Source organism: Candidatus Methanoprimaticola sp. MG2 (assembly GCF_047501175.1).
Classification (GTDB): domain Archaea; phylum Thermoplasmatota; class Thermoplasmata; order Methanomassiliicoccales; family Methanomethylophilaceae; genus Methanoprimaticola.
Genome location: NZ_JBEQWH010000001.1, coordinates 230,686 through 285,732, shown reverse-complemented (window position 1 = coordinate 285,732; position 55,047 = coordinate 230,686). Strand labels below are relative to the sequence as shown.

Sequence of the window (55,047 nt, the reverse complement as noted above, 5' to 3'; positions counted from 1 at the left end):
TCGAGGACCATCCATAGGATGTCGATTACCGCAAGAGAAATTATGAAGATATTAACGAAGGAGTGGTACAACCTTTTCAGGACCACGTGCTTGTTGTGATTGGTGACTTCGTTCTTCCCGTACTTGATACGGGATGTCGTAAGCTCTTCGTTGAAATGTCCTTCCAACCTGCTGTCGTACTCATTCAGCACATCGCTAGCCTCGGTCGAGGCGGCGCGTCTGAGCCTTTGTTCTGGGGTATCCGTCGAACCTTTGACCACGGGAGGGCATGGGTCCTCTTATTTAAAACAAGGACCAAGCGAAACGTCTCGGAAGGATGCCCGAGGGGACTCCTCGGGCAGGAAATGTTTTGAAAATGGGTGGAAAGGGCTCAATCCTTCTTTTCCACCGGCTCCGCGGGAGCCTCATCGGGTGTGTCCGGCTGTGCGTCGGCGGAAGCCCCCTCGGCCTCTTTCACGGGGGCGTCCTTGACCTCCTCCACGGGAACGTCCTGTTCCTGCGGAGCGGCCTCGGCATCGTCCTCGGACCTCGTCTGTTCCCTCTCGGCCTTCCTGGCCTCGCGCTCCTTCTCGCGGACGGCCTTCTTCTCCTGACGGTACTGCTCGCGGTTCTTCCTGACATCCTCGCGGAGCTTCCTCTTCGCCTCGGCCCGCTCCTCCTTGGGAAGCTTCTTGATCTCTTCCTTGCGCTTCTCGTTGACACGACGGTTCTTCCAATACTCGTCGGAAGCGCGGTTCTTCTCCTTCTCCTCGGCATTCTCGCGCTCTTTCGCAAGCTTCGCATGCCTGGCTTTCGCCTTGGCATCGTCCGACGTGGTCTCGATGATCTTCTTGGCCATGGATCAGCACCATTCCTATGGGGGACAGTGAACCCTATGAACTATATAACAACAAAGAGGAGAAGTGCGGGACCCGTGGACCGGGCCCCTTTGTATGATCACTGGTTGGACTTCCAGACACCGTGCTTGTTGCACAGTTCCCATGCCACGATGTTCTCGGCATCGGTCTTGAAGGTGGCCTCGGGCTTGTCACCGGGCTTGAGATACTCCCTCATCAGGATGCCATCGGCGCATATCTCGATGTAGACGATGTAGTGCTCATCGGTCATGGGATGGGGGTTGTCCTTCCCGACGACCACGGTGACGAGGTTCCCGTCCCTGGTGATATAGGGGACGTGCTTCTCCTTGGCCGCATCCTCGGTCTTCACCTCGGCGGCCTTCATGGGCTGTCCGCAACAGGACGGATTGCATCCCCCTTTGTAAAGGAGCTCGACGACTGTTCCGCATTTCTCGCAGACGAATTTCTGAGTCATAGTATCCTCGGGACGGTGATTCCCTCGGACCTCCTTTATAAGATTCGCCGTTTCACGGGATGTGTAACCTCCGTTATCATGTCCATCGGGTGACCGTCTCCACAATGTCCTTATGATACGCGCGCATTGGACGGGGCATGGACATCCCTGTGATCTTCGCGCAATCCGGCAGAGGCGACGAGATACGCTCCCTCACACTGCCGGAAGGCCGTTGCATACCATCATCGGATAGTGCGGATGTCCCGCTGAGCGAAGCCATCGCGGCACTCCCCCGCACCGAATCCAGACAACCGGTGGTCATCGCCGACTGGGGCAGCATAAGGTCCAGAAGGTTCGAGGAAGGGGTGGTCAAAGGGATGAAGGTCCGCGGAAGGGACATCTGGCTGATGATCTGGATAGAGGATGCGGACGACCTCATGGATGCGTTCAACACCGTTGCGGACACGGTCATGGCCCCGCTTCACGCCATATCCGGGGAGGAGGACCTGAAGGACATATGCTCGCTGTCGGACAGCGTGATCCCCACCGTGTTCTGCACTGGCGGGAGGGCCATGGGCATGGGCTCCCGGCGTTCCGACCTGACAGAGGTCGTTCCCGACCTTGTCGACATGGGATTCTACAGGATCTGCGTGGTCGACCCGGACGACTCGGTAGATGCAGAGACATGGGACATCATACGCGACATCTGCCCGTCGTGCATGCCGCTGGTTTCGGACCGGTCGATTGCCAAAGACTTCGCGGACGCGATCGTCCCCCTAAGGCTCCGATCCTTGCCCCTAGGAACCCCTCCACGGCATCCTGGACGCCTTCCGTGCCGACCCTGTCCGTCCCGGAGACCTCCAGATGGCCCAACCACTCCATCCCCAGCATGGCCGAGAACGCCTTGAAGATGGACACGGTGTGACGGAACTCCGGCCTGTCGCTCCCTCCGCACATCAACCCGACCATCTTGGAGGGATGGGGCATGTCCCTGACGAACCAATAGGGCTGGAAACGGTCCATGACGGTCTTGGTCATGGACGATGGACCGCTGAAATGGATAGGGGTAGCGAGGACAAGGATGTCCGCCCTCGAGAACTCATCGTATATCCTGGACATCCCGTCATCGAGGACGCACCGCCCATCGTGACGGCACCCTCCGCAATCACGGCAGTGCTATATCCCGTCCACTGGATCGAGCCTCGTGACGGTACACCCGTTCTCCTCCAGGAACGCTGCGGCGGACCTGCACATGGTATCCGTCACCCCGCCCTCGTGGGCGCTTCCGCAGATGATGAGTGCCCTCTGCATGACCCAGATATTGGTAATCAGCTTAATAACGCGTGTCCATATGGGTGAGCGAGAGCAATGAGTGATTTCAGCAAGGTCAAATCCGTCGAGATGCCCAGGGATGTGGTTGCCGGGCACGGCGTGATAGAACGGGTGCGGGACATCTGCCAGAATCTGCACCTCTCGGGATCCGGGACGATAATTACCGGCGGAAAGACCGCGGAGGTCGCCGGAAAGTACGTCAGGGACCTGATGACCGGATACGAGATGGACATGTGCAATGTCGGTGAGGCGACACTCGAGAATGCTAGGGCGGTGGAGGAGTGCGCCGAGGAAAGGGGGTCCTCGTTCATACTCGCCGTCGGTGGCGGGAGCAAGATCGACCTGGCGAAGGTCGTGTCGAACGATTTGCACATCCCGTTCATCTCCATACCGACCTCGGCGGCCCATGACGGGATCGCATCCAACAGAGCGTCCCTCAAATCGAAGGAGGGGTCCAGGTCCGTCTCGTCGGCATCCCCTCTCGCGGTCATCGCCGACACGGAGATCATCGCCAAGGCGCCCTACAGGCTGCTGGCGTCCGGATGTGCCGATGTCATCTCCAATCTCACTGCCCTCATGGACTGGGACTTCGCCCGCAGGCTCAAGGGCGAATCGTTCAGCAGGTCGGCGTTCTCGCTCTCCAAGCATTCGGCGGACGAGATAATAGACGGTTCCAACCTCATCAAGCCCAACCTCGAGGAGAGCGTATGGGTGGCGATAAAGCCCATCCTGATGTCTGGGATCTCCATGTGCATCGCGGGAAGCTCCAGACCCACGAGCGGCGCGGAGCACATGTTCTCCCACACACTAGACATGAGGTGTCCCGGCAAGGCGCTCCACGGGGAGCAGTGCGGGGTCGGGTCGATAATGACCATGTACCTTCACGGAGGTGACTGGGAGAGGATACGCGACGCGCTCGAGCAGATAGGCGCCCCCACGACCGCCAGACAGCTCGGGATACCCAGGGAGGAGATCGTCTACTCGCTGTCCCATGCGACCGAGATAAGGTCCGACCGCTTCACGATATTGGGCGACAACGGGATATCCGAGGATGTCGCGGAGAGGATAGCCGTCGCCACGGGGGTGATCTGATGGGGATCACTCTCATAGGGAAGGATGTCGCCGTTGTGGGCAACGAGTTCTACTACCTCGGAGCGCTGGAATCCTGTGAAGGATGCAGGTTGAAGAGCGTCTGCTTCAATCTCGAAGAGGGCACGAGGTACAGGGTGACGAACGTCAGGGGCCAGGAGCATGACTGTCCCGAACTGGACGACGAGAGGATCGTAGCCGTGGAGGTGGAGAAGGTCCCGTCGCCCGCGATCCTGCCCAAGAAGGGACTGCTGGAAGGCATCACGGTGACGTACGCGGAATCGAAATGCGACAACGTGGGCTGCAAGTACTGGCACCTGTGCCATCCGGTCGGAAAGCTGGAGGGCAAGAAATACTCCGTCGTCCGCATGGGCGAGGACGTCCCCTGTCCGAGGGACGAGAGGCTGTCCTTCGTGGACCTCCTCTGACCAATGGTTTCCACCCGGTCGGCCCAGCAGCTGGTCCGACCGGGATCCATCTCAGAACTTCTCGCCGGTGATGCGCTCGTACATGTCCACGTAGAGCTTGCTCACACGGTCGATTATGTCCTGGGGAAGGGCGGGTATGTCGGGTTCCGGCTGTCCGCTGTCCCTTGCGGCATAGAGCTCCGCATGATATCCGGTGTCACGGTAGTACTGGCGGACGAACTCCTTGGACAATTCGACGATGTTCCCCTTGGCATATTCCTCGGCGTCCCACCAGCGGTCCTCGTCCAGGGTCCCGAAGGTGTCGACGACCATGAGCTTCCTCTCCTTGTCGTAGGCGAACTCCTTCTTCCCGTCGCAGTGGATGAGTCCGCGCTTCCCGGCCTCGCGTGCGATGATCGCATCGATCCTCAGCACGGTGTCCTTGATCTCCTGGAACTCGGCGTCGGAGAGTCCGGCCATCTCCTTGGCCTCCTCGTCGGTGAGGTTCTCATCGTGCTCCTCCAGCTTGGTGGTGCACTCGATGAACGGCTTGGGGAGCTTCTCCCCGCGCTTGACCTCATGTCCGGCAGGGAAACCGAGGTCCTCGGGCTTGACCTTGCCGGACTTGAGCCTGTCCAGCATGGATCCTGCGGCATAGTACCTGCAGATGACCTCGAGGGGGATCAGATAGTTGGTGGTCTTCCCGTCGATCTTGCTGTAGTCGCGGATTATGTCCACCCTCTCGACCCTCATCCTGTCCTTGGAGGGCTCGCTGATGTAGTGGTTGCGGATGCCCTCCTCGGAGAGGAGGTTGAACCAGTACTTCGCGGTCCTGCAGAGGGTCTCCCCCTTATGGGGGACCTTCGAGGGGATGATCTTGTCGAAGACGGAGATGTTGTCGGTGTACGCGAACTCCAGAGTGTCGGCGTCGACCTCGTAGACCTCCTTGACCTTCCCGGTCATGATGTGCTTCATGAGACGTGCGATATCTCGGTCGGATTTATACACATTCTCTCCGACGATGGAGCGATGCTACAGGGATGACCGTCACGGCAGCATCCCGTCAGACATGTGTCGAAAAACGCATAGGTCGGGACAGGTCAGCTCCCGCACCTCTCGCACGAGGAATTCGAAGAGATCTCCGTGGATCCGATGCTCCAATCCTGCATGTCGACCGTGATGAGTCTGCCCCTGGCCTTGGACGGGAGACCCGCGATGAGACGGATGGCCTCCGTCGCCTGGATCCCGGCGATCACGGACACGGTCGATCCCATGTTCGGAGGGTTCTCCGCATCCTTCAGTGTGCCGATCATGCATCTGAGGCATGGGGTCTCCCCGGGTACGCACACCGTGACCTGCCCATGGTTGCCTGTGACGCCCGCATGGACGAGCGGAACGCCGTTCTCCGCACACCAGTCGCCCAGAGCCAGCCTCGACTCTATGTTGTCGAGACAGTCCAGAACGACCGTGCAGCCGGAGAACATCGCGGCGGACTCGTATGTGACGGGTTCGGCATGGGCATCCGCCATGGACGAATAGTTCAGAGCGAGTGCCCATTCAGCGGATATGGCGCACTTGGGACGAAGGTCCCCGGCGGAGTAGATGAACTGACGGTTGAGATTGCTGATATCGGGAACGTCCGGGTCGCAGAGGACGAAATCCATGACCCCGGCCTCGACCAGACATGTCAGAGCGTTCACGCCGAGTCCGCCGCATCCTGCGATGCCGACCCTGGCACCCATAAGCCTAGCCTGTCCCTCCTCGCCCACGATGGGCATCTGCCTCTCATATCTGCCGTTCATAGTCTACCCTCGGACATCTCTAACATCATTGTCAGCGCGGTCGAGACCGTCTGTCTCCTGACTGAGGCACGGTCCCCCTCGAACAGGTTTCTGGACACCACGATGCGTGGGCCGTCCGTCACTGCGACGTATACAAGCCCCACGGGCTTCCCCGGTGTGGCCCCGCCGGGCCCTGCGATGCCCGTGACGGCGATCGCGTGATCGGCCCCGTACAGCTCCGTCGCGCCACGCGCCATCTCGCGGACCGTCTCCTCGCTCACGGCCCCATGGGACATCAGGGTGTCGTGGGACACTCCCAGGACCTTCTCCTTGGCATCGTTGCTGTATGTCACGGCACTTCCGAGAAAGAACTCGGACGCTCCGGGAACATCGGTCAGGGCAGCGCCGATGAGCCCCCCTGTGCAGGATTCGGCACAGGCTAGGGTCGTTCCGCGGGACATCAGGGATCCGGCGAGTCTCTCCGCCTCAGATGGGGGCATTGTTCCCCCCGTCCGCGGCCCTCATCCTACCGACGCCGTCGATCGCATCTATCACACGGGCGGCCGCATCCGGCACGAGCGACCTCCAATCCTCCCCGCTGATCATCCTCCTGCGGATCTCGGTCCCGGAGTAGTACTCGCGGTTGTAGAGGGGGGAGTCCCTTACCTCGTAACCGGACTCCTCGAACAGTCTGCGGGTCATGGGGTTGTTGGTGTACACGCATCTGAACGGCGGGCACATCGACTCAACGTGAGCGACCCACACCGAGTAGCGGTTCAGGTCCTCCACGGGAACGATCGAGTAGTTGGTTATCCCGGCCTCGACGAGGGCGCGGTCGATCATCAGGTAGCGCTCGCCGGCCGTGAACGGATTGGACTGATGATGGGAGTACTGCGCGCTCCCGATCCCCACGATGAGGTGGTCGGACTCGGATGCGCATTTGGACAACACCTCCATGTGACCGAGGTGAAGCGGCTGGAAACGTCCGATGACAAGGGAATATCCCGCATACTCGTCCTTCATCGGGTGTCCCAACAATCAGGACCTTATTTAATTATTGAGAAAGGGAAAAGGGGCACTGGGCCCCGTTTGCCGTCACTGGGGTGACGGTGAGCCGGCAACGGGGGTCTCGACCGGATCGTTCTCGGCCTGCACGGCAGGCTCGGGGACGATCTCCACCTCCACGGGCTCCTTCGGAGCCTCCGCAGGAGGCTCGGTGCGATAGACGTGGTACTGAGGGGGAGGCTCGATCTTGTGTGCCGAAGACTTCCCGTCAGCCGTCAACGGCAGGAGCTTCTCCAGGTACTGCTCCTTCATCGGACAGTCGACGAAGGCGTACTCGAAGACGTCACGGAGGTTCTCCACCGTGTAGATGTCCATCATATCGTAGTACTTCCTGTCGATCATGACGTCCTTCGCATTGTCCTTGGGTATGAGGGCGATCTTTATCCCCGCCTCTGCGGCCGCCTCGAGCTTCGCGGTTACCCCGCCGATGGGCAGCACCTTTCCCCTGACGTTCAGGGAACCGGTCATCGCCAGGTCCTGACGGATCGGGATGTTCTCGAGGGCCGAGATTATGACGGTCGCCATGGTTATGGACGCACTGTCCCCGTCGACCCCGTTGTATGCCCCTACATACTGCAGGTGGATGTCCGAGTCGTTCAGGTTGGTCAGCGTGTACTTCTTGATGACCGCGGAAATGTTGTCCACGGCCTCCTTCGCTATGTTCCCGAGCTGGCCTGTGGCCACGATGCGTCCGGCCCTCCTCGTCTGGGCAGGCGCCACCTCCGCGGCCAGGGGCATGACCATGCCGGACATCTCGGAGGTGTTGTTGCTGTTCGAGAGGACGGCGAGACCGTTGATCAGACCTACGGCCTCCCCAGTGTTCCTGAACTGCTCGTACCTCTTCATCCCGGCGATGTTCTCGTCCGCGATCTGCTGCTCGAGGCTGCGCGAGATGCGCCTGGCGTCCATGACGTCCTGGGCGGTGGTGACCTTGGAGTTCCTCCTGGTCGCTATGTCCCCAGAGATACGGACCAGACCTCCGAGCTCCCTCATCCTGAGCGTGAGCTCGCCCTTCCTGCCGGAACGGCGCTGGGCCTCCCTGAGGATCTCTGCGACGGCATACTTGTCGAAGTGGGGGATCTTCCCGTCCTTCCTGACCTCCTGGGCGACGAAACGGGTGATGTTCTCACGGTTCTCGTCGTTGTCGGGCATGGTGCTCTTCATGAACACCTCGTACCCGTACCCGCGTATCCTGGACCTCAGCGCAGGGTGCATCCCCTGGAGCGCATCGAGGTTCCCGGCGCAGACCATGACGAAGTCGCAGGGGACCGCCTCGGACTTGACGAGCGCTCCGGAAGAGCGCTCCGACTGTCCGGTGATCGCCATCTTCTTCTCCTGCATCGCCGTCAGGAGCGCCTGCTGGGACTCCATCCTCAGCATGTTGATCTCATCGATGTACAGGACGCCCTTGTTGGCCTTGTGTATGGCCCCGGGCTCGATCCTGTCATGGGACGGGGTCTCGAGACCCCCGGACTGGAACGGGTCGTGCCTGACATCGCCCAGGAGGGCCCCGGCATGCGTACCCGTGGCGTCCACGAACGGAGGCAGGTCCCCCGGATCGTGTCCAACAAGCAACTTGGGGACGATGGCGGTCTCGTTCCTCGGCTGGTTCGGCGTACGGAACAGCATGAGGACCAGGAACGCCCCCATCACCGCTATGAGCGCGATGGTGAAGTTGTTCATCAGGATGGCAGCGAATATACCGATCATGACCAATCCGAGACAGACGTAGATGTACATCGAATTGCGCTGGTTCTTCTGCGCCGCGGCGGCCGCCTTCTGCTCCGCCACGACCGCCTTTCCCTTGCCTGCGGGGAAGACCCTGATCCTGGGCTCGTTGAAATCCTCCGGATTGTGATATGCGACGATATCCTGGAGATCCTCCTTGGGAAGGTACTCGACCATGGAGTTCGCCAGCATCGACTTCCCTGTTCCAGGCTCCCCGATGAGCATGACATGCCTCTTCTGATAGGCGGCCTTCCTCATCACCTCTACCGCCTCTTCCTGACCGATGACACGGTCGGCCATCAGTGCGGGGATCTCTATCTCCTCGGTGGTGGCGAACGTCTGCTCCTCGGCCCATTCCTCGACGGACTTAGTTGATACCTTGCCGTCTTTGGCCTCTGTATCAGTCATGCATTACCTCCATCATACCTCTGTTTGAACTTGTATTTATAGTCATCTATGAATCCTGCGATTCACACGTTCCCTGTGCGGATCGCGTAGATGAATGCGCCTGCCAGGACGACCCCGATTATGACCATGAAGATCTGGGAGCCGTACTTCTCCAGTATCGTGGAATCATCCGGCCATGACACCCCCTCCGATTCCAGCACGGGGGTGCTGAGGGAGTTCGCCGCGGACATGTCGAGATCGGCGTTGTGCGATGCCCCGAAACGGGTGAAGCTGTCCTGACCCGGGACGACGACCTTCGAAGTGAAACCCACCATGAGGCAGTTCCTCGCCTCACTGGAGTTCCACGAGCAGTCCACAGCGTACCACTTGTCCTCGTCGAACACCATGTTCCAGTACCCGACGGCGGTGTTGGCGTCCATGTCCTTTAGGACGGAACCCCTCACGGTCTGGGCGTCCACACCGTTCGCCGCACACATGCACGTGAATGCCGCGGCGATGCCTGCCGACGTCGACTTCCCGGTCACGAGCGCATCGTAGATGTTGCCGACCTTGCCTTCCTCCTCATCGACCTTCGACACGCCCCTGAGGACATCGTTGATCGCGGAGACCTTGTCCATGACCGAGCCTTCGAATGACCTCATCTTATCCCTGACCGAGGTTATCGCATCGAGGGTCTCGTTCTTCTCGGTGGAGGGATCGTCCTTGAAGGCCTCGGGCACATTGAGCTGGAAGCTCACCGCCGAGACCGTGTAGTAGGTGACGGACGTCCCCTCGGAGGTCAGTGCGACCTGTTCGACGACCTTGTCCACGACAGCTCCCGTGACAGGATAATCCCACAACCAGATGTAGGAAGGGTCCGTGTAGTACAGCGCCGCGAGAGCGTCGTTCACCATACCGATCGCGTATTCTCCCGCCTCGGCCTTCCCGGCCTCGGTGCTCTCGAACAGGACCGGCGTCCTCACATCGTACGAAACGGTCACCGTGTCCGTGGGGCTCCCCTCCGCCTTGGAAAGTTCGGTGACTATGGTGTCGTACAGGCCCTTTCCGTTGGAGTCCAGCTGCGACTCGTAGTCCCCGGCCACGGCCGACCCCGCATCAACATCGATGACGGGGACCATGATCATCGCGACCGTGACAATTGCCAGAAGCGACAGAAGTTTCGTACTCATCCTGTCCCCCATGTGGGAGGTTCTTTTAAAGATGCGCGTGGGATGGTTCGGTAGATAGATAACCGTGACCATGGTTCCAGAACGCATGAGGGTCGACGAGTTGGACATTCCCGACAGGCTTGCGGACCTCCTTATGTCCGCGGGGTTCAGGGAACTCCATCCTCCTCAGGCGAGGGCCATCCCGGTGGCCCTGGAAGGGAGGAACCTCGTCGCCGCCATACCCACTGCCAGCGGGAAGTCCCTGATCGGGATAGTCCCTGCCCTGAAGATGCTCTCGGAGAAGGCGGGGAAGGTCCTCTACATAGTCCCCCTGAAGGCACTGGCCTCGGAGAAGAGGGACGACTTCGAACGCTTCGCCGACGAGCTCGGGTTCAAGGTCCATATGAGCACCGGCGATCTTGACAGCGACGACCGCGGGATGGGCGATGCGGACGTCGTGGTGGCCACGTCCGAGAAGACGGACTCCCTGATCAGACACGGCAGCAGCTGGATCGACGATGTCCGCCTGGTCATAGCCGACGAGATCCACATGATCCACGATCCTGGGAGAGGGCCCACCCTGGAGGTCGCCCTGACGAAGCTCGTCCGTAAGATCCCGGACATGCAGGTCATAGCGCTTTCCGCGACCATATCCAACGCCATGGACCTGGCCAACTGGCTCAATGCCGAGCTCATCAAGGACACATGGCGCCCGGTACCCCTAAGGGAAGGGGTGTTCTTCGACTGGGAGATAGGCTTCGACGACGGCTCCGTCATAGACGTCCCGGAACGCAAGGATGCGATCGACGCACTCGTGCTCCAGACCGTGAAAGCTGGGGGCCAGGCCCTCGTCTTCGTCAATTCCAGAAGGTCCACCGAGGCCGTGGCCTCCCGCATAGCGGAGATAATGCCGAAAGGGGAGTCCGAGCTGACCCCTGCGGAGAGGGTGATCCTCGAAGGGGAGTCGGAGACGACCGAGATGGGGAAGAGGCTTGCGGAATGCTCCCTCAAAGGCGCGGCGTTCCACAACGCCGGCCTCACGTACAGACAGCGCAGGGTCGTGGAGGACGGGTTCAAATCCGGGAAGATCAAATGCATAGTCGCCACACCGACGCTGGCCGCAGGGATCAACCTGCCTGCCAGGAGGGTCATCGTCCGTGACACCACACGGTTCGAGATGGGCGGTAACGTCCCCATCTCCGTGATGGAGGTCAAGCAGATGTGCGGTCGCGCCGGAAGGCCGGGATACGACCCGTACGGCGAGGCCGTGCTGGTTGCGAGGAACGCCATGGACGCGGACCACCTGAAGACAGACTACGTCGAGCATGAGACCGAGAGGGTCACGTCCAAGCTGTTCTCCGGGAACGTCGTGAGGACCCACATCCTGGGCATCCTTGCGACCGGTGACGCGGATTCCGAGGACACGCTGATCGAGTTCATGCGCGGAACGTTCTTCGGGGCCACTTCGCAGATGTTCGGCATAGAGGAGGTCGTGGAGAGGAACGTGGACTTCCTGGAGAAGGAGGAGATGGTCAGGAGGAACGGGGACCTGATAGAGGTCCTCCCCTTCGGGAAGAGGGTGTCCGACCTCTACATCGACCCGGTCTCCGCATCCATCCTCAAGACCGCCGTCCTCAACATGAGGGACGACACCGACGACCTCCAGACACTCATCGCAGCCTCGATGACCCCGGACGTCATGGGCATGTATCCCAAGAAATGCGATGCGGACAGGCTGAAGGACGTTGAGAGCGAGTACGAGGACGACCTGCTTGTCGATCCCGGGGAGCTGGAGGACTATGCGTACGACTTCTTCAGGAGCGACCTGAAGGTCGCACTCCTTGTGAAGGATTGGATCGACGAGGTCCCCGAGGAGACGATGACCGCCAGTATGGGCATAGGCCCGGGGGACATCCGCAGCAAGGTCGACATGATGGACTGGATCGTGTACGCGATGGGCGAGATCGCGTACATCTTCAATCCGGACGCGATTCGCAGGATCAGGCCCCTCACCACCAGAGTGAGGTACGGCGTGAAGGAGGAGCTCATAGACCTCGTGTCCCTCCGCGGGATCGGGAGGAGCAGGGCCCGCACACTGTTCGACGCAGGCTATGCGACCAAGGCGGACATATCCTGTGCGGACATCGATGCGATGTCCAAGCTTCCGAAGATCGGAAAGGCCCTCGCCGAGAAGATCGTGAGACAGGCGGGCGGCTCGCATCGCACGGAGGCCCGTGCCGAACCTTCGGACGACGACCGGTTCCTGGACGAGATGGCCGCCGCGTACGGCGAGGAATCGGTCCAGACTCTGAATGCAGACAAAGGGAAGGTTGAAGAGACCGGCCCCAAACAGGCCAGTCTCTTCGATTTCTGATCACTCGGAGAGCGCCCTCTCGACGTCTGCCACCGAGTTCCCGCACTTTATGGGCGGGGCGCAGTTGTTGATTATGGTGTCCGGGTCCTTCAGACCGTTCCCGGTACAGATGCAGACCACACGCTCATCCCTGTCGATGATGCCCTCCGCGCGGAGCTTCCTGAGTCCCGCGACGGACGCTGCGGACGCAGGTTCGACACATACGCCCTCCTTCCTTCCGAGAAGCTGCTGGGCGCTGATGATCTCCGCATCCGTGACCGTGGTGGCGTATCCTCCGGTTGAGTAGATCGCCTTGAGCGCCTTCCTTCCGCTGATCGGGTTACCGATCCTTATCGCGGTGGCGACTGTCTCGGGATTCTCCTCGGGAACGAACGTCTCGGAGCTCTTGGCGAACGCCTGGGCGACGGGAGACGCTCCCTCCGCCTGGATACCCGTGAGCATGGGAACCTTGTCTATCCATCCGACCTCCTGGAGCTCGGTGATGGCCTTGTAGACGGCCCATATGTTGGCGGCGTTTCCGACAGGAAGGATGATCCTGTCGGGGACGTTGTACCTGAGCTGGTCCATGATCTCGAACAGGACGGACTTCTGTCCCTCGGGCCTGTAGGGGTTGATGGAGTTCAAAAGGTACAGCTTCCTCTCCTCGGACATCTTCCTCGCGAGTGCGAGGGCATCGTCGAAGTTCCCGTCGATGGACAGCACCTTGGCACCGAAGAACAGTGCCTGGGCGAGCTTTCCCATCGCGACCTTCCCGGAGGGGAGGAACACGGCACACTTCATCCCGGCCTTGGCCGCGTACGCGGCGAGGGCGGCGGAGGTGTTACCGGTGGAGGCGCATCCCACTACCTTGGCCCCGAGCTCGTTGGCACGGGACACACCTATGGTCATTCCGCGGTCCTTGAAGGACCCGGTGGGGTTCAATCCCTCGAACTTGACGAATGTGTTCTTCACTCCCACCTCGGCACCGAGCGCCGCGGTGGTGTACAGGGGGGTTCCGCCCTCCTGGATGGAGACCTTGTGCGCGGGGTCCACGGGCATGAACGGAGCGTATCTCCAGACGCCTATGGGTGTCGAGCGCAGGTCCTCGGGCTTCATCTCCTTGACGGGCTCCAGGTCCATCTTGACGGTCAGTAGACCGCCGCACCTGGGGCAGGTGTTCACGAAGGGGTCGTCGACCTCCTCTCCGCAATCCCAGCAGATTACTCTGTGTGCTGCCATGATCAGATCCTCCTGCAACCGGAGCCGGGCTCCGTGATCCAGGTATCGCACTTCATGTCGTGCTCGGCATACATCTTGACGATGCTCTCGGCAATGTGCTCGCCCTCATGGGAGCTCTTGTCGAAGAATGAGATTATACAGGGTCCGGACCCTCCGAGGAAGGATGCGATGGCACCCTTCGACATCGCGATCGACTCCGCCTCCTTGATGTAGGGGACGAGGACGGACCTCGCGGGCTCGGAGAACGCGTCCTTCACGGACCTGCCGATGAGTCCGAGGTCCCCGGTCATCATACCGTAGACCATGGTGGATGCGTTCCCGATGTGGAAGACCATGTCCTTCACCTTGACCTCCTTAGGCAGGATGGACCTGGCCTCCTTGGTGGGGACGAGGACGTCGGGCATCGCTATGACGATGCCGAGGCTCTCGGGGGGTTGGATGGTGATGACCTCGAACGGCTCGTAGGAACGGATGATGGTGAATCCTCCGAGGACGCAGGGTGCGACATTGTCGGCGTGGAAGCCTCCGGACGTGACGTCCTCGGCATGCGCCGCACAGAGGACGACCTCGGTGGGCGTGAGTCTCTCGCCGCACAGGATGTGCGCCACGTACGCCCCACCGGCCGCGGAGGCACCGGAAGAACCGATACCGCTGCACGGCCTGATCCCCTTCTTGATCCTCAGCTCGATGCCGAAGTCCGCCTCGCATCTGCGGAGCACCTCTGCCGCCGCGATCCCGACTGAGTTCTTCTCCGGGTCCGTGGGAATGCTCTCCGACCCGGGTCCGCTGACCTCGGATATGACGACCCCGGAGTCGATCTTCCTTCCCTCGATTATGTCGTAGGGTTCTTTCAAGGCGAGTCCGAAGACGTCGAAACCCGCTCCGATGTTGGAGGTGGTCGCCGGCGCCGCTATGCGAATCCATTCGTCGGTCATGATTTCTTCCAAACCCTCCGTACCCCGCGCACCACTTAAAGCTTTATTCGTGAGACGAGTTGGAGAGTGCATGCGCTTCCAGGTAGCTGGCATCAGAGGGGGTACGGATTTCGACACCATGGTGGAGCACTTCCAATCGCTCGGAGGGGACGTCATCCTGATGGACCCCGACATGGTGTGCGGGAGGGACCACGTCCTGTCCGCGGCCATGCACGGGGAGAGGGCGTTCAGGGAAGGGACCAACAGGTCTAACTCGCTCCTGACGGAGATCATCCTCTACGCCGCATGGGAGAGACAGATTGGAAAGGCCCTGGCCAAGATGAAACCGAAGGACGGCAGGGACGAGTATGTCGCACTGATCATCGATGTGGACGACCCCGAGTTCGGAAGCATAGGGGTGGAAAGGGACGACACCCTCTTGGAAGCCACCGAGTGGAAATGCGAGAAGCTAGACTTGAAGGACTGCTTCCTGTCCCCCGAGGACCAGGCGATCGAGAGAGTGGCCCTGCTGGAACTGCAGAAGATGTAATCTGGTACATTCAATTTCACTATATCTAACTGGTTATTTCTAGTAAAATTCCTACTTTTAACTTGTTATTTCTAGTAAAATTCCTACAAAATACAAGTTGTTAAATAACCATAAATCTACCATCAGACATAGACCGCAAGATGATGGACACCTTGCTCGCATGGAGGTCCGCTTCCTCGAAGAAAGAACTTGTGATAAGCGGAGCAAGACAGGTCGGCAAGACGTTCATCATCGATGAACTGGGAAATAACCATTGCAAACACTATCTGAAACTGGATTTTTCCACGAACTCCGATGCGAAGAAGATATTCGAAGACAACATCGATGCTGACAGCATATTCAGAAAACTGATGTTTCGTTTCCCGGATTTCAGAATCGAAAGGGGAGACAGCCTCCTGTTTCTCGATGAGATCCAACTGTGCCCGGACGCCAGATCCAGCATCAAACCGCTGGTTGTCGATGGCCGTGTGGACGTCATAGCCTCGGGTTCGCTCATCGGCACAATGGGTCTGAAACGCACTGACGAGAACGGGCTGTTCTGGGAAAGGGAGACATGGGACAACATCGAGATCGGAACAATCCAGGAGGATGGTCAAGACACCGTCATCATCAGAGAGAAAGATCCGGACGACCTCATCAGGGAGACCTTATCGGAAGGGAAGGGACGCATAACCCCTGTAGGGTCCGAACATGTCATCAGGATGTATCCTATGGATTTTGAGGAGTATCTGTGGGCACTCGGATTGTCCAGGGACCAGACCACACAGATCCGCAGACACATCTCCGAGAGAATGCCATTCGACGGATCCACACTGGATACACTGTTCACATACTACAGGCAGTATGTGATGATAGGCGGCATGCCGGAAGCTGTGAGGACCACCTTCGAGAACCGTTCGGACGGACTCTCATACATGGACATACAGAGGAACATCGTCAATGGATACAGAGAGGATGTTCTGAGGTATGCGCCCGAAAGGATACGCATCAGGACCCTGAAGTGTATGGAGGCCATCCCTCGGAGACTTGGACAGACGAAGAAGAAGTTCGTCTACAAGGACATAGAGAACAGGGAGAACACCGGATGGAGGGAGTACATGGACCCGATATCCTGGATAGACTCCGCAGGCATCGTGTCCCCATGCTGCAACCTGTCCGAGCCCGCGATGCCGCTGGACGGCCACACCTCCCGCGACTTCAAACTGTACATGGGCGACACGGGACTGCTGCTTGCCTGTATGGACAACGGCGTGCGGATGGCATTCTCCAACGGAGACCACTCCATCAACCGCGGGGGCATCACCGAGAACGCGGTGGCCAACATGATCGAGAGGTGCGGGTTGAACCTTTTCTATTTTGGAAGGAACAAAGTGCTCGAGAACAACACCACCGATCGGATAGAGGTTGATTTCATCGCCGATTTCGATGGGGCCATGGCCGCGATCGAAGTGAAGTCGGGGAACAGCCGCAGATCCAGTTCCCTGAACAAGCTGAGGACGGATCCCAGATACTCCGTGTATTACATATCCAGATTCATAAAGCTCGAACCCTCGAACATCCATGTGGACGAGAACGGGGTGGAGCATTATCCGCTATTCGCGGCCGCATTCATGGACTCCATGTTCACGCCCAGGGAACCGGAGTTCCAAAGGGATCTGCCGCTTGACCTGTGACCCTTTCGTTCAACCCGATTGACGGTCCGGGACGATCTCGAAGCCCCGTATGCCCGAGGAGAGGTTCCCCGATCTCACCTCGTAGTAGAACGTCTGTCCGGAGACGAGACCGTCTATCGTGACGAACCTGACGTTCGGCAACGGCCTGTACGTGGCGATGGGCACCTTCCTGCCGTTGAAGTCCATCATCAGGTCCACCACCGTGTTCTCCGGGTCGGCCCTCGGGAACACGATCATGGCGCGTCCGAGCTCGGAAACCACCTTCGTCTCCAGGTCGGACGGCGCCACGTTGCCGTCCCTTCCGTCCTCCCCCCTTATGAAATAGAGGATCACGTCCTCCTCTGCCCTGTCGCGCTCCGAGACGAAGGTGAAGAAATCCCGAACGGGTTGAGGGATCCTCTCGGTGTCGCCCGCATCGTACTGTTCCATGTACTTGTAGAAGGTCGGGCGGGAGATCCCCAGCTTCTCGGACACATATGATATCGAGCACGCGGCCTTTATCGCGTTCTGGATCGTCCTCTCGCTTTCTTCCATAAATATATCATTACTTCATAATATAAAAACTATTTGGTAATTTTTACAATAATTGTAAATTTTGAAACGTAGAATGTCTTAATTACTAGGTCTACAATACTTTGATTGTAAAGGGTGGGAAAATGAGATTCATCCACACGTCAGACCTTCATCTGGGAAAGAGGATCCATGGATACTCCATGCTGGAGGACCAGAGGCACATCCTCGGGAAGATCCTGGACACGATCGACACAGAACGGCCGGATGCGCTCCTCATCGCAGGGGACGTCTACGACAGGACGGTGCCGTCCGAGGACGCGGTTACGACATTCGGGGACTTCCTCACCGAGGCCAACAACAGAGGGTGCGAGATCTACATCATCGCGGGAAACCATGACTCCGGTGCCAGGCTGGACTTCTGCTGCTCCATCCTCGGCAGGAACGGCATCCACATAGCCGGGGCATTCGATGGGAAGATGGAGAAAGTCGAGACATCGGACGAGTTCGGGGAACTGAACGTCTGGCTCCTTCCCTACTTCAGGGTGTCGGAGGTCCGTGCGCTCTCGGGAGAGACCCTGGAATCATACACGGAGGCCATGAATTGGATCCTGAAGGAATCGGAAGTCGATCCGAAGGAGAGGAACGTCCTCGTGGCCCATCAGTTCTTCACGGGTGCATCGGGGGAGCTGATCCTGTCCGAATCCGAGGATCAGAGACATGAGGTCGGCGGGATACAGGACATCTCGGAGTCCTGCCTCGACGCCTTCGACTACGTGGCACTCGGACACCTCCACATCCCTCAGAAGGTGGTCAGGGAGACGGTCCGCTACTGCGGATCGCCCCTCAAGTACTCCAAGAGCGAATGCGACGAGGGCAAGAGCGTCACCGTGGTGGAGGTCAGAGGCAAGGGCGATGTCGTGATTGACACCGTGCCCCTCGTCCCCCTCAGGGACATGAGGGTCGTCAGAGGGAAGGTGGACGACATCCTGGATGCGGCGCCCGGGGACGTCTCCGAGAGACAGGACTACATATTCGCCGAAATCCCGGAACACAGCGGACGCATCGACGAGCTGCACGACGTGTACCCCAACCTGATGAGCGTAGAGGTCAGGAGGAGAGACGGAGCCGGGTCTCCCGGCGACGTGAACGAGCAGATCCTCGAGACAGAGACGCCCGTCCAGCTGTTCTCCCGTTTCTACAGGGAGATGACGGGCGAGGAACTGTCCCCGTATCAACTGGATGTTCTCCAGGGATGCATAGATCTGGAGCAGGAGGCGAGGGAATGAGGCCGATAAGCATCGAAATGGTGGCATTCGGCCCGTATGCGGAACGCACCTTCGTGGACTTCAGAGGCCTGGAGAAGGGCCTCTTCCTGATCACCGGCGACACCGGGACGGGGAAGACGATGATATTCGATGCCATGAGCTTCGCGCTGTACGGAGATACGAGCGGGGACCGCAGGGACTCCGACTCCCTCAGGAGCGACCTGACCGATGAGAAGCCCTATGTTGACCTCACGTTCGAGCACAAGGGAAGGAGGTACAGGATCAAGAGGACCCCCAGATACAGCAGGGTCACCAGGACCGGAAGCGAGACCTCTGTGAGCCCCACGGTCGAGCTGTACGAGGACAGCGACCTTGTCTGCAGCAAGCCGAAGGATGCCACCAGGATGGTATCCGAGATCATAGGGATGACTCTGGACCAATGGAGACAGATCTCCATGCTCGCCCAAGGGGAGTTCGTGAAGCTCCTGGACACCGACAGCGCGGAGCGCACCGAGATACTCAGGAAGCTGTTCGACACGAACCGCTTCAGGGCGATCCAGGAGAGGCTCGGCGAGATAGCGTCGGAGAAGTCCAGGGCCTACGAGGGCAGGAAGGAGGACATCGACAGGAGGATCGAGGAGTTCGAACTCCCCGAGGACATATCGATCGAGGGGTTGTCTAAACCGGAGATCATCGAGCTCGTGGAGGAGATCATCGAGGAGGATGCCGGGATCGTGACATCGTTCGAGAAGGAGAGGGCCCTCTGTGAGGACATGTACACCAAGGCCGTGAAGAACCACGCGAAGGGAGAGGACCTGGACAGGAAGTTCGTCGAGCTCGCCATGAGGACGGATGAGATCAGGAGGCTCGAATCCCGTAAGGAGGAGATGTCGAGACTGGCCGAGACCAGGGATGCCGCCAACAACATCGCCCCCATACTGACCGTCGAGGACTCCCTCAACAAGAGGGTCACGGACCTGGCAAGGGTCAGGGAGCAGCTATCGGAGACGGACGAGGCCTTGACAACCTCGAGGGTCGACCTGGAGAGACTTTCGGCCGAGAGGAAGGCGGCCGAGGACAGGTACGACGGGACCAGGACGCTGCTGGAGGAATGCGGCCGCATCGAGAGGTCGATGCCTCTGTACGAAGAGGTCCAGGAACTCTCTGCCGGGATAGATGGGAAAGTCGAATGCCTGAAGACCATGGATTCGGACGTCACAGCCCATGAGGTCACGTTCAAGGAGGCCTCCGAAAGACTCGAGGAATTCCAGGGAAAGGCCCGTGACGAATCATCCCTGGAATCCCAGATATGCATGATGCGCGAGGCCATCGAGAAAGATGACGCCACACTGTCATCCATCTCCGGGATGCGTGATGTGGCGAACAGATGCATCGAGGTCGAGAAGACGATTTCGACCAAGAGGGAGGAGTTCCTCAAGGCCGATGCCTCCGCCATGCACATAGCCACCGAACTGGAGGACAAGGAATCCGAGTTCCTGAGGTCCCAGGCCGGGATATTGGCATCATCCCTGGTCGAAGGGTCCCCCTGTCCGGTCTGCGGAGCGATACACCACCCTCAACCGGCATGCATACCTGATGAGGCTCCCACCGAGAAGACGGTGAAGGATCTCAAGAGGAAGAAGGAGAAGGCGGACAAAGAAAGGTCCGAGCTCGCCACCGAACTGTCGAAGCTGAACGGAAGCTTCGACGCGATGATCGATCAGATGTGTGCCATGACCGACATAGATGGAACTCCTCAGGAACATGCGGACGCAATCGACCGGATGTATTCCGCCGCAGAACATGCATCATCCGAGAGAAGGATCGCTCTCAATAGTCTCGTCAATGAGGCGAAGGCCAATAACGAACTCAAGGAACGTATGAAGGAACTCGATTCGATCAGGACCGAATCCCAGAGGAGGATCGAATCGCTCAAGAATGAGCGCGAGAAGCTGAACCTGTCCATCGCGTCCGAGAGTGCGAGAAGAGATACCGTATCGAAGTCCCTGGAATACCCCGACGCAGAGACCGCCAACAGGATGCTGGTCGAAAAGCGGGACATCATCCGGAAGGCGGAAGAGGATCTGAAGGAGATCACAGAGAGGCTCTCCTCCGAAGGGAAGCTGCTCGCAGGTCTGGAGGAGAAGAGCAACGGCCTCCTTTCGAGGATCTCGGAGATGGAGCCGGCCATCGAGCAGGACAGGGCCGAGATGGAGAGGCTCCTCGAGAAGAACGGGATCTCCGTGGAGAGGCTCCATGAGCTCGCAAAGCTCGACCTGTCCGCGATGAACGCCGCGATAGAGGAGTACGCCGGTCTGGTCAGGTCCTGCAGCGACAGGATCGCCGCACTGAAGGAGGAGATAGGGGACTCCGAGAGGCCCGACCTGGAGGCCCTGAGCGTCGAGGTCGATCATGCAAGGGAGAGGAAGCTGTCCGCCGAGAACAGGCTCGCGGAGTCCAGGACCAGACTTGACAGGAACAATGCTGCCATGGCCGATGTCAAGGGCCTCTGGGAGAATCTCGGGATATACGAGATGGAATGTACCGCCACCAAGGTGATGAGCGACGTCGCGAACGGCAGGCTGGTATCGTCCGAGAAGGTGCAGTTCGAGCAGTACATCCAGAAGACGTACTTCGACAACGTCCTGGAATACGCCAACAGGAGATTGTCCGTGATGACGGGCGACAGGTTCGAGCTCCGCAGACTGAGGGACACGAACAACAAGAAGTCTCAGAAGACGCTCGACATCGATGTCTTCGACAACTTCACCGGCAAGTCCCGCACGGTGAAGTCCCTGTCGGGCGGGGAGTCCTTCAAGGCCGCCCTTTCCCTCGCGCTGGGCCTCTCGGACTCCGTCCAGATGGGCTCCGGAGGGTCCAGGGTGGAGGCGCTGTTCATCGACGAGGGGTTCGGATCGCTGGACACGGACTCGCTACAGCAGGCCATAAGGGTGCTCGAGGACCTGACCGACGGGAACGTCATGGTCGGGGTGATCTCCCACGTCGACCTGCTGAGGGAGCGCATACCGAGGAAGATCATAGTCGAGCGCAAGAAGGACCACGGCAGCACCGTGAGGATCTCGACCGATTGATGGGAGAACCCGGGGACCTCCCCGGGGAAACCGTTTCCATTGTTCCGGCCCGGGACCTCTCCCGGGCCTCCGTCCTCACAGGGGGACGAACTTGTATCCGTAGTGGATGACACCGGCGGCGCCGTCGGCGTCCAGCTTGCGGAGGACCGCCCTGACGGGCATCCCGATCTCGATCTTCTCGAGGTCTACATCGACGAGCTGGGCCTCGATCATGACACCGTCGTCGGTCTTGACCATGGCGACGGCATAGGGCTTCAGCATGTTGTTGCAGTCGGGGGCCTCGTGGATGATGGAGTACGAGAACACGGTACCGGTCCTGCAGATGTCGTAATCGACGATCTTCCCTATGCTGGCCCTGCGGCACTTCGGACAGAAGGGCCTCGCGGGGAAGTAGATCGTCCCGCAGCACTCGCACTTCGTACCCTTCAGGTTGTACCTTCCGGGGATCTCCCTCCACTCCCTTGCGACGGATGACATCAGATCGCCTCCATGATGGTGACGGTGGCAGCGGAACCGATGCCTCCGGTGTTCTGGGCGAGACCGTACTTCGCATTGACGACCTGGCGCTTGTCCGCCCTGTTCCTCATCTGGTCGGCGATCTCCGCCACCTGCGCGACACCTGTCGCCCCGATGGGGTGTCCCCTCGCCTTGAGTCCTCCGGACGTGTTGATCGCGATCTTTCCGCCGAGCATGCACTGTCCGTCGAGGACGGCCTTGCCGGCCTCTCCCTTGGGGAAGAACCCGAGGTCCTGGAGCGCCATTATGCCGGACACGGTGTAGTTGTCGTGGACCTCCGCGACCTGGATGTCCTTCGCGGTGATCCCGACCTGCTGGTACGCCTGCTGGGCGGCCACCACCGTGGCCTGGTACGAGGTTATGTTCTCTCCCCTACTGAACAGGGCGAGGGAATCGCTGGCCTGTGTGACGGCGGAGACCTTAGCATAGCAGTCGGTGTGCTCCTTCGCCTTCTCCAGCGGACAGAGCACGACCGCGGCCGCACCGTCGGATATGGGTGCGCAGTCGAAGACGCCAAGAGGCTCCGCGACGGCCCCGGACCTGAGCACGGTGTCGAGCTTGATCTCCTTCCTGAACTGCGCGTTGGGGTTCAGCGCACCGTGATAGTGACTGTTGACCGCGAAGGATGCTATCTCCTCGCGAGTGGCGATGCCCTCGTGGATCATCCTGCGTGCGATCATCGCATGGAGTCCCGCGAAGGTGACCCCCATCTCGGCCTCCCACTCCGCATCGGCGGTTGCGTCGAGGACGGAGTTGATGGACGGGTCATCGAGGTCGGTCATCTTCTCCGCGCCTCCGACCACGACATAGTCGTTTATGCCGGATGCGACGGCCATGTACGCCTGCCTGAACGCGACCCCTCCGGATGCCCCTCCGGCCTCGACACGGATGGCGGGGACGTTCCTGGACGCCATCCCGGTGTAATCCGCGATAAGAGCGTCGATATGCTGCTGGTTGATGAAGCGACCGGCGGACATGTTCCCGATGTACATCGCATCGATCTCGTCCCCTCCGAGGTTGGCATCCTCGATGGCCTTCATGCCGGCCTCGATCCCGAGTGCCCTGAAGGACTTGTTCCAAAGCTCACCGAACTTGGTGACTCCCGTTCCGATAACAGCTACTTCCCTCATGGTATCACTCCGACATGACGATCTTTCCCTTGTACTTCGCATACGTTGCGTAATCCAGGTAGACGGGGTCCTGCATGATCTTCTCCAGGACGGGGGCGTTGTCCCTCTGGTAATCCTCGATGGCATCGGTGACCGTGATGTCGAACGAGTCGCTTCCGGCTCCGGACCCGTAGGAGGTCACGAAGATCCTGTCCCCGGGCTTGGCATGGTCGAGGACGTTGGCGAGCCCGAGCGGGACCGCGCCGCTGTACGTGTTCCCTATCTCCGGGGTGAGCAGTCCGAGCTCGATCTGCTCGGGGGCGAAGCCGAGCTGGGCGGCGACCCTGGTGGGGAACTTTCCGTTGGGCTGGTGGAACACCGCATAGGTGTAGTCCTCGGGCTTGGTGCCCATCGCATCGAACATCATCTTGGCGGCGGACGTTATGTGCCTGAAGTAGGCGGGCTCGCCGGTGAACCTCCCTCCGTGCAGGGGGTAGGGCTGTCCCTCCCTCCTCCAGAAATCGGGAGTGTCCGTCGTGAACGACAGGGTCTTGTTGATCTTCGCGATTATCTTCTCGGTCCCGATCAGATACGCCGCCCCTCCTGCGGATGCGGAGTACTCGAGCGCGTCCCCGGGAGCTCCCTGGGACGTGTCCGCGCCGATCGCGACGCCGTACTTCACCATGCCGGACCCCACGAGACCCATGCATGCCTGTATCCCTGCGGTCCCCGCCTTGCATGCGAACTCCATGTCCGCGGCAGTCATGGCGGGCGTGGCCTCGATGGCCTCCGCGACTATGGTCGACGTGGGCTTGACCGCATAGGGGTGCGATTCCGACCCCACGTATATCGCCCCGATGTCCTTCGGGTCCACCTCGGGCACACGGGCCATCATGAACCTGGCCGCCTCGGTGGCTATGGTCACGACGTCTTCATCGGGCGACGGGACGGACTTCTGATTGATGAACAGACCCTTCCCCATCGATTTCCCGTCAACTCCCCAGATCTTCCCGATCTCCTCGGGCTTGATCCTGTATCTCGGGACATACGCCCCGTAACTTACGATACCGACTTCCATCATATCCCCTCTTTGAGTGCTTCCATCCTTTTCACGAACTCCTCGACCGACAGGTCCGTCGTCACCAGAGGTATGCCCTCCAGCCTTGCCAACTTTATCGCCAGGGGATCGGTCATCTCCGGCTGGATGTAGATTATCATGGCAGGCGTCAACGGATGCGCGCGCACCGCGATCATCGGCGAGCGCCCGAAATGGACGTTCGTGAAGACGAGCGCCCTCTCCGTGTTGGACCCGTATATCTTGAGATAGTCGTCGGAACCGAGGCTGAGGATGGCCTTTATCGAGTCCACCACGGTGAAACCGAATATGGACTTCGCCAAGACCCTGTCGGGATTCAGGTTCTTCCCGTCGACCGCCTCTATGAAGGTGTCGACGGGGATCCCGCCTGCGAACTCCTCCATGGAGATTATGCAGTCCAGCTTGTATTCCGGGTTGTATCTGGAGATAACAGGAGATCCGTTCTGGATGTCGAGTTCTATGAACGCATCGATCATCTTCCGGATGACGTTGACCCCGGGAGACTTGCGTCTGCCGGACTCGTAATCGCTGATAACGGAGTGGGAGACGCCCATCGCCTCTGCCAGCTGATGCTGGGAGAGACCGAACTCCTCCCTCCATTTGCGGATGGTCTTTCCGGGATCTGGAGAGAGCGTGATCTCCCCGGCGATCTTCTGCTTGAACTCGTCCACCATTCAGGCTCTAGCATCACGAGTTGCTATATAACCGTGTCGAAGGCTGTTCTCGTCAATTGACGAACATATCTCACTCTAGCTCCCTTTTCAGGGTATCGACCACGGTACGGAGCACCTTGAGCCTCCCGTACTTCTTGTCCTCGGACTCCACGACGACCCACGGTGCGTACGGGGTGTTCGTGGACTCGATCATCGCGTCGACGTGGTCGGAATAGATGTCCCACTTCTCCCTGTTGCGCCAGTCCTCGTCCGTGATCTTCCACTGCTTGTACGGATTGTCCTGACGGGCCTTGAAGCGCGCGAGCTGCTCGTCATAGCTGATCTCCATCCAGAACTTGATCAGTATGCCTCCCGCGTAGCTTATGTGGCGTTCGAAGCTGCGTATCTCCTCGGCGGAGCGCTGGTACTCCTCATCGGTACAGAACCCCTCTATGGGCTCCACCATCATCCTGCCGTACCAGGAGCGGTCAAAGACCGTGATGTTCCCCTTCTTCGGCATGCTGTACGTGAACCTCCAGAGGTACGAATGGTCCTTCTCTATGCCGGACGGGGCGGCGGTGGTCCTGACGCGATAGCCGCGTGGGTTCAGGGCGCGAACCAGCCTCTTGATGCTCCCGCCCTTCCCTGCCGCGTCCCATCCCTCGAATACCAGGATCAGCGACCTATCGGACGCCGCGAGCCTCTCCTGTAGGAGTGCCAGTTCGATGCACAGCGCCTCCAGCTCGCCCTTGTAGCTCTTCGCGGTCAGGGTGAGGTCCTCGGACTTCCTGGGATTCGGATATAACGACTCGACCCTGGCACCGTCGACGTAGTTCCCGAACTCCATCACGTGCGTGACGCGGGATATGAATGTCTGGACCACGGAGGTCATGGTCATGTAGATGTCCTTGACGTCGATGATGTCCCAGGGCGACGAGACGCTGCCGGTCTTGGCTATCAGCGGCATCAGGAGCTTCTCGTTCCACTTCTTCCGGTCTATGTGGTCGTCGGTGAGGAACGTGCTGCTCTTCCTGGCCTTGGCCCCGAAGGCCTTCCCGAGGTTGTCCGTGGCCTCGTCGGACATGTTCAAGAAGAACTTCACCAGGATGATCCCGTTGTTCGTGAGGTACCTCTCCAGGGACTGGACGGTCTCTATGTTCCCGCTCACGTCCCCCTTGCCGTCGGCGACGTTGACCAGCCAAGAGAACCAGGACCTGTCGTATACCGTGATCACGCCCTTGGCGGGACCGCGGGCGATGTAGCTAAGGATCTCCCTGGGCGAGTCTATGTCCTCCGGGATGAAGTGGAAGTACGACATCCCCCTCGGGTCCAACAGGTTCATGAACTCGTTTATCACACGCCCCATGACGCGACCGCTGCGGCCCTCGAAGACCACCAGGATCTGCTTCCCTTCGTCGACTATCCTCCTCTGGAGGAATGTGAGCTGCTGTACGAGTTCGTCCGAGACGGCCGATGCCATGCTCCGCTATGGCGGAACGCATTAATTGAAGTATGCGGTCAGCGGACACGTGTTCGCCGAAATAGAGAGCGTTATGAGGGAATCCGGACGCAGGGTGAGGGAGAACCGCTCCTTCACCGTGACGACGAAGGGCTCCAGGGAGAACCTGGTGACCTCCGCCGACATAGAGAACGAGAGGTTCCTCAAGGACAGGTTGACGAAGATCGTCCCGGGGTCGGCATTCATGGGCGAGGAAGGGGACGAGGCATCCCTCCATGATTCGGAATGGACCTGGATCGTGGACCCCATAGACGGCACCGCGAACTTCTCCCGCGGCATACCCATGTGTGCGGTGTCGGTAGCGCTCTTCAAGGATGCAAAGCCGTACGCGGGGTTCGTCCTGAACCCCTTCACCGATACCCTGTACAGCGCCGTGAGGGGAGAGGGGGCCAAGAAAGACAGGGAGCCAATCCATGTGTCCGACAGGGGCTTCGGGGATTCCATCCTCAGCACCGCCTACTGCTGCTACACCAAGTCCCTGGCGGAGCCGTGCTTCAAGGTCAGCGAGATCCTCTATCCGGACATAAACGACATCCGTCGCATCGGCACCGCCGCCCTGGAGCTGTCGATGATGGCGGAGGGCGCAGGGGAGCTGTACTTCGAGATACGCCTGTCCCCCTGGGACCACGCCGCCGCCCTGACCATACTGGAGGAGGCGGGAGGATGCCACACAGGGATCGGCGGACCGGTCGTGTTCGATGGACCGAGCCCCGTCCTGGCCGCGAACTCCGAGGAGAACCTGGAGAGGCTGGCCGCGGTGGTCGACGAGGTGTTCGGCGGGAAGGTGCCCTATCGATACCGACGGGGCATGGGCAGAGTATTTCACGTTGCACGTCAATCCCCGGCACATGGTTCAGGAACAATGTACCGGCAACGGAGGAAAATGCTGCGGAGGGGACACCTTCGGGCAGATGTGCAGGGACATGGGAGACTATGCGCCCGATACGCTCAAGGCCATAAGGGAGCTCGACCCCGGCCTGATCGATACCATTCACGTCATGGATCGCGTCATGGTCACCGACGGGGCCCTGGACAAGAAGACGAAGAGGCTCATCGCGCTCTCCTGCGTGGCCGTCAGGATGTGCGAGGACTGCGTCTACGCACAGGCGAAGGTCGCGAAGAACTACGGTGCGACCAAGGAGGAGATCCTCGAGGCCATCAACGTCGCCGTCCTCACGGGCGGTGTACCCTGCTGGTCCACGGCGAAGAAGGGCATAGCCAAGCTCTTCGCGGAATGGGACGAATGAGCCGGTGAACCGGCTCCGTCCACTCTTTCCAGGATGACTGTCAGCGGATGTGTTGCGATCCATCGGCCTGAAGGATTGTCACAATCCCTGGTCCGACGTCATCCTGGATTCAATCTGCATCATTTGACTATCATAATGATGCGAACTATTACAGATGTTTTTACATTATAATTCCACCAAACTATCATGGGCCACATCTTCGACTGTTCTTTCCTCAAAGAGTCCTCGATGAAACCGGATATGGTGAACCGCTTGTCCAGGCTCGAAGCGTTCAATTCACGTGCATCCATGCTGAGAAACTTCGCAGGAAGCGTCGTGGAGAGCATGGAACGCATAGCCCTGCTGACTCGGTCGTTTCATCCAACGCGAGGGGATTGTGACCGCGGCCGAAAGAGCTACCACCCTAGTGTTCGACAACACCAGACCACAAGGTCATTCCGAATCGGAGATCTCAGGGTACGGGAGAGCACTTCAACACGTCCATGAGAATCATTCCACCATCATCCTCTCCGAGGAGACGATACTGGACATCTATGGAATCTTGATGTCGGATTCACTGGACATGGAGACCTCGTTCGAGACGAAGAGCAACATGGTGGTCGAAAGAGACAGCGACGGAACGATACCCCATCACAGTCTCTGTGTGCATTATGTGCCCCGACGAGTGAATGGCATATCTGGGGTGCACCTCCTACGAATGTCCTCGCCGATGTCCCTCTCCGACCTCATGCAAACGCGGATCCTGCAGCTCCCTGTAATACGGGATGTAGCGGGACATGAACCATACGCACGCTATCGCGATCACGGTCCCGACGACCGCCCCTGCCAGGACGTCGGTGGGCCAATGGACGTACAGGTACATCCTGGAGAATCCCACGACACATGCGAAGCACAGGGCCAGTATGCCCGCCTTCCTCCAGTAGATGAATATGGCGACCGATGCGGCGAACGCATAGGACGTGTGTCCGGACGGGAACGAGAACGATGTGGGCGCATCGACGATCAAGGGGAAATCCACGATCTCGAACGGCCTGATGCGGCCGATCAGAGGCTTCATGACGACGTCCACGACTATGAAGGTCACGAATATGGAGACTATGACCGCGACCCCCGCCTTCCTGTAGCGGTCCGAGCACGTGAGCAGGAAGGCCAGAACGAACCAGACGGCCGCATACGTCGTGACGAAGGATACCGCCTTCATCGGGGTGTCCAGGAACGGCGATGCCCCCTGGATCCAGTCCAAGATGTCCAGCTCGATCATCGTGCCAGGAGATTGTCGGCCCTGCTATAAACGGTTCGGACGGTCGCTCGGACGACGCCTACCATTATAACCGCACAGGCCGATTGTCAGGCATGGACAAAGAGCCGGACGGATGCCTGATATGCCACTCCCCGATAGTGTACGGGGATTCCGTCGAGATGAGATGCTGCATATGCGGAGAGACCTTCGAATCCAATGCCAGATGCGCCATGGGACACTATGTCTGCGACAGGTGCCACTCATCCGGTTCCACGGTCAGCATCCGCGACATATGCCTCGCATCCACCGAGACGGACCCGATCGCCATAGCGCAGAGGTGCATGATGATACCGAGCGTCCACATGCACGGCCCGGAGCACCACGTCCTGGTCGGTTCGGCGATCCTGGCGGCGTGCCGCAACTCCGGTTACGACATAGACCTGCCCGCCGCCCTCGAGGAGATGCACAAGCGCGGATCGGTCGTCCCGGGATCCATATGCGGGAACTGGGGGTGCTGCGGGGCCGCGGTGAGCAGCGGAACCGCCTGCAGCATAATCCTGAAGTCCACACCCCTGTCCGAGGACGTGTGGGGAATGTGCATCAAGCTCACCGGGAGATGCCTCCAGGAGATAGGGGAGATCGGCGGACCGAGGTGCTGCAAACGCGATTCGTTCACCGCCGTCAGGGTAGTCTCGGAGTACTTCAGGGAGAACCTGGGCATAGACATACCCGTGAAGGGGCCTGTGCTCTGCGACTTCCACAACAGGAATCCGCAGTGCAAGGGCACCGACTGTCCCTACTTCCGCGGTGCATGACGGCCGCCCGCCCGCGTGCGCACCATTAATAATAATGTGCGACTAGCCGAGGGCGGAGATTTACCCATGTCGGGAATCGGAGATTGCACCAGGACCATCGCCACTGAAGAGGGCGACCTGACAGTATACAGCCTCAGGGAGCTGGAGAAGCAGGGCGTCATCAAAGACCTCTCGAAAATGCCCTACTCGATCAAGATCATCGTCGAGAACATGCTCAGGCGCAGGGACGGGGAGGTCGTCACCGATGACGACATACGCACCGCCGCATCCTGGAGTCCCGAGGGCAACGACGGGGAGGACATCCCCTGGATGCCCGCCAGGGTCCTGCTGCAGGACCTCACCGGAGGGGCGGCCGTCACTGACCTTGCGTCCATGAGAGAGGCCGTCGCGGGGATGGGCAAGGATCCCGAGCTCATCAACCCCCTCGTCCCCGTGGACCTGGTCATCGACCATTCCCTCATCACGGACTACGCGGGAAGGGACGATGCCCAGGAGCTCAACGAGAAGCTCGACTTCGAGAGGAACAGCGAGAGGTACGCCCTGTTCAAATGGGCGCAGGAGTCCCTCGACAACTTCCGTGCGGTCCCCTCCGGGAACGGCATCTGCCACCAGGTCAACCTGGAGTACCTCTCCCCGCTCGTCCATGTCGTGGAGAAGGACGGCAGGACCATCGCATACCCCGACTCCTGCTTCGGGACCGACTCCCACACCACCCAGATCGACGGTCTCGGAGTGGCCGGATGGGGGGTCGGGGGAATCGAGGCGGAGGCGGTCATGGTCGGACAGCCCAGCTACATGCCCCTGCCCGACGTCATAGGATTCAGGCTCACAGGGAAGCTCAAGGAGGGCGTGAACGCCACCGACCTGGTGCTGACCGTCGTCAGCATGCTCAGGAAGAAGGGCGTCGTCGGGAAGTTCGTCGAGTTCTACGGTCCCGGATACCAGAGCCTCCCCCTCCCGGACAGGTCCACCATCGCCAACATGGCCCCCGAGTACGGGGCCACCATGGGCTACTGCCCCGTGGACGAGAAGACGATGGAGTACCTCAGACTCACCGGAAGGGACGAGAGACACATCGATGCGGTCGAGAAGTACATGAAAGAGCAGACGATGTGGTACACGGCCGAGCCGGAGTACACCGACACCCTGGAGCTCGACCTCGGGACCGTCGTGCCGTGCCTCGCTGGACACAAGAGGCCCCAGGACCTCATCCCCATGAGCGGGATGAAGGAGAGCTTCGCGGAGACGCTGGACACGCTCGGAGTGAAGGAGCAGAGGAAGCCCGTCGCGGGGACCCTCGGCGACGGGTCGCTCGTCATCGCGTCCATCACGTCATGCACCAACACCGCCAACCCCTCCGTCATGATCGCGGCCGGACTGGTGGCCAAGAAGGCGTACGACCTCGGACTCACCAAATGCCCCCATGTGAAGACCTCCCTCTCCCCCGGATCGAAGGCGGTCACGCAGTACCTGCAGAACACCGGACTCCTGGTCTACCTGCAGAAGATGGGGTTCCAGGTCTGCGGATACGGGTGCATGACCTGCATCGGGAACAGCGGACCCCTCTCGGACGAGGTCTCCAACTCCATCAAGGCCAACGACCTGGTGGTCGCGGCCATGGCATCCAGCAACAGGAACTTCGAGGGACGCATCCACCCCCTCGTCAAGGCCAACTACCTGGCATCGCCCCCTCTGGTCGTCGCATACTCCATCGCCGGGAGGGTCGACATCGACCTCGACAGGGAGCCCCTGGCGGTCGTCGACGGGAAGGAGGTGTTCCTCAGGGACGTCTGGCCCTCCGACTGGGAGGTCCAGCAGCTCATCGACCAGTTCGTCACCCGTGCGGTCTACGTCTCGAAGTACAAGGACATCTTCAAGGGCTCCGCGAGATGGGATGCCGTCCCCTGCGAGAAGTCCCCCCTGTTCAAGTGGGACGAGGACTCCACGTACATACGCAACCCCCCGTTCTTCGACGACATCGACGAGGAGCCCGAGATCAGGAACATCGTCAGGGCGAGATGCCTCGCGAAGCTCGGCGACTCCATCACCACCGACCACATATCCCCCGCCGGGTCCTTCGCGGAGGGCACAGATGCGGGCAGGTACCTCAAGTCCAAGGGCGTCGCGCCCGCTGAGTTCAACTCGTACGGGTCCCGCAGGGCCAACCACGAGGTCATGGTCCGCGGGACATTCGCAAACGTGAGACTCAAGAACATCCTGGTCCCCGGGTCCGAGGGAAGCTGCTCCGTGTATCAGCCGGACGGGACCGTCGACACGATCTTCGAGACCTCCAGGAGGTACGAGGAGGACATGACGCCCCTGATCGTCCTCGCCGGGAAGGAGTACGGGACTGGGAGCTCCAGGGACTGGGCCGCCAAGGGCCCCCTCCTCCTCGGGGTGAAAGCGGTCATCGCGGAGTCCTTCGAGAGGATCCACAGGTCCAACCTGGTCGGCATGGGCATAGTCCCCCTCCAGTTCCTCCCCGGGCAGACCTCCGAGACCCTCGGGCTCACCGGAAAGGAGACCTTCGACATCGACCTCACCGACCTCGAGCCCAAGTGCACCGTGCGCGTCACCGCGTACAGGGACGGCCAGAAGCTCGAGTTCGACACCCTGTGCCGCGTGGACGTGCCCGCCGAGGTGGACTACATCGCGAACGGCGGGATCCTCCAGTACGTGCTCAGGCGCATGGCCGAGTGAGCCAAACGGGGCCGCGGCCCCATTCCCCCGCACGGCGGGGGGTTCTCCCACATCCCGTCGGTCATAGGCGGACGTACGAACCGTCCCTGACGGAAACCTTTAAGGTACAATCCGAATAGCTGGGCTTCCGTCGAATGGACTTCGGGTGACGGGCATGGATGACGCTACGATAATCACGGTTTACATGCTCGCCCTGTTGCTGCCGGCAATCGCCGGGATCGCCGTGGGACTCTCCGGGAGGAAAGGAGCCGGGAACTGCTCCGTGATCCTCTGCGTCGTGTCCTGCATCGCTGGGATCCTCTGCCTGCCGGTATGGTCCATAGTACCTGATTTCACTGCGACGTTCCCGCTGGGATCGTACCTGGGCGACTACTCCGTCCGCGTCGACGAGCTGTCCGCCATATTCGTGACCGTGTCATCCGCCGTGTTCCTCATGGTCATCGTCCACATGTCGCACTCCGGACATCCGTACAGGCCGTCCTACAGCGCATTGGCCTGCGCGCTGTTCGTCTCATGCGCCCTGTGCATGATGGCGGATTCCGTCGTACTGCTCCTGGTGTCATGGGAGATCGTGTCCATGGTGACTTTCCTGATGGCGGAGTCGAAAAGGGAGTCCTCCAGGTGGAGGTTCTTCGCCATCACCCACATCGGCGGCCTCATCCTGATGGCGTGCTTCGGGTACATGTGGCACGTCACCGGCACGGGCGACATCGGGGAATGGAGCGGCATCGGGAGCATCATAGGCCCCGGCGCATCCATGACCCTCATATTCCTTCTGTTCATCGGGTTCGGCACGAAGCTCGGGATGGTTCCGTTCCATGCCTGGATACCCGACATGTACGCGGATTCCCCCACTCACACCACCGCGCTCCTCACCACGGTCTGCTCCAATGCGGCCGTGCTCATACTGTTCAAATCGGTGTTCTCCTGGATCGGCCCCGATGACGGGGCCTCCGGGATCGGCATCGCGATCTGCGTCCTGGCGGCCGTCACGGCGCTGTGGGGTGCGATGAAGTCCACCGTGCAGACGGAGCCGAAGAGGATCCTGTCGTACTCCAGCCTGGAGAACATGTCCTTGGTGACCATGTGCCTGTCCCTGGGGCTCGTGTTCATCGGATCGGGCCTCGAGGACCTCCAAGCACTTGTGATCATGGCGGCCCTGCTACACACCCTGAACCATTCGGTGTTCAAGTCCCTGATGATGCTAACCGTCGATTCGATAGAGGACGTCACCGGCGAGTCGAAGATCGACCGCTTCGGGGGGATCGCATGCGCCCTCCCGTCGCTGTCCGTCGTGGCCCTCGTCGGGACCATGTCCCTTGCGGCGATACCCCCTATGAACGGGTTCGTCAGCGAATGGCTGATGCTCCAGTCCCTTCTGGGGACGGACGCGATAGCGTCCGACATGCGCGTGGCCATGCCCCTCCTGGTCGCCCTGATCGGCGTCTGCGGGATGATAGTGGCCACATCCTACGCAAGACTGTATTCCTTCATATTCCTGGGACGTCCCAGGTCCGAGGGTGCCAGGAACCCCAGGCCTATGAGGAAGGGGTCGCTCCTGCCGCTGGCGGTCCTGGGAGCCATGTGCATAGGGATGGGGCTGTTCTCGTTCCCCCTGATGGACGGGATGGCGGACGGCGCGTCGGAGCTCATAGGCTCCCCGTTCGACTACCGCGACGGGATGTCCGGGACCCTGGAGCCTCTGACCGTCGGGATCCTGCTCGTCGGATGCGTGATCGTGATGTTCGCCGCCACCCGCATATTCAGGAAGGGCAGGGAGACCTACGATACCTGGGGATGCGGCGGGACACTCGACGAGAACATGCAGTACTCGTCCGAGGGATTCTCACAGCCGATCGTGAAGGTGTTCCACCCTCTGTACCGCGACGTGTCGGAGAAGAAGGGCGACAGCTACCACACCCGGTTCGACGAGCCGTTCCTGAACTACCTGTACAAGCCTGTCGGCTCGCTCGTATCATACGTCTCCAGACAGGTCACCAGGCTGCAGACCGGGAACATACAGACATACCTGGGATACATCCTGGCGACCCTCGTCGTCGCGCTCCTGGCGGTGAGGCTCCTATGATCGCGGAGGTCGTGCTGGAGCTCGTGCAGGCGGTCGTCCTGATCGCCATCGCCCCGCTCATGTCGGGGATCGTATCGAAGTTCAAGGCCCTCATGCAGAGGAGGGTGGGCGCTAGCATATTCCAGCCCTACCACGACCTCGTGAGGCTGTTCAGGAAGGACTCCGTGGTCTCGAGGAACTGCTCCTGGCTGTTCCGTGCCATCCCGTATGTGTGCATGGCGTCCATGGTTGTCCTGGCCATGATGACCCCGTTCATCTACACCGGGGTCCTGGCCCCGTTCGGGGACCTCATAACCGTGGTCTACCTGCTCACGATGTTCAGGTTCGCCATGGTCCTCGGGGGCCTCGAGGGCGGGTCCACGTTCGGCGGCATGGGCAGCAGCAGGGAGATGATGATGTCCGTGCTGATCGAACCGGCCCTCCTCCTCGCCATATCCACCCTGGCCGTGATCTCCGGCGCGGGAACGGACATGGGGGACATATCCTCGGCCATCTCCGAGGCGGGACTGGCAATCGTCGGTCCTGCGCTGATACTCGCAGGCGCATCGTTCATGATGACGCTCCTGGCGGAGAACGCCAGGATCCCCTTCGACAACCCCACCACGCACCTGGAGCTCACCATGGTCCACGAGGCCATGCTCCTGGAGTACTCCGGACGCGGTCTCGGGATGATGGAGCTCTCCTCCATGATCAGGCTCACGATATTCATGGCCATGCTCGGGTCCCTGTTCTTCCCATGGGGGATCGCATCGGACCTGTCGGCCGCCGGCATCGCCGTCTCGGTGGTGACGATGACCCTGAAGATGGTCCTCGTCGCGTTCCTGCTGGCACTGGTGGAGTCCACCATGTGCAAGTCCAGACTGTTCAAGACGCCCAACCTGCTGACCGTGTCCTTCACGCTGTCGCTGCTGGCTCTGATATCGCTGTATATTCTGTGAGGGATGAAGTATGGAAGCCGCAATCACCGGAAATCTGATCGACCTGTGCGCCGTGCTGATGCTCCTCACGACCGTGATGGCGATAGCCAGCACGCGCATGAAGACCCTGATAAACCTGTTCTCGCTGCAGTCCGTGTTCCTAGCCGCCCTGGCGTTCATCGTCGCCTGGTCCTCGGACACCCCGCACATCTACATCATGTGCTTCCTTACGGTGGCCCTCAAGGTGATCCTCATGCCGAGGATGCTCAACTACATCATGAGCAAGATCCACGTGGACAGGGAGGTGGAGATGACCATCGGGATCCCCGGGTCGCTGCTGATCTCCGGACTGCTGATCATAATATCGTACTACATCACCGAGCCCCTGCTCACATCGATACACACGGTGGAGAGGAACTGTCTCGCGCTGTCCGTGTCGATGATCCTCATAGGCCTGCTGATGATGTGCACCAGACGCAAGGCGATCACGGAGACCGTCGGGCTGCTGATGATGGAGAACGGCCTGTTCATGAGCGCCCTCGCGCTCTCCCACGGCATGCCCCTGATCGTCGAGCTGGGGGCGTTCTTCGACGTCCTGGTCGCGCTGATCATCATAGGCATATTCGCGGACAGGATCAACAAGTCGTTCAATTCGGTCGACGTGTCCTTCCTCAGGAGGCTGAGGGAATGAACGCCGTCCTGGCCGTCATGATCGTCGCGATGGTCGCATCGTCCCTGGTCTGCATCCGCATGAGGCGGGACCCGAGGGTCGCGACGGTCATGCCCGTATGCTCCGCCGCACTGCTGGCCGTGTCCGCCGTCCTGTGCCTGCCGGTCCTCGACGGGAACGTGATCGACGAGGGCCTGTTCTACATGGACCAGGTGTCCGCCGTGTTCATGATGCTCGTGGCGTTCATCGGCCTGATGGCGTCGGTCTACTCCAGGGCGTACATAGGCCTGGAGGTGGAAGAGGGGAAGGTCAGCGGGACCGACCAGGGACACTACTACTGTCTCATGATCGTCTTCATCTCGGTGATGATGCTGACCTTCACCGTCCGTTCGATGGCCATCGTATGGCTCGGCATAGGCGCCACCACCCTGGTCTCCACGTTCCTCGTGGGATTCTACCACAACGAGGAGTCGACCGAGGCCGCCTGGAAGTACATAATACTCTGCTCGGTCGGGATAACCATAGCGCTGGCGGGATTCACCCTGGTGTACGCGTCCACCGTCGGGGCTATAGACTCGGGGATGTCCCTGGACTGGCCGGCCCTCATGGCCGCCGCCGACGAGCTCGACCCGACCCTGATGAAGATGGCCATGGTGCTGATCATAGTCGGGTTCGGCACGAAGGTCGGGTTCGTCCCGCTCCACTCGTGGCTCCCGGACGCCCACAGCCAGGCCCCGAGCCCGGTCAGCGGCCTGCTGTCCGCGGTGTTGCTCAACTGCGCCATGTACGGCGTGGTCAGGTTCTACGCGGTGTCCGAGATGGTCAACCCCGGGTTCGCGTCCACCATAATGCTGGTGTTCGGCCTGCTCTCGCTGGGCGCCGCGGCCTTCTTCATCGTGTCCGCCAGGGACCTCAAGAGGATGCTGGCATACTCGTCTATAGAGAACATGGGGCTCATTGCGATAGGCTTCGGCATAGGCACTCCGGTCGCCATCGGGGCGGCCATGGTCCAGATCGTCGCCCATTCGCTGACCAAGCCCATCCTGTTCTTCTCCGCTGGGAACATCATACAGTCCTACGGGACGCGCGAGATGAGGAGCATCCGCGGAGTTTCGAAGAGCCTCCCCTTCACGTCGGCGATGATGGCCGCGGGGACCCTCGCGATAGTCGGATGCCCCCCGTTCGCGGTGTTCGTCGGCGAGTTCGGGCTCATATTCGGGTCGCTGGACGCCGGCATGGCATGGGTGACCGGGCTGATGGTGGTCCTGCTGGCGATCGTGTTCGGCGGGTTCGTCAGGAACGTGTACCCGATGCTGTCCGGGGATCCGGGCAGGGACATCGAGAGGCACTCCCGCGCATCCAGGTACCTCCCGCTCGCCGTGCTGCTGGGATGCACCCTGCTCCTCGGACTGTTCATGCCCGAGAGGGCCGTCGAATGGATCGACGGGGCGGTGAGAGCGGTGACGGGGGCGATGGCATGACGCTCACGGACATCCGGCTGGGAAGGAACGAGGTGCTCAACCAGTGCTCGGGCCTGGTCAGGGACGGGCACCGCCTCATGACCATGTTCGCCGAGGAGGGCGAGCCGAGGGTCGTGAACATGCTGTTCAGGAAGGGCGCGGACGTCACGCGCCTGTCGTACATGCTCGGGTCGTCCGCGGTGCCCGTATCCGGGGTGGTCCCGAACGCGATGCCGTTCGAGAGGCTGATGTCGGAGATGTCCGGCGTCCGCTTCGATGACGGCCCCCGCGAGCCCCTTGTCTACCGCAGGATCGGGGACGGGTACCCGCTGCAGAAGACCCCCTACAGCAGGGAGTACGAGGCGAGGATCCCGATTCCCAGGAACCGCACCGTCGGGGAGGACGTGTTCGAGATACCCGTCGGGCCGGTGCATGCCGGGATAATCGAGCCGGGACACTTCAGGTTCAGCGTCGCCGGGGAGCCGGTCATCGAGCTCAACCCCACCCTGGGCTACACCCACAGGGGGATCGAGAAGCTGCTGGAGAAGCCAGCTTCCTTCGACGACTCGCGCCTGGTGGAGAGGATCTCCGGCGACACGTGCGTGGCCAACTGCATAGCGTACTCCGAGGTCATGGAGTCGTCCTGCGAGATACCCGAGAGGGCGAGGCTGATCAGGGTGATCCTCGCGGAGATGGAGCGGCTGTACAACCACATCGGCGGGGTGTCCGGCGTCTGCACGGACACGGCCTTCTGCGTCCCGTCCGCCGTCGGCGGCGGGATCCAGGAGAAGGTCCTGAGGATGAACATGGGTCTGACGAACCACCGCCTCCTGATGAACAGCGTCGTCCCGGGAGGGGTGAGGCGCGACATACCCGACCGGAGGCTCAAGGAGCTGGACGACTTCCTGATAGCCATCAAGTTCGAGATAGAGGACCTGGCGGAGATGATGGAGAGCCCCGGCCTCATGGACCGCATGGAGACCACCGGGACCCTCCGCAGGGATAAGGCGGAGGGGATCGGGGCGGTCGGACCGGTGGCACGCGCCAGCGGAATCGTCTCCGATGTGAGGAAGGAGCTGCCCTACGAGACGTACGGCGACCTCGGGCTCTCGGTGGTATCGGACACGAGCGGCGACGTCCACGGGAGGACGATGGTCAGGCTCGGGGAGATGACCGAGTCGCTCAGCCTGATACACCAGTGCATACAGTCGATGGAGCCGGGCGAGACCCGCGTCAGGCCGTCGGTGGAGGACGGGTTCCACGTGTCGGTGGTGGAGGCCCCCAGAGGGGAGCTCGTCCACTCGGTCTCCATCCGCGACGGGAGGATATGGAGGTACAACGTCAGGGACCCGTCGTTCGTCAACTGGTTCGGCATGTGCCATGCCGTCCCCGGGAACGTCGTCCCGGACTTCCCGGTGATCAACAAGAGCTTCGGGCTGTCCTACAGCGGGAACGACCTGTGAGGTGTCCATATGTTCAACAGAAGTCTCAACAACCTGGTATCGAGGGACCGCGACACGGAGCCCGCGTCGACCATAATCGGGGAGAGGGAGCTCATGCCGATGGCGTCGTCCGGATGCTCGGGATGCGGGAGGTGCGCGGGGAACTGCCCCACGAAGGCGATCGCCATCACCGACAAATGGACGGTTGACCTCGGGAGGTGCCTGTTCTGCATGGACTGCGCGATGGTGTGCCCGGACGGGTGCATATCGGAGGTCCCGGCGCCCGACTACGCGCTGACCCGCGAGGAGCTGGTCGTCTCCGCGGACACAGACATCGCGTCGATGGAGAGGGAGCTGGACGCATCCGTGAGGAGGATGTTCGGCCGCTCCGTGGCCATGAGGGAGCTGGACACCGGGTCGTGCAACGCGTGCGAGGTCGACCTCGGGTGCATGTCCAACCAGTTCTACGACCTCCACAGGTTCGGGGTGAAGGTGGTAGCCTCGCCGAGGCACGCGGACGCGCTGCTGGTGACCGGCCCGATGTGCGTGAACATGACCGAGGCTGCGGAGAGGACCTACGGCGCCATGCCGGAGCCGAGGATCGTCATAGCCTCGGGCACGTGCGCGATATCCGGAGGGCCGTTCGTCTCCGGGGACGTGAGCGGTGCCGGGATATCGCCGACGCTGGAGCCGGACATACTGATACCCGGATGCCCGCCGACACCGGACCGCGTCATAAGGACGCTGGTGAAGGCGCTGGGCCTGCGTCACTGAACCACGATCACGGTGCAGCTGGCGTTGGCGACGATCGAGTTGGATACGCTTCCCATTATGACCCTGTCGAGGGTGGTCTTGCTGGACCTCCCGACTATGATGGTGTCGCAGCCGAAGCGGTTGGCCGTCTCCAGGATGACCTTGTCGGGCTGTCCGGACTCCACTATGCTCTGGACGTCGGCGCCCCTGGACCTCGCCCTCTCCAGGGCCCTCGCGGTGTACTCGTGGACCCTCTCCACATCGCCCTCGGAGCCCTTCGGGACCACTGCCAGCACTATCAGCCTGTCCCTGTAGGCCAGCGAGTTCCCGATGGCGTAGTCGAGGGCCTTCTCGGTGTTCTCCCTGCCGTCATATGCGACCAGCATTGCCATGTCGGGCTGACTGCGTTGCTCCGATTTAATCTGTTGCGGTGGTCATAATGCAAGTGTTTTTATGCTGTGAGCGAATCGGGTGGTCAGTGGGCCCGTGGGGTAGCTTGGTATCCTTGTGGCTTCGGGAGCCATTGACTCCGGTTCAAATCCGGGCGGGCCCACTCTCTGTGTCTGGCTATCCGTGAGAAGACCGGAATATGCCGTTTTCCGAAAAGTGCCAGTTTGAGTGGTGACGAACCGCTCATCAATCTGGCGTTTTTCGCCGTTCTGACGAGCTCGACCGAATCGTTTGGGAGGTATGCCGTTTGACGGTCCTCCCGACATTCTCGACAGTCGGTTTCGACATTCTCAACGGCAATGAACACGAACCCGTCCATGACGGGTCTAGGATCCCCATCGGATCCATGAACAACTTCTCCGAACCCTTCCCGGAACCTTCATTCTCAGGGTCGGATCCCAAGCCTCGCAGTTCACAGATTCCACGGCATCACCGCACCCCGCGTTCCAAGGGCATATACAGCCCCATAGGGGCTGTAAGGGTTCCATTTTTTGGAACCTTTACGGCACCTCGGATTGGAACCTACGGGGACGCCGTAAAATCGTGGAACTTACCACCCCTCGGGAGGTCCCTCCGATGACCCGCTCCCGCCTCAACGCGACACAGCGGAAGGTCAAGAACCTGCTACTCTCCGGAAGGTCCGTCCCAGCCATTGCCAGATCCATGAAGGTCGGGCAGAGCACCGTTTACAACACCGTGAACCAGTTGCTCGCTCTCGGCGAGATCAGACACGTTCCCGGCACGAAATCGCCGAAGTTGTACGAAGACCCCCATAAAGACGTGTCCAATCCCCCTTCGGGGGATTATGGGTCCGGGGATTGGAACTTCGGCCCCGCCGTCGGAAATGACGGCCCCCCTCCCACCGCAGATGCGGTTCCTGAATCGCCTCTCATCGACCTCACGGGGATCTCCACGGACAAGAACTGTCCGGAAGGGTTCGGCGAGGCCCACATCACCGGGTCGATCAACTACACGATCCGTCGCATCGGGACATACGACGACATCCGCGATCGTCGCGGGTTCACCGTCGGCTACTGGCGCAGGGAACCGAAGACCAGGATGAAAGGAGCCGTGGTCTATGGCGGAGAGGTCCGCATCTACAACCAGGCGTTGGGCATCGCCCATCGGATCGGCAACAAGGGCGGACAGCTGTTCTCCCTCTATCCCAAGCGCATCTACGTCGATCCCCGGAAGTTCCGCGGTACCGAGGATGTCCTGGCCTTGTTCGTCGATCGCGCTCTGTACGTCGCCGAGCTCCTCGAACAGAACGGATGGCAGCTCACCGACCCGATGGTCAAGGGGGACCTCCATCTGGCATGGGGGGACCATCCGCTCATCCAACACTTCGACAACCGTGTGCATCTCGATGATGGGGATCTCGTGGTTGACACGTCCCCCGGAACACCCGAGCTGGAGATGGAGAACCTGTCCTCCGATCCCGACGGATGGGCGAAGGCACAGCTTATGGCGAACCTCCCCACGAGGTTCCTCTCCCTGGAAGGGAGGGAGTCGGAAAGTCGTCGGGCAGTGTCCGCCAATGCACGCACCATAGAGGCCGTCAGAGGAGATGTGGAGTCCATCGTCCCTGTGCTCCAAAGCATCATCGATGCCCAGACAACACAATGTGAGATCCTCCGCACCCAGCTCCGCATGACAACGGAACAGGTCCAGATAAATGCCAACCTGATCCAACGCATTTCTGCGGGAGACCAGTTCACATTGGACCGTTTCTCCCTTTCCTCGGACAGCCGGACTGTCCACGAAACTCCCAGCCCCAATATCATGGAGGGATACCATTGATTTTTTCAACAGCTTCAGAGCAGGCAAGTTCGTTCAAGCAGATTTCAGACAAGGTTTCGATGGTGGGCAATCAGTCATCGAAACAGCGCACAGTCTACGACAGCATCCGCAAGGCATACAGAGACAACGGGAAGGCGGACATCTCCGATCTTGACACGTTGGAAGCCTCTGCCGCGGAGACCATGCTCCTATCAGCAGAGCTGATCCGTGCGATTCAGACCGCAAGGGGGCTGATTCAGTGATCCCGCTGGTCATGGCCACATGCCACCTGGTGACCTTCGATGTGGCGGTGAGAGGAAGCTCCCAGAACTTCGAATGCAACGATGGTTCCGCACGCTACTCCATCGAGTGGGGAGAGGAGCACCAGTTCCCCCACGGGGTGTCCAGACGGAGGGTTGTGATCAAGGGCGACAGCGACGTGTTCATACTCGAACACATCCGGACCAGGAATCAGGAGGTCATCCACTACTACCCGGCCATCATCATCGTGGATCCGACCGCGACATCCCACGACGAGATCTCCGAGAATGGAACCCGCCAAGTGCACGAGCGTTGCGTCACAGTTGGCAACGTGCTGATCCGTGCGGGATGGGGCGTCATGATGACCTATGTGGGTCCCATAGACTTCGTGACCATCGCGATTGACGGAGATACCACGGAGGTGCTGGAATGACCTATGAGGAATCGACATTCCGTTTCTTCGGTTCAGCATTGGTGGCATTGAACCACTACGAGGAACTGACTCGCTACATCACCACTGTGGTCCCGTCTCCGGACACCGAGATAACCAAGGAGAGTGGGGAGGACCTCTTCGAACGCATCAGGATCGTCCAAGCTACGATTGGCGGGGCCGTGGAGGATGCCGCAGAGGTCATAAACACACCCGATGCACCTGACACCATCCGCGATCTGGTCACCAAGACATGTGACATCCTGGCCTCGTGGAAAGACCGTCTGGATTGGTTGACACTTGGGATCGAGAACATCATCTGGACTCAGAGCACGGGTTACATCGACCGTCTGTTGAACGACATCCGTGAGACTGCATCCGGTCTCAACTCGGAACCGAACGAATGCCCGATTGTCGCGGATTCACCTGAGCCCTGTATCGAAGACGATGGATGCGACCAATCTACAAATGATGTAGAGGTCATCGAGATTAGTGATGATCCGGAATCCTGTGCCGACGAAAGGGATGAACAGGAGTGTGATGATGGAACATTCGATCACCAGCCGTCTCCTGAACCGGATGACGAAAGCACGGCAGATGCTCGTGTCTACACGCAGGAGGAGGTTGACCGCATCATCAGGGAGAGTGTGGCAAACGCCCTCCGTCTGGTCTCCGAGCAATCTGAACAGGATACAGGTGCGGGTCCCGAAAAAGCTGCGGGAACGAAGGTCACGAAGAAGCGGACGCCTAGGAAGAGCACGGGACTTCGCAGAAAGAAGAAGGAAGAGGCGGTCGAATGATTCCGGACAAGGTCTACATCCCGATCCGCACCTGCGACCTCACGTTATCGCAGGTCATGGAGAGAATCGTCGAACTCCAAGCAGAGCACCCCGACGAGGAGATCTTCATGGACGGCGACGCCTACGCGATTGTCGGCAGACCCAGGAGGCCAGGCATATGACTGAGCTTTTCTGGTTCACCTTCGACCGTCCGGAAACCTTCGACAGTTTCGGTGCCCCGACCCCTGAGGATGCCGTTCTTCCCATGTCGTACTGGACCAAGAGGAGGATCCTCGATTATGCTATCGAGGCCCGGTCCGTCCGGAGGGAGTCCATAGAGGTCCTCCGGAAGATGAAACTCGAAGATCTACGCGCCTTCGCTCTGGTGCGTGATTCCGTCAGGCCCACCGGCTCCAGGACCGATATCACCCGTTGCCGTATGCACACGGTCTTCTACCGTCTCGATGTCGATTTCATCAACTCCCTTTCGGGGGTGAAGAAATGACTCCCGAGGAGATCCGCTCTGCCGCTCTGAGATGGGGCCTGAAGAAACCACTGAAGACGTCCGTGATACGCAATCACATATGTCCGAACTGCACCGTCGAGGAGGCCAGAGGGATCCTGGATGGACTGGTCGCGGATGGTTTGGCCACGATCTCCAAGCCTCGGCAGGTCTACATCTACGAACTCACCGAAGCCGGCAGAATGGAGGCGAGCAGATGCTGACATCCGATAGCACAGACGGCGAGCGCATCACAGTGGTCATCTATTGTCGCGTCTCGACCGACGACAAGGACCAGACCAACGAAACGCAGGAGAGGGTGTGCCGTGAATGGTGTGAGTCCAAGGGATGGATCGTGGATGAGGTCTACAAAGATGAGGTGTCCGGCATGACCCTCGACCGCAAGGACTTCAACAGGATGCTTTCCAGAATCATGTTGAGACGTGACATAGACTACATCGTCTCATACGACCAGAGCAGGATCACCAGGGGAGAGGATTTCGCCGACCTCCGGAAGAACCTCTCCGAGTTCCGTTGCCGCTTCCGTTTCGTCAGGATGGACCTTGATGATTCCACCATGGCAGGGCGCATCGCACAGGACGTGATGACCCATGTGAACAACGAGGAGAATCGCGTCCGCAACGAGAGGACACGTCTGGGGATGCAGACCCGGAAGCTGCAGGGCAAGCATGTGGGCCATCCTGCCAAGGTCATTTTCGCCGAGGACAAGGAGACTGCCCCTGACGGTCGCTATGTCGCAGGTTACACCCTCATCGTGACAGAGCCGCAAATCTACTCTTTCGCGGAGATGGGATACTCCCTGAACTTCGTCGCATCTAGGATCCTTGAGATCAATCCGCACACCCTCGAATGGGAGATGAAACTCAGGGACCCATCCAATCCTAATTGTCGCAACCGCGGGACCAAGGACAGATGGAGCATCTACATGACCATCTATCGCAAGGCCATCGGAGCGAACAAAGGGTCATCGGAACAAAGGGTCGAAAACACCGATGATTCGGACGTACAAAGGGTGGTAGGATGATGACTGCACAAAGGGAACCCTTGGTACACGGTACTGAACCCTTTGTACCACAGGAGGGGGTCGAATGAAGATCTCGTTCTGTTGCGAGGATATGCGCAATAGGATTGCTAATGGCGATATCGAAATCGGTGTAGAGTCACTGACGGCACCCTTCCTCCTTTCCGGCAGGATCCCCCTCCGCTTTTGCCCGTGGTGCGGGGAACCCATAGTCTTCGACAAGGAGGCGGTGCAATGAGGTCGGAGGAGATCAGGGCACTGATGTCCCCTGTGGTCGCAGAGATCTACGATCGCGGGGATGTCGGTTTGTCCTCAATAGACCGCGAAAGATTGCAGGATATCGGATTCTGCAGGAGATCGTTCAACGGGTCCGAATCATCCGAGATCTGGATCCACGAGATTCCTAACACGTTCCGCTTCCCCCGGTACATCGCGGTTTGCGCAGGGGATGATGATACCGGATTCCTGTTCGGAATCACCGACCATCTGTTGTCCAGACAGGGATGGAAGGCCGAGGAGTTCGGGAACTTCTGCTACACCGCATCGTTCCGCCGTCCCGATGGCATCTATGACGACTCCGACGTCATCCACTTCATCGATAATCTGGTGAGCAGGATGATCGACGATGGAGCAATCGAATTGGAGGTCATGCCATGTTGATCCGCACATCCGACATGGACATTGTGACAGCCGACAGAGTCCGCTGTGCGGTCTGTGATCTCGAATGCGACCTTGGAGATTGCGATTTCGATGACATCGGAGAGCCCATCTGCCCCGAATGCGGTGGAACGACCACCGATCCCGGATGCCGTAAGAGGAAGAATGGGCGTCCTCCTGCCATCGTCCTTGCCGGATCGGGCAGATGCGTTCGTGACGGCGGAGTCGTCCTCTCTTCGGATGCCATAGCATCGATGGCAGAGGAGGGGCTGTCCATCTCTGAATCCGCAATCAGGCTCGGTGTCCCCAAATCCACCTATCGCGAGTTCCTGGTGAAGCACGGCCTGCGGGACCTCTACGGGAGGTGCAAGGGGTGACACCGCACATTCAGGCCGGAGCTAAAACCATCCGTACCCTCGACGAGATAGCCGACAGCATCGAGCACTATGGTCGGGACCTGATCCATGTCCAGGGATATGGCATGGGCCTCATTCGGATCGCAGAGGAGGTCCGCAATCATCCGGACAACAGGGGGCCTGTGCAATGATCTCCATCAGTCGCAAGAAGGCTCGCACCCTCATAAACGGCCTGACATACGGGGACTGCCGCGATTGGAAGAGGGGCCTGACTGACTGGTACATCAATCTGCCCGGCATCGGCTACGTTGTCGTCGGTGAAATGGCCCGTACTTTGGTCCTCCAAGGGACCGACGGCAAACAGATCGCATACAGGGTGGGAGGGGTGTCATACTCCGGGTCGAAGGTCAACATGTCCCTGTCCAATGGATGCATCCTCTCGATCCAGGTGGAGGATCAGAGGAAATGAGGTCTCCACAACCGGAGACGAGGGAGCTCAATCATAGGCTGTCCGTCCCCACATATCTGGTGGCCAACCAGCTCTCCATTCTAGGGAGAATCGGGAAGAGCGAGCTGGTCGAGGCCAGCCTGTCCTATTTCTTTGCACTGGTGGCCACATATGCGGATGTGACCGGACAGACCACGATGGATGCCGCGCGGAAATTGGTCCGCGCGGCTCCCGTATGCAAGGACGTTCCGACAATCATACGCAACGATCCCAGCATGCACGAACTGCTTTCAGCAATAATCGGTGAGGTTAACATGACAAATTCCAAGATGAGAGATTCCCGTGATGTCGGGGACGAATGTCAAGATGATGAGTTGGATATGAAGGAGGGGTCGGTGTGAAGAAGATCGACAGGCTCGTCCTGAACAAGTTGAGCGATGGGGACGAATGGACCGCCAGGGAGCTCGCGATATCGCTCAGAGTGACGAGACAAGCGATATCCGGGTCGGCAAACCGTCTGGCGGGATACGGTCTGGTCTCCCGCCATATGGATGACCCGTATGGCTACGTCTACACCCTGGCCAAGGGGGTTGCACGATGCAGATCCCTGAAGACTACATGAGGGCCATGGAGGACTTCCGCCAGTGGCTGTTAGGGATGGGCTACGACGACTACCGCATAGAGATCAACACTCGCGGGGTGTTCGCCGTGTGCAGAGAGCCGGTCCGTACACGCAAGATCAAGGGTGGTAGGCGATGACCGAGGATCAGCTGTGTTTCTCCACAGTCATCCATCCAGACGATTCGCTTCGGTGCGGGATCCATATGACCCTTAAAGGAGAATCCAAGGCCGCATGGCTCGATCTCCTCAGGGGGTCGGACCGCGTGAACATCCAGTGCGAACGGTACAATATCACGATCGAGAAATCCGCGGGGGATGAGGAGGAATGGCCGGCCTGAAAGCTGGCATCCTCATCTTTGTAATCATGACCTCGACCCTATGCTTAGTTCCGCTATCGAACTTCATAATCATCCCGGAAGGAGACTACTCCGAAACAGAGGAAGTCTCATATCGTTATCTCGGGACCGAATTCACGATAGAGGTTCCTCTTACTTCCGGACCCGCAATAAGACGTGGCATGGATTGCCAGTTGTGGCAATTCGTCACACCTAGCGATCATGCCGTGAGACAGCTTGCCCACGATATATCGGTCATCAAAGAATGGAAAAGTGACAGGGAGCTCGCATCATATGCCCTTTATTGGGTCCAAGACTGCATAGATTATGTATACGATTGGGAAACTCATGGGACAGGCGAATATTGGCAACTCCCTTGTGATACCCTGCGCCTCGGTACCGGAGATTGCGAGGACCAGGCACTACTACTGGTCTCCATCTGCATCGCGCTCGGCCTCGATACCGTACTCGTATTCGAACCGGGACATGTCAGCACAGGGATCCGTGTGGATGAGATTAGGTCAACAGACAATACCGTGACGTTCAATGACGATGTGTATGTCGCCGCAGATCCCACAGGGACTCGGACGTTTGGATGCCGTGATCCCGATGTGGAAAGGGTCTTTGGAGAACTCTGGAATCCGAGTTCGACGGGCGTCTGTACAATATTCATCACGCTGTTGGCGATTGTGGTTATAGCGGCCATCGCGTCTTGTTACACACGGTGAATCGAGAATCAAACGAGATCGCTTAGAAGGGTATGCCAAGAACCTGTAGACTGAAGGGAGACCCCTACACATACAGGTCTTTCCAGCCCTTCTTCAGATCTCTTTAACTTATCCTCCAAAACGATTCTTCAATCAGCATCGAAGAGAATCGAGAACCTCAATTGTTCTAGACAATTGATCAGCGACCTTGAACCCCTTTTCCGTGAGATCATAGTGCCTGGCACGAGACCTTTTGATCTCCACTCTCTCCACGTACCCGCCCTCGATGAGCCTGTCCAAGGTTTTCTGGATCGCATAGTAATTGGAGCATACCCGCTTGAACTCGCTTTCCATCTTCGTCCCCTCGCTGAGGAGCAGGATGAACTCCACTGCATATTTGTCCCCGAGAACCCCGTCCTTGTCCATGTCCAATGTTCAACATCTAACATTGAAATATGGATATGCATTCAGGATGCAACATTCAATATTCAATTCAGAACATTTATTAGCCATCATGATTTTTCGTCCATGGGGTGCTTATGAGTAATGGACAGATGTTTGGGGGGTTCAGATGACGTTCTGTGGGAAATGCGGGACCGAGAACCCGGATGGGAACGGATACTGCTACACCTGCGGATCCAAGCTTCACACAGATGTCGTGGCAAAGAACCAGGGCGGCAATATGCCTGACATTGATGAGGAACACGGCCCTGTGGGAGAATCGGGCACGGTGCATGTTCCGGAACCTACCGAAGCTTCCACACCCGAGGTCGATGTTGATCCGGAGATACAACTGCTCATCGACAAGAAAGTGGCCGAGGAGCGCGATAGGATCCTCCGCGATGCGGAAGCTGTCAAAGCCGAAGAGGATATGAGACTGAAGGCAAAGGCCGAGGAAGAGAGAAAGCAACGGGAAAAGGACCGCAGACTCCGTCATGAATGCAACAAGGTGAGGGTGCCTCTGGCCGTGATGGGTGTGATTCTTGGATTGGTCCAGCTCGGGATCCTGTTCATGGTGCACATCGATGCCGACATGACCATGGAGATCAACAATATGGGCGGGGACCTCGGGACGTACCCGATGTCACTTATCGATGTGGCTCTCTCGGGATTGGGAGGTACGCCTGCTGGACTGATAATCGCATCCTTGTTCTTCTCCATACTGACGATATATTCGGCGATTTTCGCCATCCCATCATCACTCTTCTGCATCGGAGGCATCATCACCGCCTCGAACATGTCCGTCACGGACACGGCAGAGGGGATAAGCGTGGTCATAGGGCTTCAGTTGGACGGTGGCGTCTGCATGGTCCTCCTCTTTGCCATGCTCATCATCCTGATGGTCGGAGCAGTAGGGTGGTCGATGCTGAGGGACTTCGGCATACAGTTCGGACGTGCAGGAATCGGAGAGAAGATGTACCGCCTCTGGGACGGGATTTTCGATGGGGTCCTATTATGACGTTCTGTGGGAAATGCGGAACCGAGAATCCGGAGACGGAACAGTACTGCTACAGATGCGGGGCCCGTCTGAACATGGGCTGTCCGAGACCCGTGCCGAAACAGGAATCGCGGCCAGTTCCCGAAGTCCAAGCCAGATGTACACCGTACGATGATGACAGGCGCAGGAACCTGCTCTATGCGATCGTGGCGATGTCCCTGATCTCATTCGCGATCGGTGCATACGCCCTGTTCATGTTCCAGATAGAGCTCGAAGGCTCGCTCGGGGTCAAACACGAGTATGTTACGTTCTACGAGCTGGCCACGAATGGATGGACCGATCATTATACCGTTACTTTCTGGATCATGACTGCGACCCTCGTACTGAGTCTGCTCCTGCCTGCATCGCTTGCGCTCGGTGCTCTTATGGCGATTGTCGGATACAAGACGATCCTTGTGGACTCTGTTCCGATCGGACTCGGTTTTTATACGGGTATGGAAGCTACAAACACATCCTCGCTGATTGCCATAGGCATACTGCTGGTGATCTTAGGGATACTCCACGCATACCTTTACAACCAGTATGTTAACAGGTATCTGAAAACATAATGAAACATTGGGGGAAACCCCGTCTTTCAATTCGAAGGGCCGCGTCGCAAAGAAAAAGTGGGATGCTCGATCTGCGACGCGACGGCAGTGCCGTTCAACCCTGTTTTATAAAGAGTCAAGGTTCAGCTATTTGAAATTTCACTTTTGTGGACTTATCGGGTTACCGTGTTACGACAAACCTGGATTGTCGTCATGCATGGTTGCTGTTCTTCGACCTTCTTATAATGCATCCGATCGAATCACATACCGCATATCCTTCGACTCCCCGACCCGGAGCTGAGGTATGCCAATGTGATAATATGCACGAACTATCGAACAAAAGGAACATGGCGATTCCGACAGCGGTGTTCGCCGTACTGCTCATGCTGTGCGGCTCGATCATCGTGTTCTCGGACGCATCCGAGGCCACAGGCGAGGACCTGTCTGGTTATGGGGATGTCAATGAGATCGAGATCGCCCCGGGATACTCGTGGTCATATACCTCGACCTTCCCGTCTGACCTCGAAGAGGGCACAGTCCTGTCCTTCGCCGTCAATGAACTGAACACGAACGCGTCCATCACCGGACACAACCTTTCCATCATTATCCCTACCGAATTCCCTGTCGGCTCCTACAATGTCGTCCTCAAGGCCGAGCATGCAGCCTCCGAACAGATCGGATACCAGTGGCTGAGGATCACCGTCAACGAGGCGATGGCACTGAGCTATTCCGGATGCATCAACGAGATCGTCCAGGGTGCCACTCAGAGCATCACTCTTTCGTCTTCCGGAGGTATTGGGTCCGTCACTTGGCATGAGGTATCCCTTCCCCAGGGACTCACCCTGTCTGGGAACATAGTCTCTGGAATACCCACGACCATCGGACTGAACACCATCCAGATGCAGGCCGTCTCCGATAAGGGAGAGACGAAGGACCTTGAGATCAAGTTCACTGTCTTCAACAAGATCGTCGGAGGGTCCGCTGAGACCATCACATCCGCCGGCGCATACATCGCATCATCCGCCATCCCCCAGACCGGCAACGACCTTAACGTGACATGGGCCGTCACCTCCGGGACGCTTCCCGTAGGAATGACTCTCGACTCTTCCACAGGAATCGTCTCCGGTACCTACACCGGATCCGAACCCGTGTCCGTTGCCGTCGTCCTGACCGGAACAGCTCAGAACGGTCCCGAACAGACCGCCACCAAGGACCTCACTATAAGGGCTGAGCCCGCATTCTCCATTCTGGGTGGAAACACCATCCTGACCTACACAGGAAACAGTAACACCGTGTCCCTTGCACTGACCGCGTCGTCTTCGACATCCGACATCACATGGTCTGTTCCGGATCTCACCGGAGTCACAGTCGATGGCGGCAACGTCTCCGTGGACGGCAGTGCCGCGGTGACCGCTGGACAATCCGTCACAGTCACAGCCACCACCGCATACGGACAGATCAAGACGAAGGACGTCACCATCATCGTCGAGGATACACTGGCAATAACAGGTCCCGGGTCGCTTGTTGCCACTGCAGGTACGCCCGCATCCACTACCGCGTTCACAGTGTCCGGAGGTTCCACCAACACCGTGGAGATCACTGGAAACGGAGGGTACGAATCCGGACTCAGCTTCGATTCTGACAGCAACGTGCTCAGCATATCCTATCCCGGATCTCACGCGAAATCCACAGTCACTCTCACCGCAACGTCCGCCGCAGGACAGACCGCCACCATCGACATCGACGTCACCGTCTACTCCAGCATGGGATTCACCTCCGAGCCGGGATTCGATGGTATCTACGCCTACGTCGCAGACGAGGCCTGATCGGAGGATCCATGTCCGATACGAGAACGATGTTCTCCGTGAAGGAAAGGAAGGTTGCGACCGCGATATTTCTCGCGGTCGTGGCCGCATCCATGGCTGTCCTGGTGATTCCTTCTATCGATGCCGACACGGGGGACGATTACAACGGTGAGATGACCCTGTATGGGTTCAACATCGTGATGGGACTCAATAACCCCAGCCAGGTCGAATCGGTCACATGGGACTTCGGCGATGGATCCGAACCTGTGACCGTGGACATCACGACATCCAATGCCAGGGGAGAGGTGAAGCACCTCTTCGAGAAGGAGGGCGACTATGTTGTCACCGCGACCGCCAAGAACGTCTACACCGAGGGGGGAGAACAGCACGACGGCACCTACGTCGAGAGATACCTCTTCCATATCATGGGATTCCCAACGGTGACGTTCGACAGTCAGGGCGGATCCGCAGTCAAGGAGATCGAAGGATCCAAATCGCAGTTCGTCGCATCTCAGCCTGCCGCACCCGTTAGAGAGGGATTCGCATTTGGCGGATGGTACACTGATGCCGCATGCACCGCACCGTTCGACTGGTCGTCTACCGTCGTCAGGGACATCACCCTGTATGCGAAATGGGTCGAGTCCACCGTGGAATGCACCGTGACCTTCGACCTCAACGGAGGGGATGGATCCATTGGAAACCAGACTGTCATTAGCGGAAATACCGCTACTGAACCTGTCAACCCTGGGAAGACGGGGTTCGTGTTCATGGGATGGCAATTCAACGGTGCACTGTGGAACTTTACCTCGCCCGTGACATCGGACATGACCCTCGTGGCCATGTGGGAACCTGTTGGAAGCGAGACCGTCTATCATATCGTCACATTCGATGGCAATGGCGGTATCGCGGGATACACCACGCAGAACGTCCTTGAAGGGAATTCCGTGGTACTTCCGACCGCGACCCGTGATGGCTACTCATTCGACGGATGGTATTCGGGAGAGACCTTCATCGGTAACGCCGGGGATTCCTACAAGGTCGTGTCCAACATCACCCTGACAGCTCACTGGACAGAGGATGCAGGAGACAAGGACAATCTTTGGATGTGCGTCATAATCCTGTCGATCATCCTCACGCTATTCTTCGCGGTCGGCATGTGGTTCACAGGTAACCTCTACCTCGGCATACCTGTAGCGATCTCCACAGTCATCGCAATCATCGCGGCTCTGCTTTGGCAGGGAGTGATCTGATGGCCTACAAAACTTCTTCCCCCTTCTGGGGGAAGCCATTCGCTACATTCGCGATTCTTGCTCTAACCATTTGTGCTATGGGCGGAGTCGTAATAATTTCCGAAAACTTGGATGCTGCCAACGATGTAATCATTACATCTTCGGAATCAAGCTATTATGATCCAACTGCAGGGACTTCATCGAACCCTTACACAGATCTGTCCAGATTTCGTAACACAGACGATGTAATCACTAACGGGATTAATCCAGCCGCCCTCAAAAATGACATTTATGTCCTTGTTGGTGCTCCTGTCAAGACTCTAGGTGTCGGTACTGCCGGCACTATCATGCAAGGTATTGGCTCTGTTTCGTCCGGTTTTGGATTAACTGTTACCGAACAAAGTGCTATCTCTCAGTATGTTCCTGGTACCGGCACTCTTTCCGGTACCATCTCTAAGGCTGGAGACATCTCTATTTCCGTTGTTATCGTTGGTCAAACTACTGGCTTCGAAAACATAGGATCTACTGTTGTAATCCATGCTGTCGAACCGAGTACGCCAGTAACCTCCATCTCCATCTCCGGTTCCTCCTCGGGAGAAGTCGGGGACTCTATCACCCTCACTGCAACCACCTCGCCTTCCAGCGCAACGGACAGGACGGTCACCTGGTCCATAACCTCTGGAAGCTCCAGAGCAAGCATCACAAGCCAGACAGACACCTCCACCGGGGGACGTTGTGTCATCTCACTAGAATCCGCAGGGTCTGTGACCGTCAAGGCCACCGCCAATGATGGATCCGGTGTCTCAAAAACCAAGACGATCACCATATCCAATCCGGAATACACATGCTACCTGAAGTACAACGCTAACGGAGGATCTGGTGCACCCAGCCAACAGTCCTATACAGGAACGAGCACGTCGAACCACACGTTCACGATATCATCCATCGAACCTACAAGGTCGGGATACACATTCCTTGGATGGAGCACATCGAGCTCCGCCATAAGTGCAACATATCAACCTGGGGATACCATCAGTGTGGGGTACAGTTCGACCAGGACTCTGTACGCTGTTTGGGAACAGAAGGTAAATGATTTCACCCTGTCTTTCAATGCCAATGGAGGATCCGGTGCACCTTCCAACCAGAACTACACGTCCACATCCTCCACATACAACGCTACGATTCCTGCGACCGTTCCCAGTAGAAGTGGATATGAGTTCCAAGGATGGTCTACCACAAACGGAGGAACAGTCCAATACCAGCCTGGTAGTACGATTGCATTGAACACCGGAACCACCACCTTGTATGCCGTATGGAAACAGACATACACTGCCACCTTGGCCTATTCTGCATCAGGTGCCACCAATGTGCCTACAAATCAGACGTATGTTGGAACGAGCACGTCGAACCACACGTTCACGATTTCCTCCAACATACCTGTGAAGAGTGGATTCGTCTTCAAGGGATGGGCAACCACGAACGGGGGATCGGTCCAGTACCAGCCTGGAAGCACGGTCAGTGTTTCATACAATGGAACGACAACTCTGTATG

The 55,047-nt window shown here is 59.1% G+C and carries 61 protein-coding genes, 1 tRNA gene and 3 pseudogenes (2 of these 65 cut by a window edge); 43 read left to right on the top strand and 22 right to left on the bottom strand.

Annotated features, from left to right (window positions below):
• The 3 genes from mgtA to V5D86_RS01350 form a co-directional block, all read right to left on the bottom strand.
• Positions 1–260, bottom strand: the 5' end (the start) of a protein-coding gene (mgtA, locus tag V5D86_RS01360) for a magnesium-translocating P-type ATPase (protein ID WP_414594902.1). It extends 2,464 nt beyond the left edge of the window; only the first 260 of its 2,724 coding nucleotides appear in the window; the start codon lies at positions 258–260; its stop codon lies off the left edge, out of view.
• A gap of 110 nt (positions 261–370) precedes the next feature.
• Entirely contained in the window at positions 371–838 is a 468-nt protein-coding gene (locus V5D86_RS01355) for a hypothetical protein (RefSeq protein WP_414594901.1), read from the bottom strand.
• A gap of 98 nt (positions 839–936) precedes the next feature.
• Complete coding sequence (locus V5D86_RS01350; RefSeq protein ID WP_414594900.1) at positions 937–1,311, bottom strand: desulfoferrodoxin family protein; 375 nt, start codon at positions 1,309–1,311, stop codon at positions 937–939.
• Between the two features lie 137 nt (positions 1,312–1,448).
• Here V5D86_RS01350 and V5D86_RS01345 point away from each other — a divergent pair, with 137 nt between their 5' ends.
• A complete protein-coding gene (locus V5D86_RS01345; protein WP_414594917.1) occupies positions 1,449–2,198 on the top strand; it encodes a hypothetical protein in 750 nt (249 codons plus the stop codon).
• A 16-nt stretch (positions 2,199–2,214) separates the two neighbouring features.
• Here the strand turns inward: V5D86_RS01345 and V5D86_RS01340 are convergent.
• Both V5D86_RS01340 and V5D86_RS01335 read right to left on the bottom strand, forming a co-directional pair.
• A pseudogene (locus V5D86_RS01340) lies at positions 2,215–2,409 on the bottom strand (NAD(P)H-dependent oxidoreductase); the annotation flags it as partial.
• 57 nt (positions 2,410–2,466) lie between these two features.
• Complete coding sequence (locus V5D86_RS01335) at positions 2,467–2,601, bottom strand: hypothetical protein (protein ID WP_414594899.1); 135 nt, start codon at positions 2,599–2,601, stop codon at positions 2,467–2,469.
• A gap of 57 nt (positions 2,602–2,658) precedes the next feature.
• Here V5D86_RS01335 and V5D86_RS01330 point away from each other — a divergent pair, with 57 nt between their 5' ends.
• Positions 2,659–3,714, top strand: a complete 1,056-nt coding sequence (locus tag V5D86_RS01330; RefSeq protein WP_414594898.1) for an NAD(P)-dependent glycerol-1-phosphate dehydrogenase — start codon at positions 2,659–2,661, stop codon at positions 3,712–3,714.
• Positions 3,714–4,139: a UPF0179 family protein gene (locus V5D86_RS01325; RefSeq protein ID WP_414594897.1), complete on the top strand. Its 426-nt coding sequence runs from the start codon at positions 3,714–3,716 to the stop codon at positions 4,137–4,139. The genes V5D86_RS01330 and V5D86_RS01325 overlap by 1 nt, the downstream gene beginning before the upstream one ends.
• 51 nt (positions 4,140–4,190) lie before the next feature.
• Here the strand turns inward: V5D86_RS01325 and purC are convergent, their stop codons facing one another.
• The 6 genes from purC to V5D86_RS01295 all read right to left on the bottom strand — a co-directional run bounded on the left by purC (position 4,191) and on the right by V5D86_RS01295 (position 10,269).
• Positions 4,191–5,093, bottom strand: coding sequence for a phosphoribosylaminoimidazolesuccinocarboxamide synthase (gene purC / locus V5D86_RS01320; RefSeq protein WP_414594896.1), 903 nt, complete (start codon positions 5,091–5,093; stop codon positions 4,191–4,193).
• A 125-nt stretch (positions 5,094–5,218) separates the two neighbouring features.
• On the bottom strand, positions 5,219–5,920 hold the full coding sequence (locus tag V5D86_RS01315; protein ID WP_414594895.1) for a HesA/MoeB/ThiF family protein: 702 nt from the start codon (positions 5,918–5,920) through the stop codon (positions 5,219–5,221).
• Positions 5,917–6,399 carry a CinA family protein gene (locus V5D86_RS01310; protein ID WP_414594894.1) on the bottom strand — a complete coding sequence of 161 codons (483 nt, stop codon included), beginning with the start codon at positions 6,397–6,399 and terminating at the stop codon, positions 5,917–5,919. Before V5D86_RS01310 ends, V5D86_RS01315 begins: the two co-directional genes overlap by 4 nt.
• Positions 6,386–6,922, bottom strand: a complete 537-nt coding sequence (locus V5D86_RS01305) for a nicotinamide-nucleotide adenylyltransferase (protein WP_414594893.1) — start codon at positions 6,920–6,922, stop codon at positions 6,386–6,388. The genes V5D86_RS01310 and V5D86_RS01305 overlap by 14 nt, the downstream gene beginning before the upstream one ends.
• Before the next feature lie 72 nt (positions 6,923–6,994).
• Entirely contained in the window at positions 6,995–9,100 is a 2,106-nt protein-coding gene (gene lonB / locus V5D86_RS01300) for an ATP-dependent protease LonB (RefSeq protein WP_414594892.1), read from the bottom strand.
• Between the two features lie 62 nt (positions 9,101–9,162).
• The gene (locus V5D86_RS01295; protein ID WP_414594891.1) at positions 9,163–10,269 is read right to left on the bottom strand and encodes a transglutaminase domain-containing protein; all 1,107 of its coding nucleotides are present in this window, start codon (positions 10,267–10,269) and stop codon (positions 9,163–9,165) included.
• 85 nt (positions 10,270–10,354) lie between these two features.
• On the opposite strand from V5D86_RS01295, the gene V5D86_RS01290 reads away from it, so the two are divergent.
• Positions 10,355–12,622, top strand: a complete 2,268-nt coding sequence (locus V5D86_RS01290) for a DEAD/DEAH box helicase (protein ID WP_414594890.1) — start codon at positions 10,355–10,357, stop codon at positions 12,620–12,622.
• On the opposite strand, the gene thrC is transcribed toward V5D86_RS01290, so the two are convergent.
• Positions 12,623–13,840 carry a threonine synthase gene (gene thrC, locus V5D86_RS01285; RefSeq protein WP_414594889.1) on the bottom strand — a complete coding sequence of 406 codons (1,218 nt, stop codon included), beginning with the start codon at positions 13,838–13,840 and terminating at the stop codon, positions 12,623–12,625.
• 2 nt (positions 13,841–13,842) lie between these two features.
• Positions 13,843–14,775 carry a homoserine kinase gene (locus V5D86_RS01280; RefSeq protein ID WP_414594888.1) on the bottom strand — a complete coding sequence of 311 codons (933 nt, stop codon included), beginning with the start codon at positions 14,773–14,775 and terminating at the stop codon, positions 13,843–13,845.
• Positions 14,776–14,845: 70 nt separating this feature from the next.
• Between V5D86_RS01280 and cgi121 the strand changes: the two genes are divergently transcribed.
• Together cgi121 and V5D86_RS01270 are read left to right on the top strand one after the other, a co-directional pair.
• A complete protein-coding gene (cgi121, locus tag V5D86_RS01275) occupies positions 14,846–15,304 on the top strand; it encodes a KEOPS complex subunit Cgi121 (RefSeq protein WP_414594887.1) in 459 nt (152 codons plus the stop codon).
• 140 nt (positions 15,305–15,444) lie between these two features.
• Positions 15,445–16,977 (top strand): ATP-binding protein, encoded by a 1,533-nt coding sequence (locus tag V5D86_RS01270; protein WP_414594886.1) that lies wholly within the window; start codon positions 15,445–15,447, stop codon positions 16,975–16,977.
• Positions 16,978–16,986: 9 nt separating this feature from the next.
• On the opposite strand, the gene V5D86_RS01265 is transcribed toward V5D86_RS01270, so the two are convergent.
• Entirely contained in the window at positions 16,987–17,511 is a 525-nt protein-coding gene (locus V5D86_RS01265; protein WP_414594885.1) for a hypothetical protein, read from the bottom strand.
• Between the two features lie 122 nt (positions 17,512–17,633).
• Here V5D86_RS01265 and V5D86_RS01260 point away from each other — a divergent pair, with 122 nt between their 5' ends.
• Together V5D86_RS01260 and V5D86_RS01255 are read left to right on the top strand one after the other, a co-directional pair.
• Positions 17,634–18,776: an exonuclease SbcCD subunit D gene (locus V5D86_RS01260; RefSeq protein WP_414594884.1), complete on the top strand. Its 1,143-nt coding sequence runs from the start codon at positions 17,634–17,636 to the stop codon at positions 18,774–18,776.
• Positions 18,773–21,847 carry an AAA family ATPase gene (locus tag V5D86_RS01255; protein ID WP_414594883.1) on the top strand — a complete coding sequence of 1,025 codons (3,075 nt, stop codon included), beginning with the start codon at positions 18,773–18,775 and terminating at the stop codon, positions 21,845–21,847. The genes V5D86_RS01260 and V5D86_RS01255 overlap by 4 nt, the downstream gene beginning before the upstream one ends.
• Before the next feature lie 75 nt (positions 21,848–21,922).
• On the opposite strand, the gene V5D86_RS01250 is transcribed toward V5D86_RS01255, so the two are convergent.
• The 5 genes from V5D86_RS01250 to V5D86_RS01230 form a co-directional block, all read right to left on the bottom strand.
• Complete coding sequence (locus V5D86_RS01250; protein WP_414594882.1) at positions 21,923–22,324, bottom strand: Zn-ribbon domain-containing OB-fold protein; 402 nt, start codon at positions 22,322–22,324, stop codon at positions 21,923–21,925.
• Entirely contained in the window at positions 22,324–23,493 is a 1,170-nt protein-coding gene (locus V5D86_RS01245; RefSeq protein WP_414594881.1) for a thiolase domain-containing protein, read from the bottom strand. Before V5D86_RS01245 ends, V5D86_RS01250 begins: the two co-directional genes overlap by 1 nt.
• Positions 23,494–23,497: 4 nt before the next feature.
• On the bottom strand, positions 23,498–24,550 hold the full coding sequence (locus V5D86_RS01240; RefSeq protein ID WP_414594880.1) for a hydroxymethylglutaryl-CoA synthase: 1,053 nt from the start codon (positions 24,548–24,550) through the stop codon (positions 23,498–23,500).
• The gene (locus tag V5D86_RS01235; protein ID WP_414594879.1) at positions 24,550–25,242 is read right to left on the bottom strand and encodes a helix-turn-helix domain-containing protein; all 693 of its coding nucleotides are present in this window, start codon (positions 25,240–25,242) and stop codon (positions 24,550–24,552) included. The genes V5D86_RS01240 and V5D86_RS01235 overlap by 1 nt, the downstream gene beginning before the upstream one ends.
• A 70-nt stretch (positions 25,243–25,312) precedes the next feature.
• On the bottom strand, positions 25,313–26,701 hold the full coding sequence (locus V5D86_RS01230) for a phosphate--AMP phosphotransferase (RefSeq protein WP_414594878.1): 1,389 nt from the start codon (positions 26,699–26,701) through the stop codon (positions 25,313–25,315).
• Between the two features lie 73 nt (positions 26,702–26,774).
• On the opposite strand from V5D86_RS01230, the pseudogene V5D86_RS01225 reads away from it, so the two are divergent.
• Both V5D86_RS01225 and V5D86_RS01220 read left to right on the top strand, forming a co-directional pair.
• Positions 26,775–27,449, top strand: a pseudogene (locus tag V5D86_RS01225) (inositol monophosphatase family protein); the annotation flags it as partial.
• A 139-nt stretch (positions 27,450–27,588) separates the two neighbouring features.
• Entirely contained in the window at positions 27,589–27,987 is a 399-nt protein-coding gene (locus V5D86_RS01220) for a carboxymuconolactone decarboxylase family protein (RefSeq protein WP_414594877.1), read from the top strand.
• 691 nt (positions 27,988–28,678) lie between these two features.
• On the opposite strand, the gene V5D86_RS01215 is transcribed toward V5D86_RS01220, so the two are convergent.
• A complete protein-coding gene (locus tag V5D86_RS01215; protein ID WP_414594876.1) occupies positions 28,679–29,248 on the bottom strand; it encodes a phosphatase PAP2 family protein in 570 nt (189 codons plus the stop codon).
• A gap of 92 nt (positions 29,249–29,340) precedes the next feature.
• Between V5D86_RS01215 and V5D86_RS01210 the strand changes: the two genes are divergently transcribed.
• The 8 genes from V5D86_RS01210 (at position 29,341) to V5D86_RS01175 (ending at position 40,091) form a co-directional block, all read left to right on the top strand.
• Entirely contained in the window at positions 29,341–30,042 is a 702-nt protein-coding gene (locus V5D86_RS01210) for a DUF5714 domain-containing protein (protein ID WP_414594875.1), read from the top strand.
• A 66-nt stretch (positions 30,043–30,108) separates the two neighbouring features.
• Positions 30,109–32,742: an aconitate hydratase AcnA gene (gene acnA, locus V5D86_RS01205; RefSeq protein WP_414594874.1), complete on the top strand. Its 2,634-nt coding sequence runs from the start codon at positions 30,109–30,111 to the stop codon at positions 32,740–32,742.
• 154 nt (positions 32,743–32,896) lie between these two features.
• Positions 32,897–34,828: a proton-conducting transporter membrane subunit gene (locus V5D86_RS01200; RefSeq protein ID WP_414594873.1), complete on the top strand. Its 1,932-nt coding sequence runs from the start codon at positions 32,897–32,899 to the stop codon at positions 34,826–34,828.
• Positions 34,825–35,766 carry a respiratory chain complex I subunit 1 family protein gene (locus V5D86_RS01195; RefSeq protein ID WP_414594872.1) on the top strand — a complete coding sequence of 314 codons (942 nt, stop codon included), beginning with the start codon at positions 34,825–34,827 and terminating at the stop codon, positions 35,764–35,766. The genes V5D86_RS01200 and V5D86_RS01195 overlap by 4 nt, the downstream gene beginning before the upstream one ends.
• 10 nt (positions 35,767–35,776) lie before the next feature.
• Positions 35,777–36,436 (top strand): hydrogenase, encoded by a 660-nt coding sequence (locus V5D86_RS01190; RefSeq protein ID WP_414594871.1) that lies wholly within the window; start codon positions 35,777–35,779, stop codon positions 36,434–36,436.
• Complete coding sequence (locus V5D86_RS01185; protein WP_414594870.1) at positions 36,433–37,896, top strand: hydrogenase 4 subunit F; 1,464 nt, start codon at positions 36,433–36,435, stop codon at positions 37,894–37,896. Before V5D86_RS01190 ends, V5D86_RS01185 begins: the two co-directional genes overlap by 4 nt.
• A complete protein-coding gene (locus tag V5D86_RS01180) occupies positions 37,893–39,338 on the top strand; it encodes a hydrogenase large subunit (protein ID WP_414594869.1) in 1,446 nt (481 codons plus the stop codon). Before V5D86_RS01185 ends, V5D86_RS01180 begins: the two co-directional genes overlap by 4 nt.
• A gap of 9 nt (positions 39,339–39,347) precedes the next feature.
• Positions 39,348–40,091, top strand: coding sequence for a 4Fe-4S dicluster domain-containing protein (locus V5D86_RS01175; protein ID WP_414594868.1), 744 nt, complete (start codon positions 39,348–39,350; stop codon positions 40,089–40,091).
• Here V5D86_RS01175 and V5D86_RS01170 read toward each other — a convergent pair.
• Positions 40,085–40,462, bottom strand: a complete 378-nt coding sequence (locus V5D86_RS01170) for a universal stress protein (RefSeq protein WP_414594867.1) — start codon at positions 40,460–40,462, stop codon at positions 40,085–40,087. The two genes, V5D86_RS01175 and V5D86_RS01170, sit on opposite strands and share 7 nt — an antisense overlap.
• An 88-nt stretch (positions 40,463–40,550) precedes the next feature.
• Here V5D86_RS01170 and V5D86_RS01165 point away from each other — a divergent pair.
• The 19 genes from V5D86_RS01165 to V5D86_RS01075 all read left to right on the top strand — a co-directional run bounded on the left by V5D86_RS01165 (position 40,551) and on the right by V5D86_RS01075 (position 48,458).
• Positions 40,551–40,623 (top strand) — tRNA-Pro (locus V5D86_RS01165).
• A gap of 473 nt (positions 40,624–41,096) precedes the next feature.
• On the top strand, positions 41,097–42,320 hold the full coding sequence (locus V5D86_RS01160; protein WP_414594866.1) for a hypothetical protein: 1,224 nt from the start codon (positions 41,097–41,099) through the stop codon (positions 42,318–42,320).
• A gap of 59 nt (positions 42,321–42,379) precedes the next feature.
• A complete protein-coding gene (locus tag V5D86_RS01155) occupies positions 42,380–42,562 on the top strand; it encodes a hypothetical protein (protein WP_414594865.1) in 183 nt (60 codons plus the stop codon).
• Entirely contained in the window at positions 42,559–42,993 is a 435-nt protein-coding gene (locus tag V5D86_RS01150; RefSeq protein WP_414594864.1) for a hypothetical protein, read from the top strand. The genes V5D86_RS01155 and V5D86_RS01150 overlap by 4 nt, the downstream gene beginning before the upstream one ends.
• The gene (locus V5D86_RS01145) at positions 42,990–43,790 is read left to right on the top strand and encodes a hypothetical protein (RefSeq protein ID WP_414594863.1); all 801 of its coding nucleotides are present in this window, start codon (positions 42,990–42,992) and stop codon (positions 43,788–43,790) included. Before V5D86_RS01150 ends, V5D86_RS01145 begins: the two co-directional genes overlap by 4 nt.
• Positions 43,787–43,951, top strand: coding sequence for a hypothetical protein (locus V5D86_RS01140; RefSeq protein ID WP_414594862.1), 165 nt, complete (start codon positions 43,787–43,789; stop codon positions 43,949–43,951). Before V5D86_RS01145 ends, V5D86_RS01140 begins: the two co-directional genes overlap by 4 nt.
• Positions 43,948–44,274 (top strand): hypothetical protein, encoded by a 327-nt coding sequence (locus tag V5D86_RS01135; protein ID WP_414594861.1) that lies wholly within the window; start codon positions 43,948–43,950, stop codon positions 44,272–44,274. Before V5D86_RS01140 ends, V5D86_RS01135 begins: the two co-directional genes overlap by 4 nt.
• On the top strand, positions 44,271–44,495 hold the full coding sequence (locus V5D86_RS01130) for a hypothetical protein (RefSeq protein ID WP_414594860.1): 225 nt from the start codon (positions 44,271–44,273) through the stop codon (positions 44,493–44,495). Before V5D86_RS01135 ends, V5D86_RS01130 begins: the two co-directional genes overlap by 4 nt.
• Positions 44,489–45,316, top strand: coding sequence for a recombinase family protein (locus tag V5D86_RS01125; RefSeq protein ID WP_414594859.1), 828 nt, complete (start codon positions 44,489–44,491; stop codon positions 45,314–45,316). Before V5D86_RS01130 ends, V5D86_RS01125 begins: the two co-directional genes overlap by 7 nt.
• A 64-nt stretch (positions 45,317–45,380) precedes the next feature.
• Entirely contained in the window at positions 45,381–45,551 is a 171-nt protein-coding gene (locus V5D86_RS01120; protein ID WP_414594858.1) for a hypothetical protein, read from the top strand.
• A complete protein-coding gene (locus V5D86_RS01115; protein ID WP_414594857.1) occupies positions 45,548–45,973 on the top strand; it encodes a hypothetical protein in 426 nt (141 codons plus the stop codon). The genes V5D86_RS01120 and V5D86_RS01115 overlap by 4 nt, the downstream gene beginning before the upstream one ends.
• Complete coding sequence (locus V5D86_RS01110) at positions 45,967–46,347, top strand: hypothetical protein (protein WP_414594856.1); 381 nt, start codon at positions 45,967–45,969, stop codon at positions 46,345–46,347. Before V5D86_RS01115 ends, V5D86_RS01110 begins: the two co-directional genes overlap by 7 nt.
• Positions 46,344–46,517 carry a hypothetical protein gene (locus V5D86_RS01105; protein ID WP_414594855.1) on the top strand — a complete coding sequence of 58 codons (174 nt, stop codon included), beginning with the start codon at positions 46,344–46,346 and terminating at the stop codon, positions 46,515–46,517. Before V5D86_RS01110 ends, V5D86_RS01105 begins: the two co-directional genes overlap by 4 nt.
• Positions 46,514–46,795 (top strand): hypothetical protein, encoded by a 282-nt coding sequence (locus V5D86_RS01100; protein ID WP_414594854.1) that lies wholly within the window; start codon positions 46,514–46,516, stop codon positions 46,793–46,795. Before V5D86_RS01105 ends, V5D86_RS01100 begins: the two co-directional genes overlap by 4 nt.
• Positions 46,792–47,175, top strand: a complete 384-nt coding sequence (locus V5D86_RS01095) for a hypothetical protein (RefSeq protein WP_414594853.1) — start codon at positions 46,792–46,794, stop codon at positions 47,173–47,175. The genes V5D86_RS01100 and V5D86_RS01095 overlap by 4 nt, the downstream gene beginning before the upstream one ends.
• The gene (locus V5D86_RS01090) at positions 47,172–47,396 is read left to right on the top strand and encodes a hypothetical protein (RefSeq protein WP_414594852.1); all 225 of its coding nucleotides are present in this window, start codon (positions 47,172–47,174) and stop codon (positions 47,394–47,396) included. Before V5D86_RS01095 ends, V5D86_RS01090 begins: the two co-directional genes overlap by 4 nt.
• A complete protein-coding gene (locus tag V5D86_RS01085) occupies positions 47,372–47,533 on the top strand; it encodes a hypothetical protein (protein WP_414594851.1) in 162 nt (53 codons plus the stop codon). The genes V5D86_RS01090 and V5D86_RS01085 overlap by 25 nt, the downstream gene beginning before the upstream one ends.
• A complete protein-coding gene (locus tag V5D86_RS01080) occupies positions 47,530–47,733 on the top strand; it encodes a hypothetical protein (protein ID WP_414594850.1) in 204 nt (67 codons plus the stop codon). Before V5D86_RS01085 ends, V5D86_RS01080 begins: the two co-directional genes overlap by 4 nt.
• Positions 47,721–48,458, top strand: coding sequence for a transglutaminase-like domain-containing protein (locus V5D86_RS01075; protein ID WP_414594849.1), 738 nt, complete (start codon positions 47,721–47,723; stop codon positions 48,456–48,458). Before V5D86_RS01080 ends, V5D86_RS01075 begins: the two co-directional genes overlap by 13 nt.
• A 132-nt stretch (positions 48,459–48,590) precedes the next feature.
• Here V5D86_RS01075 and V5D86_RS01070 read toward each other — a convergent pair whose 3' ends face one another.
• Positions 48,591–48,863: a hypothetical protein gene (locus V5D86_RS01070; RefSeq protein WP_414594848.1), complete on the bottom strand. Its 273-nt coding sequence runs from the start codon at positions 48,861–48,863 to the stop codon at positions 48,591–48,593.
• A gap of 145 nt (positions 48,864–49,008) precedes the next feature.
• On the opposite strand from V5D86_RS01070, the gene V5D86_RS01065 reads away from it, so the two are divergent.
• The 6 genes and pseudogenes from V5D86_RS01065 to V5D86_RS01040 all read left to right on the top strand — a co-directional run.
• On the top strand, positions 49,009–49,896 hold the full coding sequence (locus V5D86_RS01065) for a hypothetical protein (protein ID WP_414594847.1): 888 nt from the start codon (positions 49,009–49,011) through the stop codon (positions 49,894–49,896).
• Complete coding sequence (locus V5D86_RS01060) at positions 49,893–50,483, top strand: zinc ribbon domain-containing protein (protein ID WP_414594846.1); 591 nt, start codon at positions 49,893–49,895, stop codon at positions 50,481–50,483. The genes V5D86_RS01065 and V5D86_RS01060 overlap by 4 nt, the downstream gene beginning before the upstream one ends.
• A gap of 326 nt (positions 50,484–50,809) precedes the next feature.
• Entirely contained in the window at positions 50,810–52,288 is a 1,479-nt protein-coding gene (locus tag V5D86_RS01055; RefSeq protein WP_414594845.1) for a putative Ig domain-containing protein, read from the top strand.
• An 11-nt stretch (positions 52,289–52,299) separates the two neighbouring features.
• On the top strand, positions 52,300–53,517 hold the full coding sequence (locus V5D86_RS01050) for an InlB B-repeat-containing protein (protein ID WP_414594844.1): 1,218 nt from the start codon (positions 52,300–52,302) through the stop codon (positions 53,515–53,517).
• Positions 53,517–54,245: pseudogene (locus V5D86_RS01045) on the top strand (hypothetical protein); the annotation flags it as partial. The gene V5D86_RS01050 and the pseudogene V5D86_RS01045, both read left to right, overlap by 1 nt.
• Before the next feature lie 15 nt (positions 54,246–54,260).
• On the top strand, positions 54,261–55,047 hold the 5' portion of the coding sequence (locus V5D86_RS01040; RefSeq protein WP_414594915.1) for an InlB B-repeat-containing protein. It continues 320 nt past the right edge of the window; 787 of the gene's 1,107 nt are visible here — the first part of the coding sequence; the start codon lies at positions 54,261–54,263; its stop codon lies off the right edge, out of view.

Excerpts from the sequence above, each read along its gene's own strand:
- V5D86_RS01355 (WP_414594901.1), bottom strand. The coding sequence starts at position 838 with ATGGCCAAGAAGATCATCGAGACCACGTCGGACGATGCCAAGGCGAAA.
- V5D86_RS01350 (WP_414594900.1), bottom strand. The coding sequence starts at position 1,311 with ATGACTCAGAAATTCGTCTGCGAGAAATGCGGAACAGTCGTCGAGCTC.
- V5D86_RS01345 (WP_414594917.1), top strand. The coding sequence starts at position 1,449 with ATGGACATCCCTGTGATCTTCGCGCAATCCGGCAGAGGCGACGAGATA.
- V5D86_RS01335 (WP_414594899.1), bottom strand. The coding sequence starts at position 2,601 with ATGCAGAGGGCACTCATCATCTGCGGAAGCGCCCACGAGGGCGGGGTG.
- V5D86_RS01330 (WP_414594898.1), top strand. The coding sequence starts at position 2,659 with ATGAGTGATTTCAGCAAGGTCAAATCCGTCGAGATGCCCAGGGATGTG.
- V5D86_RS01325 (WP_414594897.1), top strand. The coding sequence starts at position 3,714 with ATGGGGATCACTCTCATAGGGAAGGATGTCGCCGTTGTGGGCAACGAG.
- purC (WP_414594896.1), bottom strand. The coding sequence starts at position 5,093 with ATGAAGCACATCATGACCGGGAAGGTCAAGGAGGTCTACGAGGTCGAC.
- V5D86_RS01315 (WP_414594895.1), bottom strand. The coding sequence starts at position 5,920 with ATGAACGGCAGATATGAGAGGCAGATGCCCATCGTGGGCGAGGAGGGA.
- V5D86_RS01310 (WP_414594894.1), bottom strand. The coding sequence starts at position 6,399 with ATGCCCCCATCTGAGGCGGAGAGACTCGCCGGATCCCTGATGTCCCGC.
- V5D86_RS01305 (WP_414594893.1), bottom strand. The coding sequence starts at position 6,922 with ATGAAGGACGAGTATGCGGGATATTCCCTTGTCATCGGACGTTTCCAG.
- lonB (WP_414594892.1), bottom strand. The coding sequence starts at position 9,100 with ATGACTGATACAGAGGCCAAAGACGGCAAGGTATCAACTAAGTCCGTC.
- V5D86_RS01295 (WP_414594891.1), bottom strand. The coding sequence starts at position 10,269 with ATGAGTACGAAACTTCTGTCGCTTCTGGCAATTGTCACGGTCGCGATG.
- V5D86_RS01290 (WP_414594890.1), top strand. The coding sequence starts at position 10,355 with ATGAGGGTCGACGAGTTGGACATTCCCGACAGGCTTGCGGACCTCCTT.
- thrC (WP_414594889.1), bottom strand. The coding sequence starts at position 13,840 with ATGGCAGCACACAGAGTAATCTGCTGGGATTGCGGAGAGGAGGTCGAC.
- V5D86_RS01280 (WP_414594888.1), bottom strand. The coding sequence starts at position 14,775 with ATGACCGACGAATGGATTCGCATAGCGGCGCCGGCGACCACCTCCAAC.
- cgi121 (WP_414594887.1), top strand. The coding sequence starts at position 14,846 with ATGCGCTTCCAGGTAGCTGGCATCAGAGGGGGTACGGATTTCGACACC.
- V5D86_RS01270 (WP_414594886.1), top strand. The coding sequence starts at position 15,445 with ATGATGGACACCTTGCTCGCATGGAGGTCCGCTTCCTCGAAGAAAGAA.
- V5D86_RS01265 (WP_414594885.1), bottom strand. The coding sequence starts at position 17,511 with ATGGAAGAAAGCGAGAGGACGATCCAGAACGCGATAAAGGCCGCGTGC.
- V5D86_RS01260 (WP_414594884.1), top strand. The coding sequence starts at position 17,634 with ATGAGATTCATCCACACGTCAGACCTTCATCTGGGAAAGAGGATCCAT.
- V5D86_RS01255 (WP_414594883.1), top strand. The coding sequence starts at position 18,773 with ATGAGGCCGATAAGCATCGAAATGGTGGCATTCGGCCCGTATGCGGAA.
- V5D86_RS01250 (WP_414594882.1), bottom strand. The coding sequence starts at position 22,324 with ATGTCATCCGTCGCAAGGGAGTGGAGGGAGATCCCCGGAAGGTACAAC.
- V5D86_RS01245 (WP_414594881.1), bottom strand. The coding sequence starts at position 23,493 with ATGAGGGAAGTAGCTGTTATCGGAACGGGAGTCACCAAGTTCGGTGAG.
- V5D86_RS01240 (WP_414594880.1), bottom strand. The coding sequence starts at position 24,550 with ATGGAAGTCGGTATCGTAAGTTACGGGGCGTATGTCCCGAGATACAGG.
- V5D86_RS01235 (WP_414594879.1), bottom strand. The coding sequence starts at position 25,242 with ATGGTGGACGAGTTCAAGCAGAAGATCGCCGGGGAGATCACGCTCTCT.
- V5D86_RS01230 (WP_414594878.1), bottom strand. The coding sequence starts at position 26,701 with ATGGCATCGGCCGTCTCGGACGAACTCGTACAGCAGCTCACATTCCTC.
- V5D86_RS01220 (WP_414594877.1), top strand. The coding sequence starts at position 27,589 with ATGGTTCAGGAACAATGTACCGGCAACGGAGGAAAATGCTGCGGAGGG.
- V5D86_RS01215 (WP_414594876.1), bottom strand. The coding sequence starts at position 29,248 with ATGATCGAGCTGGACATCTTGGACTGGATCCAGGGGGCATCGCCGTTC.
- V5D86_RS01210 (WP_414594875.1), top strand. The coding sequence starts at position 29,341 with ATGGACAAAGAGCCGGACGGATGCCTGATATGCCACTCCCCGATAGTG.
- acnA (WP_414594874.1), top strand. The coding sequence starts at position 30,109 with ATGTCGGGAATCGGAGATTGCACCAGGACCATCGCCACTGAAGAGGGC.
- V5D86_RS01200 (WP_414594873.1), top strand. The coding sequence starts at position 32,897 with ATGGATGACGCTACGATAATCACGGTTTACATGCTCGCCCTGTTGCTG.
- V5D86_RS01195 (WP_414594872.1), top strand. The coding sequence starts at position 34,825 with ATGATCGCGGAGGTCGTGCTGGAGCTCGTGCAGGCGGTCGTCCTGATC.
- V5D86_RS01190 (WP_414594871.1), top strand. The coding sequence starts at position 35,777 with ATGGAAGCCGCAATCACCGGAAATCTGATCGACCTGTGCGCCGTGCTG.
- V5D86_RS01185 (WP_414594870.1), top strand. The coding sequence starts at position 36,433 with ATGAACGCCGTCCTGGCCGTCATGATCGTCGCGATGGTCGCATCGTCC.
- V5D86_RS01180 (WP_414594869.1), top strand. The coding sequence starts at position 37,893 with ATGACGCTCACGGACATCCGGCTGGGAAGGAACGAGGTGCTCAACCAG.
- V5D86_RS01175 (WP_414594868.1), top strand. The coding sequence starts at position 39,348 with ATGTTCAACAGAAGTCTCAACAACCTGGTATCGAGGGACCGCGACACG.
- V5D86_RS01170 (WP_414594867.1), bottom strand. The coding sequence starts at position 40,462 with ATGGCAATGCTGGTCGCATATGACGGCAGGGAGAACACCGAGAAGGCC.
- V5D86_RS01160 (WP_414594866.1), top strand. The coding sequence starts at position 41,097 with ATGACCCGCTCCCGCCTCAACGCGACACAGCGGAAGGTCAAGAACCTG.
- V5D86_RS01155 (WP_414594865.1), top strand. The coding sequence starts at position 42,380 with ATGGTGGGCAATCAGTCATCGAAACAGCGCACAGTCTACGACAGCATC.
- V5D86_RS01145 (WP_414594863.1), top strand. The coding sequence starts at position 42,990 with ATGACCTATGAGGAATCGACATTCCGTTTCTTCGGTTCAGCATTGGTG.
- V5D86_RS01140 (WP_414594862.1), top strand. The coding sequence starts at position 43,787 with ATGATTCCGGACAAGGTCTACATCCCGATCCGCACCTGCGACCTCACG.
- V5D86_RS01135 (WP_414594861.1), top strand. The coding sequence starts at position 43,948 with ATGACTGAGCTTTTCTGGTTCACCTTCGACCGTCCGGAAACCTTCGAC.
- V5D86_RS01130 (WP_414594860.1), top strand. The coding sequence starts at position 44,271 with ATGACTCCCGAGGAGATCCGCTCTGCCGCTCTGAGATGGGGCCTGAAG.
- V5D86_RS01125 (WP_414594859.1), top strand. The coding sequence starts at position 44,489 with ATGCTGACATCCGATAGCACAGACGGCGAGCGCATCACAGTGGTCATC.
- V5D86_RS01120 (WP_414594858.1), top strand. The coding sequence starts at position 45,381 with ATGAAGATCTCGTTCTGTTGCGAGGATATGCGCAATAGGATTGCTAAT.
- V5D86_RS01115 (WP_414594857.1), top strand. The coding sequence starts at position 45,548 with ATGAGGTCGGAGGAGATCAGGGCACTGATGTCCCCTGTGGTCGCAGAG.
- V5D86_RS01110 (WP_414594856.1), top strand. The coding sequence starts at position 45,967 with ATGTTGATCCGCACATCCGACATGGACATTGTGACAGCCGACAGAGTC.
- V5D86_RS01100 (WP_414594854.1), top strand. The coding sequence starts at position 46,514 with ATGATCTCCATCAGTCGCAAGAAGGCTCGCACCCTCATAAACGGCCTG.
- V5D86_RS01095 (WP_414594853.1), top strand. The coding sequence starts at position 46,792 with ATGAGGTCTCCACAACCGGAGACGAGGGAGCTCAATCATAGGCTGTCC.
- V5D86_RS01085 (WP_414594851.1), top strand. The coding sequence starts at position 47,372 with ATGCAGATCCCTGAAGACTACATGAGGGCCATGGAGGACTTCCGCCAG.
- V5D86_RS01080 (WP_414594850.1), top strand. The coding sequence starts at position 47,530 with ATGACCGAGGATCAGCTGTGTTTCTCCACAGTCATCCATCCAGACGAT.
- V5D86_RS01075 (WP_414594849.1), top strand. The coding sequence starts at position 47,721 with ATGGCCGGCCTGAAAGCTGGCATCCTCATCTTTGTAATCATGACCTCG.
- V5D86_RS01070 (WP_414594848.1), bottom strand. The coding sequence starts at position 48,863 with ATGGACAAGGACGGGGTTCTCGGGGACAAATATGCAGTGGAGTTCATC.
- V5D86_RS01065 (WP_414594847.1), top strand. The coding sequence starts at position 49,009 with ATGACGTTCTGTGGGAAATGCGGGACCGAGAACCCGGATGGGAACGGA.
- V5D86_RS01060 (WP_414594846.1), top strand. The coding sequence starts at position 49,893 with ATGACGTTCTGTGGGAAATGCGGAACCGAGAATCCGGAGACGGAACAG.
- V5D86_RS01055 (WP_414594845.1), top strand. The coding sequence starts at position 50,810 with ATGGCGATTCCGACAGCGGTGTTCGCCGTACTGCTCATGCTGTGCGGC.
- V5D86_RS01050 (WP_414594844.1), top strand. The coding sequence starts at position 52,300 with ATGTCCGATACGAGAACGATGTTCTCCGTGAAGGAAAGGAAGGTTGCG.